This is a genomic window from Streptomyces sp. NPDC055962, from assembly GCF_042270185.1.
Lineage (GTDB): Bacteria > Actinomycetota > Actinomycetes > Streptomycetales > Streptomycetaceae > Streptomyces.
The window spans coordinates 167,428-225,098 of sequence record NZ_JBHJYN010000003.1 but is presented as its reverse complement, the minus strand read 5'-3'; the positions used below and the strand labels follow the sequence as shown (position 1 = coordinate 225,098).

Annotated in this window: 47 protein-coding genes (1 of these 47 running past the window's edge); 27 read left to right on the top strand and 20 right to left on the bottom strand. The window is 71.9% G+C overall.

What is annotated here, in order from left to right:
- The 4 genes from ACFC51_RS11590 to ACFC51_RS11575 all read right to left on the bottom strand — a co-directional run.
- A protein-coding gene (locus ACFC51_RS11590) for a branched-chain amino acid ABC transporter permease (protein WP_376372644.1) crosses the window boundary here: on the bottom strand, nt 1-267 show its 5' end (the start). The gene continues 666 nt to the left of window position 1, outside the view; 267 of the gene's 933 nt are visible here — the first part of the coding sequence; its start codon is at nt 265-267; its stop codon lies beyond the left edge, outside the window.
- Between the two features lie 99 nt (nt 268-366).
- Entirely contained in the window at nt 367-1,605 is a 1,239-nt protein-coding gene (locus ACFC51_RS11585) for a branched-chain amino acid ABC transporter substrate-binding protein (protein WP_376372646.1), read from the bottom strand.
- A gap of 593 nt (nt 1,606-2,198) precedes the next feature.
- Nucleotides 2,199-2,669 carry a PaaI family thioesterase gene (locus ACFC51_RS11580; protein ID WP_376372649.1) on the bottom strand — a complete coding sequence of 157 codons (471 nt, stop codon included), beginning with the start codon at nt 2,667-2,669 and terminating at the stop codon, nt 2,199-2,201.
- A gap of 85 nt (nt 2,670-2,754) precedes the next feature.
- Complete coding sequence (locus tag ACFC51_RS11575; RefSeq protein ID WP_376528271.1) at nt 2,755-5,025, bottom strand: FdhF/YdeP family oxidoreductase; 2,271 nt, start codon at nt 5,023-5,025, stop codon at nt 2,755-2,757.
- A gap of 249 nt (nt 5,026-5,274) precedes the next feature.
- Between ACFC51_RS11575 and polA the strand changes: the two genes are divergently transcribed.
- Entirely contained in the window at nt 5,275-7,986 is a 2,712-nt protein-coding gene (gene polA / locus ACFC51_RS11570; protein ID WP_376528268.1) for a DNA polymerase I, read from the top strand.
- A 31-nt stretch (nt 7,987-8,017) separates the two neighbouring features.
- Here the strand turns inward: polA and ACFC51_RS11565 are convergent, their stop codons facing one another.
- Nucleotides 8,018-8,884 carry a DUF4184 family protein gene (locus ACFC51_RS11565; RefSeq protein WP_376528266.1) on the bottom strand — a complete coding sequence of 289 codons (867 nt, stop codon included), beginning with the start codon at nt 8,882-8,884 and terminating at the stop codon, nt 8,018-8,020.
- Between the two features lie 186 nt (nt 8,885-9,070).
- On the opposite strand from ACFC51_RS11565, the gene ACFC51_RS11560 reads away from it, so the two are divergent.
- Complete coding sequence (locus tag ACFC51_RS11560) at nt 9,071-10,744, top strand: lytic murein transglycosylase (RefSeq protein ID WP_376528264.1); 1,674 nt, start codon at nt 9,071-9,073, stop codon at nt 10,742-10,744.
- 61 nt (nt 10,745-10,805) lie between these two features.
- Here ACFC51_RS11560 and hrpB read toward each other — a convergent pair whose 3' ends face one another.
- Both hrpB and ACFC51_RS11550 read right to left on the bottom strand, forming a co-directional pair.
- On the bottom strand, nt 10,806-13,328 hold the full coding sequence (gene hrpB, locus ACFC51_RS11555) for an ATP-dependent helicase HrpB (RefSeq protein WP_376528261.1): 2,523 nt from the start codon (nt 13,326-13,328) through the stop codon (nt 10,806-10,808).
- 77 nt (nt 13,329-13,405) lie between these two features.
- Nucleotides 13,406-14,230 (bottom strand): class I SAM-dependent methyltransferase, encoded by an 825-nt coding sequence (locus ACFC51_RS11550; protein ID WP_376528259.1) that lies wholly within the window; start codon nt 14,228-14,230, stop codon nt 13,406-13,408.
- A gap of 398 nt (nt 14,231-14,628) precedes the next feature.
- Between ACFC51_RS11550 and rpsA the strand changes: the two genes are divergently transcribed.
- A complete protein-coding gene (gene rpsA, locus ACFC51_RS11545) occupies nt 14,629-16,143 on the top strand; it encodes a 30S ribosomal protein S1 (protein WP_277334515.1) in 1,515 nt (504 codons plus the stop codon).
- Between the two features lie 123 nt (nt 16,144-16,266).
- Here rpsA and ACFC51_RS11540 read toward each other — a convergent pair whose 3' ends face one another.
- On the bottom strand, nt 16,267-17,229 hold the full coding sequence (locus ACFC51_RS11540) for a right-handed parallel beta-helix repeat-containing protein (RefSeq protein WP_376372669.1): 963 nt from the start codon (nt 17,227-17,229) through the stop codon (nt 16,267-16,269).
- A gap of 344 nt (nt 17,230-17,573) precedes the next feature.
- On the opposite strand from ACFC51_RS11540, the gene ACFC51_RS11535 reads away from it, so the two are divergent.
- The 4 genes from ACFC51_RS11535 to ACFC51_RS11520 all read left to right on the top strand — a co-directional run bounded on the left by ACFC51_RS11535 (nt 17,574) and on the right by ACFC51_RS11520 (nt 21,204).
- Nucleotides 17,574-19,097 carry a flavin monoamine oxidase family protein gene (locus ACFC51_RS11535; protein WP_376528645.1) on the top strand — a complete coding sequence of 508 codons (1,524 nt, stop codon included), beginning with the start codon at nt 17,574-17,576 and terminating at the stop codon, nt 19,095-19,097.
- An 81-nt stretch (nt 19,098-19,178) separates the two neighbouring features.
- Complete coding sequence (locus tag ACFC51_RS11530; RefSeq protein WP_376372672.1) at nt 19,179-20,117, top strand: PAC2 family protein; 939 nt, start codon at nt 19,179-19,181, stop codon at nt 20,115-20,117.
- Nucleotides 20,118-20,160: 43 nt separating this feature from the next.
- Nucleotides 20,161-20,763 (top strand): dephospho-CoA kinase, encoded by a 603-nt coding sequence (coaE, locus tag ACFC51_RS11525; RefSeq protein WP_376372674.1) that lies wholly within the window; start codon nt 20,161-20,163, stop codon nt 20,761-20,763.
- A gap of 72 nt (nt 20,764-20,835) precedes the next feature.
- Complete coding sequence (locus tag ACFC51_RS11520) at nt 20,836-21,204, top strand: tetratricopeptide repeat protein (RefSeq protein ID WP_145802325.1); 369 nt, start codon at nt 20,836-20,838, stop codon at nt 21,202-21,204.
- A 31-nt stretch (nt 21,205-21,235) separates the two neighbouring features.
- Here ACFC51_RS11520 and ACFC51_RS11515 read toward each other — a convergent pair whose 3' ends face one another.
- Nucleotides 21,236-21,478: a DUF6343 family protein gene (locus tag ACFC51_RS11515; protein ID WP_376414751.1), complete on the bottom strand. Its 243-nt coding sequence runs from the start codon at nt 21,476-21,478 to the stop codon at nt 21,236-21,238.
- A gap of 147 nt (nt 21,479-21,625) precedes the next feature.
- On the opposite strand from ACFC51_RS11515, the gene ACFC51_RS11510 reads away from it, so the two are divergent.
- Both ACFC51_RS11510 and ACFC51_RS11505 read left to right on the top strand, forming a co-directional pair.
- Complete coding sequence (locus ACFC51_RS11510; RefSeq protein WP_376528643.1) at nt 21,626-22,747, top strand: ADP-ribosylglycohydrolase family protein; 1,122 nt, start codon at nt 21,626-21,628, stop codon at nt 22,745-22,747.
- Between the two features lie 344 nt (nt 22,748-23,091).
- Complete coding sequence (locus tag ACFC51_RS11505; protein WP_376528257.1) at nt 23,092-23,595, top strand: DoxX family protein; 504 nt, start codon at nt 23,092-23,094, stop codon at nt 23,593-23,595.
- Here ACFC51_RS11505 and ACFC51_RS11500 read toward each other — a convergent pair.
- Entirely contained in the window at nt 23,577-23,933 is a 357-nt protein-coding gene (locus ACFC51_RS11500; RefSeq protein WP_376372681.1) for a hypothetical protein, read from the bottom strand. The two genes, ACFC51_RS11505 and ACFC51_RS11500, sit on opposite strands and share 19 nt — an antisense overlap.
- Nucleotides 23,934-24,158: 225 nt before the next feature.
- Here ACFC51_RS11500 and ACFC51_RS11495 point away from each other — a divergent pair, with 225 nt between their 5' ends.
- From ACFC51_RS11495 to ACFC51_RS11485, 3 genes are all read left to right on the top strand, one after another.
- The gene (locus tag ACFC51_RS11495; RefSeq protein ID WP_376528254.1) at nt 24,159-25,214 is read left to right on the top strand and encodes an SPFH domain-containing protein; all 1,056 of its coding nucleotides are present in this window, start codon (nt 24,159-24,161) and stop codon (nt 25,212-25,214) included.
- Nucleotides 25,215-25,331: 117 nt separating this feature from the next.
- Nucleotides 25,332-28,235, top strand: coding sequence for a DEAD/DEAH box helicase (locus tag ACFC51_RS11490; RefSeq protein WP_376528252.1), 2,904 nt, complete (start codon nt 25,332-25,334; stop codon nt 28,233-28,235).
- The gene (locus tag ACFC51_RS11485) at nt 28,232-29,509 is read left to right on the top strand and encodes an SWIM zinc finger family protein (RefSeq protein WP_376528249.1); all 1,278 of its coding nucleotides are present in this window, start codon (nt 28,232-28,234) and stop codon (nt 29,507-29,509) included. Before ACFC51_RS11490 ends, ACFC51_RS11485 begins: the two co-directional genes overlap by 4 nt.
- A gap of 66 nt (nt 29,510-29,575) precedes the next feature.
- Here ACFC51_RS11485 and ACFC51_RS11480 read toward each other — a convergent pair whose 3' ends face one another.
- Genes ACFC51_RS11480 through ACFC51_RS11470 form a run of 3 tightly spaced genes read right to left on the bottom strand, consistent with a single transcriptional unit; the run spans nt 29,576 to nt 32,016 of the window.
- Nucleotides 29,576-30,142: a DUF3574 domain-containing protein gene (locus ACFC51_RS11480; protein ID WP_376528247.1), complete on the bottom strand. Its 567-nt coding sequence runs from the start codon at nt 30,140-30,142 to the stop codon at nt 29,576-29,578.
- A gap of 36 nt (nt 30,143-30,178) precedes the next feature.
- Complete coding sequence (locus ACFC51_RS11475; protein ID WP_376528244.1) at nt 30,179-30,808, bottom strand: peptidase; 630 nt, start codon at nt 30,806-30,808, stop codon at nt 30,179-30,181.
- Nucleotides 30,805-32,016, bottom strand: a complete 1,212-nt coding sequence (locus ACFC51_RS11470; protein WP_376528241.1) for a pyridoxal phosphate-dependent aminotransferase — start codon at nt 32,014-32,016, stop codon at nt 30,805-30,807. The genes ACFC51_RS11475 and ACFC51_RS11470 overlap by 4 nt, the downstream gene beginning before the upstream one ends.
- 68 nt (nt 32,017-32,084) lie before the next feature.
- Here ACFC51_RS11470 and ACFC51_RS11465 point away from each other — a divergent pair, with 68 nt between their 5' ends.
- Both ACFC51_RS11465 and ACFC51_RS11460 read left to right on the top strand, forming a co-directional pair.
- A complete protein-coding gene (locus tag ACFC51_RS11465) occupies nt 32,085-32,783 on the top strand; it encodes a winged helix-turn-helix transcriptional regulator (RefSeq protein WP_376528238.1) in 699 nt (232 codons plus the stop codon).
- Nucleotides 32,784-32,871: 88 nt separating this feature from the next.
- Nucleotides 32,872-33,384, top strand: coding sequence for a cupin domain-containing protein (locus tag ACFC51_RS11460; protein ID WP_376372703.1), 513 nt, complete (start codon nt 32,872-32,874; stop codon nt 33,382-33,384).
- Between the two features lie 13 nt (nt 33,385-33,397).
- Here ACFC51_RS11460 and ACFC51_RS11455 read toward each other — a convergent pair whose 3' ends face one another.
- Nucleotides 33,398-33,763, bottom strand: a complete 366-nt coding sequence (locus tag ACFC51_RS11455; protein ID WP_329227600.1) for a nuclear transport factor 2 family protein — start codon at nt 33,761-33,763, stop codon at nt 33,398-33,400.
- 34 nt (nt 33,764-33,797) lie between these two features.
- On the opposite strand from ACFC51_RS11455, the gene ACFC51_RS11450 reads away from it, so the two are divergent.
- Entirely contained in the window at nt 33,798-34,439 is a 642-nt protein-coding gene (locus tag ACFC51_RS11450; RefSeq protein ID WP_376528236.1) for a uridine kinase, read from the top strand.
- A 39-nt stretch (nt 34,440-34,478) separates the two neighbouring features.
- Here ACFC51_RS11450 and ACFC51_RS11445 read toward each other — a convergent pair whose 3' ends face one another.
- The 4 genes from ACFC51_RS11445 to ACFC51_RS11430 form a co-directional block, all read right to left on the bottom strand.
- The gene (locus ACFC51_RS11445; protein ID WP_376528233.1) at nt 34,479-35,411 is read right to left on the bottom strand and encodes a carbohydrate kinase family protein; all 933 of its coding nucleotides are present in this window, start codon (nt 35,409-35,411) and stop codon (nt 34,479-34,481) included.
- Entirely contained in the window at nt 35,408-36,304 is an 897-nt protein-coding gene (locus ACFC51_RS11440) for a pseudouridine-5'-phosphate glycosidase (RefSeq protein ID WP_376528641.1), read from the bottom strand. Before ACFC51_RS11440 ends, ACFC51_RS11445 begins: the two co-directional genes overlap by 4 nt.
- A 193-nt stretch (nt 36,305-36,497) precedes the next feature.
- Nucleotides 36,498-37,043, bottom strand: a complete 546-nt coding sequence (locus ACFC51_RS11435; protein ID WP_376372710.1) for a methylated-DNA--[protein]-cysteine S-methyltransferase — start codon at nt 37,041-37,043, stop codon at nt 36,498-36,500.
- A gap of 44 nt (nt 37,044-37,087) precedes the next feature.
- A complete protein-coding gene (locus ACFC51_RS11430) occupies nt 37,088-37,963 on the bottom strand; it encodes a glycerophosphodiester phosphodiesterase (RefSeq protein ID WP_376372713.1) in 876 nt (291 codons plus the stop codon).
- Between the two features lie 214 nt (nt 37,964-38,177).
- Between ACFC51_RS11430 and ACFC51_RS11425 the strand changes: the two genes are divergently transcribed.
- The 5 genes from ACFC51_RS11425 to ACFC51_RS11405 all read left to right on the top strand — a co-directional run bounded on the left by ACFC51_RS11425 (nt 38,178) and on the right by ACFC51_RS11405 (nt 45,257).
- Nucleotides 38,178-39,050: an MHYT domain-containing protein gene (locus ACFC51_RS11425; protein ID WP_376372716.1), complete on the top strand. Its 873-nt coding sequence runs from the start codon at nt 38,178-38,180 to the stop codon at nt 39,048-39,050.
- Between the two features lie 39 nt (nt 39,051-39,089).
- A complete protein-coding gene (gene uvrB / locus ACFC51_RS11420) occupies nt 39,090-41,210 on the top strand; it encodes an excinuclease ABC subunit UvrB (RefSeq protein WP_376372719.1) in 2,121 nt (706 codons plus the stop codon).
- 131 nt (nt 41,211-41,341) lie between these two features.
- The gene (locus ACFC51_RS11415) at nt 41,342-41,920 is read left to right on the top strand and encodes a TerD family protein (protein ID WP_073747806.1); all 579 of its coding nucleotides are present in this window, start codon (nt 41,342-41,344) and stop codon (nt 41,918-41,920) included.
- 122 nt (nt 41,921-42,042) lie between these two features.
- The gene (locus tag ACFC51_RS11410) at nt 42,043-43,992 is read left to right on the top strand and encodes a TerD family protein (protein ID WP_376528231.1); all 1,950 of its coding nucleotides are present in this window, start codon (nt 42,043-42,045) and stop codon (nt 43,990-43,992) included.
- A 266-nt stretch (nt 43,993-44,258) separates the two neighbouring features.
- Entirely contained in the window at nt 44,259-45,257 is a 999-nt protein-coding gene (locus tag ACFC51_RS11405; RefSeq protein ID WP_376372725.1) for a TerC family protein, read from the top strand.
- A gap of 65 nt (nt 45,258-45,322) precedes the next feature.
- Here ACFC51_RS11405 and ACFC51_RS11400 read toward each other — a convergent pair whose 3' ends face one another.
- Both ACFC51_RS11400 and ACFC51_RS11395 read right to left on the bottom strand, forming a co-directional pair.
- Nucleotides 45,323-45,979 (bottom strand): MBL fold metallo-hydrolase, encoded by a 657-nt coding sequence (locus ACFC51_RS11400; protein ID WP_376372727.1) that lies wholly within the window; start codon nt 45,977-45,979, stop codon nt 45,323-45,325.
- Nucleotides 45,980-45,989: 10 nt separating this feature from the next.
- Nucleotides 45,990-46,679, bottom strand: a complete 690-nt coding sequence (locus ACFC51_RS11395) for a maleylpyruvate isomerase family mycothiol-dependent enzyme (RefSeq protein ID WP_376528229.1) — start codon at nt 46,677-46,679, stop codon at nt 45,990-45,992.
- A gap of 175 nt (nt 46,680-46,854) precedes the next feature.
- Between ACFC51_RS11395 and uvrA the strand changes: the two genes are divergently transcribed.
- The 7 genes from uvrA (at nt 46,855) to gap (ending at nt 57,640) form a co-directional block, all read left to right on the top strand.
- Nucleotides 46,855-49,878 (top strand): excinuclease ABC subunit UvrA, encoded by a 3,024-nt coding sequence (gene uvrA / locus ACFC51_RS11390; RefSeq protein ID WP_376528226.1) that lies wholly within the window; start codon nt 46,855-46,857, stop codon nt 49,876-49,878.
- Between the two features lie 278 nt (nt 49,879-50,156).
- Nucleotides 50,157-50,585: a Rieske (2Fe-2S) protein gene (locus ACFC51_RS11385; RefSeq protein ID WP_376372734.1), complete on the top strand. Its 429-nt coding sequence runs from the start codon at nt 50,157-50,159 to the stop codon at nt 50,583-50,585.
- A gap of 99 nt (nt 50,586-50,684) precedes the next feature.
- On the top strand, nt 50,685-52,775 hold the full coding sequence (gene uvrC, locus ACFC51_RS11380; RefSeq protein WP_376528224.1) for an excinuclease ABC subunit UvrC: 2,091 nt from the start codon (nt 50,685-50,687) through the stop codon (nt 52,773-52,775).
- Entirely contained in the window at nt 52,772-53,737 is a 966-nt protein-coding gene (gene rapZ / locus ACFC51_RS11375) for an RNase adapter RapZ (protein WP_376372740.1), read from the top strand. The genes uvrC and rapZ overlap by 4 nt, the downstream gene beginning before the upstream one ends.
- On the top strand, nt 53,734-54,768 hold the full coding sequence (gene yvcK, locus ACFC51_RS11370; RefSeq protein WP_376372743.1) for a uridine diphosphate-N-acetylglucosamine-binding protein YvcK: 1,035 nt from the start codon (nt 53,734-53,736) through the stop codon (nt 54,766-54,768). The genes rapZ and yvcK overlap by 4 nt, the downstream gene beginning before the upstream one ends.
- On the top strand, nt 54,759-55,748 hold the full coding sequence (gene whiA, locus ACFC51_RS11365) for a DNA-binding protein WhiA (protein ID WP_018104603.1): 990 nt from the start codon (nt 54,759-54,761) through the stop codon (nt 55,746-55,748). Before yvcK ends, whiA begins: the two co-directional genes overlap by 10 nt.
- A gap of 881 nt (nt 55,749-56,629) precedes the next feature.
- On the top strand, nt 56,630-57,640 hold the full coding sequence (gene gap / locus ACFC51_RS11360) for a type I glyceraldehyde-3-phosphate dehydrogenase (protein WP_329227566.1): 1,011 nt from the start codon (nt 56,630-56,632) through the stop codon (nt 57,638-57,640).
- The last annotated feature ends 31 nt before the right edge of the window (nt 57,641-57,671 follow it).

Sequence of the window (57,671 nt, the reverse complement as noted above, 5' to 3'; positions counted from 1 at the left end):
GGCGAAGCGTTCCGCGGCTGTGGCTACGGCGACGGAGGCGATTGCGCCGCCGACGATCATGAGGGGTATGGCCACCATGAGCGAGGTTCCGCTGGGGAGCGCGAGGTAGGTGGTGAGGGCGCCGAAGCCCCCGATCATGAAGATCTCGCCGTGGGCGAAATTGATGAGCTGGACGATGCCGTACACCATGGTGTACCCGATGGCTATGAGGCCATAGAGCGCGCCGAGTGCGAGGCCGTTGGCCAGCTGTTGCGGCAGTTCGTTCACCGCAGTGCCTCCGATGAGCTTGTCGGATATGACACCGCGCGAGGGCGCTGTTTGCGCCCTCGCGCGGTCAGGAGCGTGTGCTGTGGTGGTGCTGGGGGGTCAGTCCTCGAACGTGGCGCTCTTGACGTCCTTCCAGGCACCCTTCTGGACCTCGTAGACGGTGAGCTGCTTGTTGGTGGTGTCGCCGAACTCGTCGAAGGAGACCTTGCCGGTCACGCCGTCGAAGGAGACCTTGGACATGGCCTCGGTGACCTTGGCGCGGGCGTCCTCGGGGAGCTTGCCGTCGTTGTCGGCGACGACGGCCTTGACGGCCTGGATGATGGCCCATCCGGCGTCGTAGGAGTAGCCGCCGTATGCGGCGTAAGGGTCCTTGTACTTCTCGGCCTCGTAGTCCGCGATGAACTGCTTCGCGGTCGGGAGGGCCTGGACGGGGTAGCCGATGGAGGTGGCATAGTCGCCGTCGTTGGCTTCGCCGGAGGCGCTGATGAACGCGGGGTCGTAGATGCCGTCGCCGCCCATGGTGGGGATCTTGGCGCCGGTCTTCTTGATCTGGTCGGAGAGCAGGCCGCCCTCGGGGTACTGGCCGCCGTAGTAGACGGAGTCGGCGCCCGAGCTCTTCACCTTGTCGGCGGTGCTGGAGAAGTCGGTCTCCTTGACGGTGACGTGGTCGGTGCCGACGACCTTGCCGCCGAGGCGCTTGAACTCCGCGGAGAAGATGGAGGCGAGGCCGGCGCCGTAGGTCTGCTTGTCGTCGACGACGTAGACCTTCTTCTTCTTGGCGTCGTTGTAGAGGTACTGGGCGGCGAACTTGCCCTGCACGACGTCGGTGGCGCAGGTGCGGAAGTAGGTGTTGAAGACGCGCTTGCCGTTGCCGCTGGCCCAGTCGTCGCCCTGGCTGAGGGCGGGGTTGGTGTTGGCGGGGGAGACCTGGACGAGGCCGGCCTTCTCGAAGACGCCCTGCATGGACTGGGCGACGCCGGAGTTGAGGGGGCCGACGGCTCCGAGGACTTCCTTCATGCCGACGAGCTTGGTGGCGTTGGCCTGTCCGGAGGCGGGCACGGCCTGGTCGTCGAGGCCTTCGATCTTGAACTCGATGCCGGGGACCTCGTTGTTCTTGTTCGCGGTCTTGGCCGCGAGGTCCACGGAGTTCTTGATGCCCTGGCCGAGTGCGGAGAGGGATCCGGTGAGCGGGGCGTCCACGCCGATGACGACGGTGGTCTTGGCGCCGCTGTCCTTGCCGTCGCTCTTGCTGTCGTCGTCGCGCGATCCGCAGGCGGTGAGGGTGAGTGCACCGGTGGTGAGCACGGTGGTGAGGATGATCAAAGAACGGTGTCGCACGAAAGGTCCTTTCCCTGGCGCGGCCTCCTCTGCGTGAGGTGCCGTGACTACGCCGGGCTGTACTGGTGGATACAGGGCCGTGCAGCAGACACGCCCGGCGGCGCGGTGACTGGCCGTGACTCTATGGGCAGGTGAGGGGGTGCGGGATGGGTCCGGTGATGATGTGACTGTCTTGTTATGCCGTGGGGAAGACTTGTTGGCCGCAGTGTGGAGATGTAGGGCATTTGCCCGGGCGGTGAAGTGACCGCATGGTGAGAACCCGCAGCTCTGCTAAGGGGCTTGGGGTGATCTTGGTGCTGTCGCCCGAATCGGGGCGCAACGGGCGCGCGGGGTGGCCGGCGGGGTGGGTGGGGCCGGGGTCCGTGGCGTTTTGCGTGTATTGCACACGTGTTACGCAGTGTTACATCCGCGCGAAGTGTTTGATGTGCCGCCAGGTGGTGTGGCTGTTGAAGTGGCTCATGGAACGGGATTGGCGGTCAAGGGTGTTGACCGTGCGTGTCCGCCAACTTCTCTGAAAAGTCCCGGATATGGGTCTGCCCGGTCCGGAATGCGGTGTGCGTTCCGGCCGGGCAGTGGGGTGTTGGGCGGGGTGGTCAGCCTCCGGCGGGGCCGGCGGCGTCGCGGAGCAGGCAGGTGAGGCGAGCGGTGCAGACCCGCTTGTCGTGCTCGTCCGTGATGACGATCTCGTACGTGGCGGTGGAGCGGCCGCGGTGCACGGGGGTGGCGGTGCCGGTGACCAGTCCGCTGCGGACGCCGCGGTGGTGGGTGCAGTTCAGGTCGACGCCGACGGCGATCTTGGTGGCTCCGCCGTGGAGCATGGAGCCGATGGAGCCGAGGGTCTCGGCCAGGACGGCGGAGGCGCCGCCGTGGAGGAGTCCGTAGGGCTGGGTGTTGCCCTCGACGGGCATGGTGCCCACGACGCGGTCGGCGGAGGCCTCGACGATCGTCACGCCCATGCGCTCGCCGAGGTGTCCGGCGGAGAAGAGTGCCGGGAGGTCGACGCCGAGTGCCGCGTACTCGTCGATGATCTCCTGGGGGAACGTGGGTGCGGTGTGCTCGCCCATGGGGTCCGGCTCCGATCCTGTGCGGTCGTTCGTTGCTGGGTGCAGTGCACTGTTCTTATCAGACGACTGAGCGTGCGCTTAGGGCTCAGGCCGGCTCGAAGCGTACGACGACCGACTTGCTGGCCGGGGTGTTGCTGGTGTCCGCCGTGGAGCCGAGGGGGACCAGGACGTTGGTCTCCGGGTAGTACGCGGCGGCGCAGCCCCGGGCGGTGGGGTAGTGGACGACGCGGAAGCCGGGGGCGCGGCGCTCCACGCCGTCCTTCCATTCGCTGACGAGGTCGGTGTAGGAGCCGTCGGCGAGGCCGAGGGCGTGGGCGTCCTCGGGGTTGACCATGACGACGCGGCGGCCGCCCCTGATGCCGCGGTAGCGGTCGTCCAGGCCGTAGATCGTGGTGTTGTACTGGTCGTGGGAGCGCAGGGTCTGGAGGAGCAGCCGGCCTTCGGGGAGTTCGGGGAACTCGACGGGCGCGGCGGTGAAGTTGGCCTTGCCGGTCGCGGTGGGGAAGCGGCGTTCGTCGCGGGGAGCATGGGGCAGGGTGAAACCGCCGGGGCGTGCGACGCGGGCGTTGAAGTCCTCGAAGCCGGGGACGACGCGGGAGATCCGGTCGCGGATCGTGCCGTAGTCCTTCTCGAAGTCCTCCCAGGGGGTGGTGGAGGCGGGTCCGAGGACGGCGCGGGCCAGGCGGGCGACGATGGCGGGCTCGGAGAGCAGGTGGGGGCTCGCGGGGGTGAGGTTGCCGCGGGAGGAGTGGACCATGCCCATGGAGTCCTCGACGGTGACGAACTGCTTCCCGCCGGTCTGGACGTCCTTGTCGGTGCGGCCGAGGGTGGGCAGGATCAGGGCGCGGGTGCCGGTGACGGCGTGCGAGCGGTTGAGCTTGGTGGAGACGTGCACGGTGAGGCGGGCGCGGCGCATGGCGGCCTCGGTGACGGCGGTGTCGGGGGTGGCGCCGACGAAGTTGCCGCCCATGGCGAAGAAGACCTTGGCGTCGCCGTCGCGCAGCGCCTGGATGGACCGTACGACGTCGTAACCGTGGTGGCGGGGTGAGGTGATGCCGAATTCCCGGTCCAGCGCGTCGAGGAAGGCGGGGGCGGGACGTTCGAAGATGCCCATCGTGCGGTCGCCCTGGACGTTGGAGTGGCCGCGTACGGGGCAGACGCCGGCGCCGGGCCTGCCGATGTTGCCGCGCAGGAGGAGGAGGTTGACGACCTCGCGGATGGTCGGCACGGAGTGCTTGTGCTGGGTGAGGCCCATGGCCCAGCAGACGATGGTGCGCTCCGAGGCGAGGATCATGGCGAGCGCCTGCTCGATGCTGTCGCGGTCGAGGCCGGTGGCGGCGAGGGTCTCGTCCCAGTCGGCACCGCGTGCGGTCTCGGCGAACTCCTCGTAGCCGTGGGTGTGCTCGGCGACGAAGGCGGTGTCGACGGCTCCGTCGGCCTCGATGATCATCTTGTTGAGGAGGCGGAAGAGCGCCTGGTCGCCGCCGATGCGGATCTGGAGGAAGAGATCGGTGAGGGCGGCGCCCTTGAGCATGCCGCGGGCCGTCTGCGGGTTCTTGAACCGTTCGAGGCCGGCTTCGGGCAGCGGGTTCACCGAGATGATCTTCGCTCCGGCGGACTTTGCCTGTTCCAGTGCGGAGAGCATCCGTGGGTGGTTGGTGCCGGGGTTCTGTCCGGCGACGATGATCAGGTCGGCCCGGTGGAGGTCTTCGAGACTGACGCTGCCCTTGCCGATCCCGATGGTCTCGGTGAGTGCGGAGCCCGAGGACTCGTGGCACATGTTGGAGCAGTCGGGCAGGTTGTTGGTGCCGAACTCCCGGGCGAAGAGCTGGAGCAGGAAGGCGGCCTCGTTGCTGGTGCGGCCCGAGGTGTAGAAGAGCGCCTCGTCGGGCGAGGCGAGCGCGGTGAGCTCCTCGGCGACGATCTCGAAGGCGCGCTCCCAGGTCACCGCCTCGTACCGGTCGGCGCCCTCGGGCAGATACACGGGCTGCGTGATGCGTCCCTGCTGGCCGAGCCAGTAGCCGCTGCGGCCGGCCAGGTCCGTGACGGGGTGGGCGGCGAAGAAGTCGGGGGTGACGCGGCGCAGGGTCGCCTCCTCGGCGACGGCCTTGGCGCCGTTCTCGCAGAATTCGGCGGTGTGCCGCTTGTCGCCCTCGGGCCAGGCGCAGCCGGGGCAGTCGAAGCCGTCCTTCTGGTTGACCTTGAGGAGGGTCTGCGCGGTGCGCCGGACGCCCATCTGCTGCTGCGCGATGCGCAGGGTGTGGGCGACGGCGGGCAGTCCGGCGGCGGCGTGCTGGACCTCGTCGATCTGCGGCGCGTCCTGGACCGGGTCACCGGTCGGGGGCTTGGTGGCCATGGTGCTCCCCTTCGAGCCTGCGGGCGCCGTGGTGCGGGCGGGCGCGCGTCGCGTCCGTGTGCCGTGGCGTCCTGTCGCGTCTTCTTACGCCTTCACTGTCTTTCGATCCTGTCATGCACGCGTGCCCGGGTGTCCCGCGGGAAGCGGGGAGGTCCCGGCCCGGTTCCCGCGGGCGTGGTGGAAGGGGACGGGCCGGTGCGGGGCGGTGGCCGGTCCGGATTGTCGGTGGTCCGTGGCAGGATCGGGGGCGTGGCTGAGACGGCATCGAAGAAGACGGCAGACAACCGACCGCGCCTGCTCCTCATGGACGGGCACTCCCTGGCGTACCGGGCGTTCTTCGCCCTGCCCGCGGAGAATTTCACGACGGCGACGGGGCAGCCGACGAATGCCGTGTACGGCTTCATGTCGATGCTGGCGAACACGCTGCGCGACGAGGCGCCCACGCACTTCGCGGTGGCTTTCGACGTGTCCCGCAAGACGTGGCGCGCGCAGGAGTTCCCGGAGTACAAGGCGAACCGCTCCAAGACCCCCGACGAGTTCAAGGGGCAGGTCGAGCTGATCGGCGAGCTGCTGGACGCGATGCACGCGGACCGGTTCGCGGTGGACGGCTTCGAGGCGGACGACGTCATCGCGACGCTGGCCACACAGGCCGAGGCGGCCGGCTTCGAGGTGCTGATCGTCACCGGCGACCGGGATTCCTTCCAGCTGATCACGGACAACGTGACGGTCCTCTACCCGACGAAGGGCGTCTCGGAGCTGACGCGGTTCACCCCGGAGAAGGTCCAGGAGAAGTACGGGCTCACCCCGGGGCAGTATCCGGACTTCGCGGCGCTGCGGGGTGACCCGTCGGACAACCTTCCGGGCATCCCCGGTGTGGGTGAGAAGACGGCGGCGAAGTGGATCACCCAGTTCGGTTCGTTCGCGGAACTGGTCGAGCGGGCCGACGAGGTCAAGGGCAAGGCCGGCCAGAACTTCCGGGACCACCTGGACGCGGTGAAGATGAACCGCGTGCTGACCGAGATGGTCCGGGACGTCGAGCTGCCCAAGGGCCCGGCCGAGCTGGAGCGCGCCCCGTACGACCGCACGGCGGTCACCGGTGTGCTGGACGTCCTGGAGATCCGCAACCCGAGCCTGCGCGAGCGGCTGCTCGCCGTCGACCCGGGTGCGGAGGAGGCCGGTCCGCCGGAGCCCCTGGCCGGGATCGAGCTGGACGGTGCGGTGCTGGGTTCCGGCGAGGTCGCCCCCTGGCTGGAGGCCCACGGCGGGCAGCCCCTCGGTGTGATGACCGTCGACACGTGGTCGCTGGGCACCGGCACGGTCACCGAGGTCGCGCTCGCCGCCGCCGGCGGGGCCGCCGCCTGGCTGGACCCGGCCGAGCTCGACGAGGCCGACGAGCAGGCCCTGGCGGCCTGGCTCGCCGACCCGGCGCGGCCCAAGGTCCTCCACAACGCCAAGAACGCCCTGCGGGTCTTCCCCGAGCAGGGCTGGCGGCTGGAGGGCATCGCGATGGACACCGCGCTCGCCGCCTATCTCGTCAAGCCGGGGCGCCGTTCCTTCGCCCTGGACGCGCTGGCCGTGGAGTACCTCGGCCGGGAGCTGGCGCCCGCCCCCGCCTCCGACGGGCAGCTGGCCTTCGGCGCGGAGGACCGCGCGGAGGCCGACGCGCTGATGGCGCAGGCCCGCGCGGTGCTGGACCTCGGCGAGGCCTTCACGGCGCGCCTCAAGGAGGTCGGCGCCACCGAGCTGCTGTACGACATGGAGCTGCCCACCTCGATCATGCTGGCCCGGCTGGAGCGGCACGGCATCGCCGCCGACCGGGCGCATCTGGAGGGCATGGAGCAGCAGTTCGCCGGTGCGGTGCAGCAGGCGGTGAAGGAGGCGCACGCCGCGGTGGGCCGTGAGTTCAACCTCGGCTCGCCCAAGCAGCTCCAGGAGGTCCTCTTCGGCGAGCTGGCCCTGCCGAAGACGAAGAAGACGAAGACGGGCTGGACGACCGACGCGGACGCGCTGGCGTGGCTGGCCGCGCAGACCGAGCACGAACTGCCCGTGATCATGCTGCGCCACCGGGAGCAGGCGAAGCTGCGGGTCACCGTCGAGGGGCTGATCAAGACGATCGGCGCGGACGGCCGTATCCACACCACCTTCAACCAGACGGTCGCGGCGACGGGCCGGCTCTCCTCGACCGACCCCAACCTGCAGAACATTCCCGTCCGCACGGACGAGGGGCGGGCGATCCGACGGGGCTTCGTCGTCGGCGAGGGCTTCGAGACGCTGATGACGGCCGACTACAGCCAGATCGAGCTGCGCGTCATGGCCCACCTCTCCGAGGACGCCGGTCTCATCGAGGCGTTCACCTCCGGGGAGGACCTCCACACGACGGTCGCCTCGCAGGTGTTCGGCGTCGAGAAGACGGCCGTCGACGCCGAGATGCGCCGCAAGATCAAGGCGATGTCGTACGGACTGGCCTACGGGCTCTCCGCGTTCGGCCTCTCGCAGCAGCTGAACATCGAGGCCGGCGAGGCGCGCGGGCTGATGGACACCTACTTCCTGCGGTTCGGAGGGGTGCGCGACTACCTCCACCGGGTCGTGGAGGAGGCCAGGGCCACCGGGTACACCGAGACGATCCTCGGCCGCCGCCGCTACCTCCCGGACCTCAACAGCGACAACCGCCAGCGGCGCGAGGCCGCCGAGCGGATGGCGCTCAACGCGCCGATCCAGGGGACGGCTGCCGACATCGTCAAGGTCGCGATGCTCAAGGTGGACCGTGCGCTGACGGAGGCGGGGCTGACGTCACGGATGCTCCTCCAGGTCCACGACGAAATCGTCCTGGAGATCGCGAAGGGCGAGCGGAAGCAGGTCGAGGAGATCCTGCGCCGGGAGATGTCCGCGGCGGTGGAGCTCCGTGCGCCGCTGGACGTCTCCGTCGGCGTCGGCAAGGACTGGGAGACGGCCGCCCACTAGAGGGCCGGCCCGGCGGGGCTCCCCGCCGGGCTCAGCGGCCGGCGGGGCGGCTCCGCGCGGTGTCCGCGCGGGGTCCCTCCGGTGGCCGGCGGCCGGAGGGCTTCCGCAGCAGCCGCATCCACACCCCGTACAGCACCAGGCCCGCCGCGAGGCCGGCCCCGGCGCCGAAGCACGCCGTCGGGATGATGTCGAGCGGCGTGTCGGCGTGCCCGAACCAGGCGTACCAGCGGGCGCACCGGTGGACGGTGCCCAGCACGGCGCACAGGGCGAGGAGCGCACCAGCCCACCAACGTTCGGCGCGGCCGAGCACCGGCACGCACCCCGGCGCCGGGACGGGCCCGATGCGCCGCAGAGCCGTGTACGTGAACCAGGCCAGGACCACCAGCGCCACGGCCGAACTGCCGTACTGCACCAGCTGGAAGACCGGGTGGCCGCCGACACTGCGGCCGAGGACGGGGATCAGCTCCGTGCCCCACCGGCCGTGGTGGGTGAACGCGTCCCACACGACGTGGGTGCCCGAGCCGATGACGGCCGACACGACGAACCACGCCGCCTCGGTGAGGGCCGGGCCACCGGGCTCCCGGCGCCGTCCTCGCACGAAGGTGTGCACGCGGCCCCGCGCCTCGCCGGGCAGCAGCGCGACGAGCGGTTCGCGCAGCATCAGCCAGAGCGCCACCAGGGCGCCCGTGATGAGGACGTCCACGGTCAGCACCCCCCACACGCCGTGCGTGACCTCGCCGAACTCCATCGCCCCGGGGACGACCGTGTCGGCGTAGTACGTGAGGTCCGGGGCGAACGATCCCGCGACGAGCGCCGAGGCGACGAGAGGCCCGCGGCCCGCACCCGACCTGCGGATCCCCGGGAGCACGGCTGCGGCATGGCTGAGGGTGAACGGCATGGCGGCAAGTATGCGTGAGCCCGTGTCACCCCTCCCGGGCACCTTGGTGACTTGACGACGGTGAAGCTGAAAAATCCGTAAGAACCGGTCAGGGGCCGGTGTTCGGGCGCGAGGAGTTGCCGTAGGGTCGCCTGAGTCCTCGCGCTGGGGAGCGCGAGCGCCGTCGACGGGGAGGGACCGACACGTATGGCAGCGCAATTCGGCCGCAGGCTTCGCAGGGGGGCCACCACCACGGCCGTGGCGGCGGCCGCCGTCGCAGCCCTCGCGGCATCGCAGGCCCCCGCCGCACCGCAGACCGACGGCGCGGCCGACGACCGCACGGCGGCCGGTGCGACCCCGTCCGAGGACAGCGCGGCCACGGGCAACTCGCCGTACCACACGGACCTTCCGCCGCTCACCACGCCCAACAGGCCCGGCGCCTCCGTGAACCTGCCGGTGACCGGCAGTGCCGAAGCGGGCATACCCGCGTCCGTCCTGGCCGCGTACAAGAAGGCAGAGCAGGAGCTCGCGGGCACCGACGCCGCCTGCCGGCTGCCGTGGCAGCTCCTCGCCGCGATCGGCAAGGTCGAGTCGGGCCAGGCCCGCGGCGGCAAGGTCGACGCGGACGGCACCACCCTCTCCCCGATCCTCGGCCCCGCCCTCAACGGGCAGGGGTTCGCGCTGATCAAGGACACCGACGGCGGGGCGTACGACAACGACGCGACCCACGACCGCGCGGTCGGCCCGATGCAGTTCATCCCGTCCACCTGGGCCACCTGGGGCCAGGACGGCAACGGTGACGGGCGCAAGGACCCCAACAACGTCTACGACGCGGCGCTGGCCGCCGGCCGCTACCTCTGCGCCGGCACCCGCGACCTGTCGCTCGCCGCCGACCTCGACCGGGCGGTGCTGAGCTACAACCACTCGACCGAGTACCTGCGCACGGTGCGCTCCTGGTTCGACTACTACAAGCGCGGCACGCACGAGGTCCCGGACGGTACGGGCGTCCTCCCGGCGGGCACGGGCGGAGGCACGTCCTCCCCGTCGCCCACCCCCACGCCGACACCTCCCGGCACCGCCTCGCCGAGCCCCGTTCCGACACCGCCCGGCCAGAGCCCGTCGCCCAGCCCCGACCCCACGCCTCCTCCCACCCCGAAGCCGCCCAAGCCCCCGACGACGCCGCCCACACCGCCCGCGACGCTCGGCACGCTCGAGAACGCCGGCACCGGCACCCTCACCGCCACCGCAGGCGAGACGTTCGCCGAGCGCGTCACGGTCCGGGCGAGGAGCACGACCGGCACCCCGTTCGCCAAGGCCCCGGTCACCTTCGCCGTCGTCGGTGACACGGACACCCGATTCGCCGGGGGGAAGAGCACCGTGACCGTGACCACCGGCTCCGACGGCACCGTCACCGCGCCCGCCCTGACCGCGGGGGAGAAGACGGGCTCCTTCAGGGTGACGGCCGTGGCCGGCACCGCCAAGCTGCGCACCCTCACCTTCACCGCGAACGTCACCGCCCGGGTGGCGGACACCCTCACCCGCACCGACGACAAGGTGCTCACGGCCGCCCCCGGTGCCGCGTTCGCCGACCGGGTCCAGGTCGAGGCGGCGTACAAGGGCACCGGGGTGGCGGACACCGCCGTCACCGCCACGATGATCACCGACGCGGAGACGCCCGCCGAGAACGACAAGGGTCCGTACTTCAAGGACGCCGACGGCAAGGCCGTCCGCACCCTGGACCTGACGACCGGCGCCGACGGGCTGCTCGAACTCCCGACGATCCACGCCGACGACACGGCGGGCACCTTCACGCTGCGGCTCACCACCGCGAGCGGCGCCACGCTGACCGTCGAGCTGAAGGTCGAGGCACCCGCGGCCTGAGCCGCACGGGACAAGCGGAGGAGGGGGTGTCCGGCGTGCGCCGGACACCCCCTCCTCCGCTTCAAGAGGGGCCCTGGTCCCTGCGCAGCCGCGCCGAGGTGAAGCGGGTGGCCTCCATCGTCGTCGGATCCTCCGGCCACGGGTGCTTCGGATAACGGCCCCGCAGCTCGGCGCGCACCCCCTTGTAGCCCTCCCGCCAGAACGACGCCAGGTCCGCGGTCACCGCCGCCGGGCGCCCGGCCGGGGACAGCAGGTGGACCAGGACCGGCACCCCCGCCACCCGGGGCGTCTCGCGCAGCCCGAAGAGCTCCTGGAGCTTCACCGCGAGCACCGGCTGTTCACCGCCGTACTCCACCCGGACCCTGGAGCCGCTCGGCACCTCGATCCGCTCCGGGGCGAGCTCGTCGAGGCGGCCGGCCTCGCCCGTCGCCCACGGCAGCAGCCGCCGCACCGCCTGGCCCGCGTCGATCCGCGCCAGATCCGAGCGGCGGGCCGCCCGCGACAGCTCCGGCTCCAGCCACTCGTCGGCGCGTGCCAGCAGCGCGCCGTCCGACACGTCCGGCCACGGCGCCCCCAGGACCCGGTGCAGGAACGCGAGCCGCAGCCGCAGCTGCGCGCTGTCCCGGGTCCACCGCAGCAGCCCCGGGCCCTCACGGCGCAGCCCCTCCAGCAGGGCCCCGCGCACCAGGTCGGGAGCGGGCCCGCGCAGGGCGCGGACCGACAGCTCGACCGCGCCCAGACGGTCCACGGAGCGTGCCACCACGTCGCCGTCCGCCCAGCGGACCTCCTCGCCGGAGAAGCGCAGGTGTCCGGCGGCCAGCAGCGCCGTGCCCTCGTCGATGACGGCCGCGAGCCGCACCCGGGCGGACGCCGCGTGGGCGGGCCGGTCCGCGACCGCGACCGCCAGCCAGGGCGCGCTGCGCAGCCGTGAGCCGTCCCGGAGCTCCGCGCCCGTCCCCGACGCCATGAGGAACGCCCCCTCGCCCCTGGCCCGTGCCACCCGCTCCGGGAACGCCAGGGCCGCCACCAGCCCCACGGCGGCGTCGTCGTGGCCGGCGCCCGTGTCCTCCTGCCGCTTCGACGATCCGAGAGACAGAGTGAGCCGCCGCACCTCCTGCCGCCAGCGCGCCGCGTAGCCGTCGCCACCGCGCCGCGCCGTGCGCAGCGCGTGCGCCAGGTCGTCCCCGTACTCTCGCGGCGGCTCCTCGCTCAGCAGCGCCACCACCTCCGCCGCACGGCGCCCGCCGACCTCGTCCGCGCCGTCCAGGAGGGCACGGGCCAGCCGGGGGTGCAGGCCGAGCCGGGACATCCGTACGCCCCGTGCCGTCGCGCGCCCCGCGCCGTCGACCGCGCCGACCGCGCCCAGCACTTCGCGTGCCGCGCCCATCGCGCCGGCCGGGGGAGGATCCAGGAGGGCGAGCCCGGACGCGTCCGGATCGCCCCAGCACGCGGTCTGCAGGGCGAACGCCGCGAGGTCGGCCACCTTGATCTCCGGGGAGGGGAACGCGGCCAGCCGCCCGTCCTCGGCCTCCTCCCAGCAGCGGTACACCGTGCCCGGGGCCTCACGCCCGGCGCGCCCCGCCCGCTGACGGCCCGCAGCCCGGGACGCCCGTACCGTCGTCAGGGCGCTCAGCCCCCGGGCATGGTCCGTACGCGGCTCCCTGGCGAGGCCCGAGTCCACGACGACCCGCACCCCGGGCACCGTCAGGGACGACTCGGCCACGGAGGTCGCCAGCACCACCCGGCGGCCCTCCGAGGACCCCGCCAGCACCGCGTCCTGGACGGCCGCCGGAGCCCGCCCGTGCACCTGGAGCACCTCGGCGTCCACACCCGCGAGCTGTCCCGCGACCCGGCCGATCTCGCCGACGCCGGGCAGGAAGCACAGCACGTCGCCGTCCCGCTCGGCGAGCGCCCGGCGCACCACGGCCGCCACATGGGTCAGCAGGGCCGGGTCCACCCGCAACCCGTGCGGCGGCCGCACGGTCCCGGGCGGTGGCGCCCACACCGTCCCGACCGGATGGGACACGTCGTGCGCCTCGACCACCGGGGCGTCACCGAGCAGCCGCGCCCAGCCCTCGGCGTCCGTCGTCGCCGACGCCGCGACCAGACGCAGCTCGGGCCTGAGCGTCCCGCGGACGTCGAGGAGGAACGCCGCGGCCGTGTCCGCGTCCAGATGGCGCTCGTGGCACTCGTCGATGACGACCACGTCGACACCGGCCAGTTCCTGGTCGCGCTGCAGCCGCTGGAGCAGCACCCCGGTGGTCACGACCTCCACCACCGTCCCCGGCCCCACGGCCCGCTCCCCGCGCACCGTGAAGCCGACCCGGTCACCGGTCCGCTCGCCGAGGAGCCATGCCATGCGCCGTGCCGCCGCCCGCGCGGCGATCCGCCGGGGCTCGGCGACGAGCACCCGGCGCACCGGCCCGCCGCCGGTCAGCCCGGCCAGCACCAGGGGTACGAGGGTCGTCTTGCCGGTCCCGGGCGGTGCGCAGAGCACGGCCGCCCCCCGCTCGGCGAGCGCCCGCTCCAGGGCGGGCACGGCGGTGCGGACGGGCAGCTGGTCCAGGGCATCGGTACGGATCACGCCCCCAGTCTCGTACGCCGCCCCCTCACGACGGGCGGTGGTCCCGCCCCCTCACGACGGGCGGTGGTCCCGCCCCCTCACGACGGGCGGTGGTCCCGCTCGCACACGAAGATCGCGGTGCCGGGGATCAGGTTGCCGCGCAGCGGTGACCAGCCGCCCCACTCCTGGTCGTTCCAGGCCGGCCACTCCGGCTCGACGAGGTCCGCCAGCCGGAACCCGCCCGCCACGACGTCCCGCACCCGGTCGCCCAGGGTCCTGTGGTGCTCCACGTAGACCGCGTCGCCGTTCTCGTCCTGCTCCACGTACGGGACGCGGTCGAAGTAGGACGCGGAGACGGAGAGCCCCTCCGGCCCCGGCTCGTCGGGGAACGCCCAGCGGATCGGGTGGGTCACCGAGAAGACCCAGCGGCCCCCCGGCCGCAGCACGCGGTGCACCTCGCGGAAGACCTGGACGGGGTCGGCGACGAAGGGCACCGCGCCGTAGGCGGAGCAGGCCAGGTCGAAGGAGCCGTCGCGGAAGGGGAGCCGCCCCGCGTCCGCCTGCACGAGCGGGACGCCCCCGCCGATGCGCAGGGCGTGCTGGAGCTGGCGGTGCGAGAGGTCCAGGGCCACCGGCCGGGCGCCCCGCGCGGCCAGCCAGCGCGAGCACTGGGCCGCGCCCGCGCCGATCTCCAGGACGTCGAGGCCCTCCAGCCCGGCGGCCGGGCCCAGCAGGGCGGCCTCGGCCTCGTCGAGGCCCTCCGGGCCCCAGACGAAGCGGTCGTCCCCGAGGAAGGCCCCGTGGTCGTTCTGGTACTCGTCGGCGTTCCGGTCCCACCAGCCGCGGCTCGCCCGGCTGCTCTCCGACTCACCGGCCTCGCGCCGGGTCGCCTCGGGTTCGGACTCGTAGATCTCTTGGCTCATCGTGCCCGTCGTTGTAGTTTGCCTTCACCCGCCTCGCGCGGGTGCCTCCCCGGGCCGTACGGGCCGGTACGCCCGTGTGCGCGCGACACACCGCTGTGACCCGATGTGGCCTCGGCGAACGTGAGTTGTGCCGGGATTGGGGTGGTGTGCCCCGGGTGTGCGCCTTCGCGCATTGACCCTGTCCGGCTGCCCCCGTATGCTACAAGTTGCGCTGCGAGCCTGCGCGCCTCAGACCTAGCAGGCCGCGCTCGCGTCTGTTGCATGTCCCCTCGGTTGTCGAGGTGCCTACCCGGTACAGGTTGGGTGCCCTCCAGGCTGTCCGGCGTCTGCAGAGGCGATACGGGCTTTCGGCGTAGCAGTACCTACGACTCACTGTCCGTACCGGAGCCCTTTCCCACATGACGAGCAGCACCGAGACCACCGCCACCACTCCGCAGGTTGCGGTCAACGACATCGGCGACGCGGACGCGTTCCTCGCGGCGATCGACGAGACGATCAAGTACTTCAACGACGGCGACATCGTTGACGGTGTCATCGTCAAGGTCGACCGCGACGAGGTCCTCCTCGACATCGGTTACAAGACCGAAGGCGTCATCCCGAGCCGCGAGCTCTCGATCAAGCACGACGTCGACCCGAACGAGGTCGTCAAGGTCGGCGACGAGATCGAGGCCCTGGTTCTCCAGAAGGAGGACAAGGAAGGCCGCCTGATCCTCTCGAAGAAGCGCGCTCAGTACGAGCGTGCCTGGGGCACCATCGAGAAGATCAAGGAAGAAGACGGCATCGTCACCGGTACCGTCATCGAGGTCGTCAAGGGTGGTCTCATCCTCGACATCGGCCTCCGTGGCTTCCTCCCGGCGTCGCTCGTCGAGATGCGTCGCGTCCGCGACCTCCAGCCCTACGTGGGCAAGGAGCTCGAGGCCAAGATCATCGAGCTGGACAAGAACCGCAACAACGTGGTCCTGTCCCGCCGTGCCTGGCTCGAGCAGACCCAGTCCGAGGTCCGCCAGACGTTCCTCACGACCCTGCAGAAGGGTCAGGTCCGCTCCGGCGTCGTCTCCTCCATCGTCAACTTCGGTGCCTTCGTGGACCTGGGTGGCGTCGACGGTCTCGTGCACGTCTCCGAGCTGTCCTGGAAGCACATCGACCACCCCTCCGAGGTTGTCGAGGTCGGCCAGGAAGTCACCGTCGAGGTCCTCGACGTCGACATGGACCGCGAGCGCGTCTCGCTGTCGCTCAAGGCGACGCAGGAAGACCCGTGGCAGCAGTTCGCCCGTACGCACCAGATCGGGCAGGTCGTTCCCGGTAAGGTCACCAAGCTCGTTCCGTTCGGTGCGTTCGTGCGCGTCGACGAGGGCATCGAGGGCCTGGTCCACATCTCCGAGTTGGCCGAGCGCCACGTGGAGATCCCGGAGCAGGTCGTCCAGGTCAACGACGAGATCTTCGTCAAGGTCATCGACATCGACCTCGAGCGCCGTCGCATCAGCCTCTCGCTGAAGCAGGCCAACGAGGCCTTCGGCGGCGACCCGGCGTCGGTCGAGTTCGACCCGACCCTGTACGGCATGGCCGCGTCCTACGACGACCAGGGCAACTACATCTACCCCGAGGGCTTCGACCCCGAGACCAACGACTGGCTCGAGGGCTTCGAGTCGCAGCGTGAGGTCTGGGAGACGCAGTACGCCGAGGCGCAGCAGCGCTTCGAGCAGCACCAGGCCCAGGTCATCAAGTCCCGCGAGGCCGACGAGGCTGCCGCTGCCGAGGGCGCTGCCGCCCCGGCCGGCGCTGCCCCGGCTGCCTCCGGCGGCAGCGGTGGCGGCGGCTCGTACTCCTCGGAGTCCGCGGACAACTCCGGCGCCCTGGCGTCGGACGAGGCCCTGGCCGCCCTGCGCGAGAAGCTGGCCGGCGGCCAGAGCTGACGCTCTGACCCCAGCCGCTCATCGGCTGCAGCAGCTGGAGAGCTGTAGGTGAGGCCCGTCCCCTTCGGGGGGCGGGCCTCACTCATGTCCGGGGGCGGGCGCGCCCCGTGCGGCCGGGCGGCCTCAGGGCGTCACGGCGATGTTCGTCAGCCCCTTGCCGCCGGTCACCGTGTTGCCGGCGTACACGGTGGTGCGACAGGCGGCACTCTGGTTGGTGACGTTCACGGCGAGCTGCCCGCCGCCGGTGGCGCCGGTCAGGTCCGAGGCGTTGCCGCGGAAGACCGTGCCGCAGCCCCAGCCGCTCTGCTGGGTGTGGGTCTCGTATCCGTTGTTCGTGGTGCGGACTCCCTTGTTGTTCTCCACCAGCACGTCGTTGCCCTTCACGTCGACCCAGGAGTCGTCGTAGTTGGCGCCGGTCAGGCCGCTGCCGTCGAAGGTGTTCCCGATGATCCTGGCGCCCGTGGTGCCCTCCTTGATGTCGACGTTCTCGCCGCCGACCCCCGGACCGATGGTGTTGCCCTCTATCAGCACCCCGTCGCTCCGGTCGGTGAGGTCGCCCGCCGAGCCGACGTACACGCCCTCGCCCATGCCTCGGCCGTTATGACCGGTGTCGTGGATCCGGGAGTTCCTCAGGACGCCGTCCCGGCTGGACGTGCGGAAGTGCACGCCCTCCATGTCGAGGTCGTGCACGGTCACCGAGTCGATGACGACGCCGTTCGCCGCGTCCGTCACGATGCCCTTCTGGCCACCGGTCACGGTCAGGCCGTACACCGTCCAGTACGAGGCGCCGTTCAGGTGCAGCCCGTATCCGCCGCCCGCGGTGAGGACCGCCCCCGGCGATCCCGTGAGGGTGATCCGCGCGGACGAGGTGGCGGGGACGGTCGCCTTGAAGTTGCCGGTGTACGTGCCGTCGGCGAGCCGGATCGTGTCACCGGGGGCCACGGCGGCCAGTGCCGCCTTGAGCTGGGCCGCGGTGCTCACGTCGACGACCGCTGCCGCCCGTGTCCCGTCGGCCGCGGCGGGGGAGGGGGCGCCCGAAGCGAGCGCGGCGGTCAGCAGGGCGGGGATCAGTGTGCGGGTGCGCATGGGGGTGCCTTCCCGTCGGGGATGCCAGAAGTTCTCGTACGTGAATGTGGGGCGAGGCTCTGAATCTGCCCGTGACGCTAAGTGGACTGTGTGGGCATGTCAAGGTCTGGACCAATATGCCCGAGCCGTCGCCGTGCAGAGGAAACGTGTGGGATACACGAGTCGCTGACGGCCCGTAACAACCGCTTGCCAGGATCCGCCGCAACGCCAGGATCACCAGGGGAGCCAGGGAAATGACATACACGTCGAACACCTCACGCGTCTCACAGGTCTCTCCGGCTGCGGCGGGCGCCAGCCGCCGAAGCTTTCTGCGCAACGTGGGCATCTCCGGCGGCGCCGGCGCCATGTTCGCCACCATGGGGGCGCTCGGCCTCGCCCCCACCGCCGAGGCCGCGTCCCGCGAACCGGCCTTCCGGGCGCCGAGCCCCGGTGACTTCTCGCTGAAGGGCAGGGCGGCGGCGAAGGTCGTCGTCGTGGGCGGGGGCATCGCCGGACTGACCGCCGCGTACGAGCTGGGCAAGGCGGGGTACGACTGCACGGTCCTGGAGGCGCGTGGCCGCACCGGCGGACGCAACTTCACCGTGCGGGGCGGCGATTCGACCACCGACACCTACGGCAACAGGCAGACCGCCCGCTTCAGCGACGGCCAGTACATGAACGCGGGGCCGGGCCGGATCCCGCAGTGGATGGTCACCCTCGACTACTGTCGTGAACTCGGTGTGCCCGTCGAGGTGTTCACGAACGAGAACGCCCATGCCTACCTCTTCAACGAGAAGGCGGGCATGAAGGAGCCGGTGCGCTACCGCACCGCCAAGGCCGACATGTACGGCTACGTCGCCGAGCTCCTCGCCAAGGCCGAGGGCAAGGGCGCCCTGGACCGGGAGATCACCGCCGACGACAAGGAGCGGCTCGTCGAGTTCCTCAAGGAGTTCGGCGACCTCGGCGACACGCTCGACTACACCGGCAGCACCCGGCGCGGCTACCGCGTCGACCCTGCCGCCGCCGGAACCCCGGGTGAGGTGCTCGGCCCTGCACCGACCGCCTCCGAGGTCTTCGCCAGCGGTGTCGGGCGCTACTTCTCCTTCGAGTTCGAGTATGACCAGGCCATGCTGATGTTCCAACCGGTGGGCGGCATGGACCGGATACCCGCGGCGCTCAGCCGGGCGGTGGGGGAGCGCAGGATCCGCACCGGAGCGGCCGTCAGCGACATCACCGACACCGCCCACGGCGTCACCGTCACCTACACGCAGGCGGGCCGCACCCGCCGCATCGAAGCCGACTACTGCGTCGCCGCGCTGCCGCCCAACATCCTGGCGAGGACCGCCCACAACCTCGGCCCGGCCGTCCAGAGCGCCCTGGAGGCATGCAAGCCGTCCTCGGCGGGCAAGATAGGGCTCGAGTACCGGAGCCGCTGGTGGGAGAGCGACCACCGGATCTTCGGCGGCATCACGGAGACGGACATGGACCTCTCCCACATCTGGTACCCGTCCTACGGCCACCTCGGCGAGCGCGGCACCATCATCGGCTACTACAACACCGGTTCCAACGCCGACGCCTACGCCGCCCTCACGCCCCGCGAGAGGGAGGCACGGGCCGTCGCCCAGGGTGTGAAGATCCACGGCGCCAAGTACCGCACGGAGCTCGCCACGTCCTTCTCCCACCACTGGCGCCAGACCCCCTACCTGGAGGCGTCCTGGCACTCCCTGTCCGGCGGCCCCGACGCCCCGGCCTTCGCCCCGCTCAACAGCCCCGCCGGACATGTGTACTTCGCCGGTGACTACCTCAGCCACACCGACGCCTGGCAGCACGGGGCGTTCACCTCCGCGCGGAAGGCGGTGACGGCACTGCACAGCCGCGTCCTCGCCTGACCGCGAGGACACCGTCGCGGGCGGGAATGCGACGGCCGGGCGGGGTGTTCTTGTCCAGGAACACGAGGAGGAGCGGTAACCGTGCCTGATCCGCAGAGTTTGTACGAATGGGAGCCGAAGGGCCTGGCCGTCGTCGACATGGCGCTCGCCCAGGAGTCGGCCGGCCTGGTCATGCTCTACCACTTCGACGGATACATCGACGCGGGCGAGACCGGCGAGCAGATCGTCGACGGCCTGCTCGACACACTGCCGCACCAGATCGTGGCCCGCTTCGACCACGACCGGCTCGTCGACTACCGGGCACGCCGCCCGCTGCTCACCTTCAAGCGCGACCGGTGGGAGGCGTTCGAGGCGCCCACCCTGGACGTCCGGGTCGTGCAGGACGCCACGGGCGCACCCTTCCTCCTCCTGTCCGGACCCGAGCCGGACGTGGAGTGGGAGCGGTTCGCAGCCGCCGTGGAGCAGGTCGTGGAGCGGCTGGGTGTCCGCCTCGCGGTCAACTTCCACGGCATCCCGATGGGCGTACCGCACACCCGTCCTGTCGGCATCACCCCGCACGGCAACCGCACCGACCTGATGCCCGGGCACCGCAGCCTCTTCGACGAGGCCCAGGTCCCCGGCTCGGCCGAGGCGCTCGTCGAGTACCGGCTGATGGAGGCCGGGCACGACGTCCTCGGTGTCGCCACCCACGTGCCGCACTACGTCGCCCGGTCCGCCTACCCGGACGCCGCGCTCACCGCCCTGGAGGCGATCACCGCGGCGACCGGGCTGGTCCTGCCGAGCCTCGCGCACACCCTGCGCACGGAGGCGCACCGCACCCAGACCGAGATCGCCCGGCAGGTCGGCCAGGGGGACGAGGAGCTCGTCTCGCTCGTCGAGGGCCTGGAGCACCAGTACGACGCGGTCGCGGGAGCCGAGACGAGGGGCAACCTCGTCGCGGAACCGGTCGATCTGCCCTCGGCCGACGAGATCGGCCTCGAATTCGAGCGTTTCCTCGCGGAGCGCGAAGGCGATTCCTGAGGGGACCTCCGGCCGCGCACCGGCCGGAGGTTAGGCTCGGCCCATGCTGAAAGTGGGCCTGACCGGCGGGATCGGCGCCGGCAAGAGCGAAGTGTCACGGCTGCTCGCGCAGTACGGGGCCGTACTGATCGACGCCGACCGGATCGCCCGGGAGGTCGTCGAGCCCGGGACTCCGGGGCTCACGGCCGTCGTCGAGGCCTTCGGTCCCTCGATCCTGAGGCCCGACGGCTCCCTGGACCGGTCGGCGCTCGGCGCGGTCGTCTTCGCCGACCCCGAGCGGCTGGCCACGCTCAACGCCCTCGTCCACCCCCTCGTCGGGGCCCGTTCCGCCGAACTGGAGCGGGCCGCCGGAGACGGCGCGGTCGTCGTCCACGACGTCCCGCTGCTCACCGAGAACGGTCTCGCCCCTCTCTACGACGTGGTGGTGGTCGTGGACGCCGCCCCCGCGACCCAGCTCGACCGGCTCGTGCGGCTGCGCGGCATGACGGAGGCCGACGCCCGCGCCCGGATGGCGGCGCAGGCCACCCGCGAGGAGCGGCTGGCCGTCGCCGGGCTCGTCGTGGACAACGACGGACCGCTGGAGGACCTGGAACCGCAGGTCCGGGCCCTGTGGTCGGAGCTCACCGCCCGGGCCGCCGCGGGCTGACCCGGCGTCCGGCCGGAATACGGGCGCCCGCCCGGACGTTGAAGTGCGGCAGGCGAGGGGAAGGATGGTGTCGTGCCCGAGAGAAACCCCGAAACCCATGTCATCGACTTCCGCGCGGCGGAGCAGCTGCTCGCCGCCCGGGACCCACGGGGCGCGGTCAAGCTGCTCGACTCCGTGATAGCCGCCCATCCGGAGAACACCGCGGCGCGGCTGCTGCGCGCGCGGGCCTTCTTCGCCGCCGCCCAACTGCGCCCGGCCGAGCTCGAGTTCGAGCTGGTCCTGGAGCGGGAGCCGGACAACGCCTTCGCGCACTTCGCCTTGGCCCGCACCTTCCAGCGGGCGGGCCGGCCCGAACAGGCCACCCGCCACTTCCGCCTGGCCGCCGCCCTCGACCCCAACCCGGAGTACCTGCGGGCCGCCCGCTTCGACGACCGCCCCTGACGGCGCCCGGGCACGGCCGCTCGGGCGGGACTCAGGGGGCGTAGCGGCCCCCTCCGCCCCGCCCGCCCCGGTCGGGTTCGTACGGGGGGACGTCCCGTCCGGGCTGGTAGTGCGGACCCTGCCGCATATGGCGGACGATGACGCAGAGGTCCGTGACCGTCACCACCAGCAGGACGGCGCAGGCCGCCGCCCAGCCGGCCCGTCCGGTCGCCACGAAGGCCACCACCCCGAGCACCGCCCAGATCATGCCCCATACACTCAGCCACAGTCGCATCCGCAGGGGGCTGCGAGCGGTGGACGGTTCACTTCCGGTACGCATCACCATCGCCTCTCCTCCAGCATGACCCCGCGGTACGGCGTACGGAAACCGGCGGACGGCCGAGGGGCGCGTGCAGTGACGGCGACAGGGCAGGGGCACGCGATGCGGGGTACGGAGTCATGGAGTCCCGGTGCCGCCCGCAGGTCCAGGGTGCGCGGCACCCTGCTGGGCGGCGCGATCGGGGACGCCCTGGGCAACCCCGTCGAGTTCCTCTCCCTGGACGGCATCCGCCGCACCCACGGGGAGCGGGGCGTACGCGGCCTCGTCGCGGATGCCGACGGGGTCGCCGGGCGGATCACGGACGACACCCAGATGACGCTGTTCACGGTCGAGGGGCTGATCAGGGCCCGCTCCCGGGCCGCCGCCAAGGGCATCGGGGGCGCGGAGACCGGGACCGTGCGCCATGCCTATCTGCGCTGGCTCGACACCCAGGACCACCCCGCCCCGCCCCCGCGCGCCGGCGACGACCCCGTACGGACCGGCTGGCTCAGGCAGCAGCCCTGGCTGTACGCACGCCGTGCGCCGGGGAACGCGTGCCTGACGGGCCTGGCGTCCGGCCTGACGCCGGCTCCCGGCGTGGAGCTCGTGCTGCCGGGTCCCGTCAATCCGCATTCCAAGGGCTGCGGCACGGTGATGAGGTCGGCCCCCTTCGGTCTCCTGGGCACGGACGCGGCGGAGGCGTTCTCGCTGGCCGCCAGGTGCGCGCTGATCACCCACGGCCATCCCACGGGTGCGTACGCGGCGGGTGCGCTCGCCGCGATCATCACCCATCTGCTGGAGGGCGACTCCCCGGAAGGCGCCGTGCTGCGCGCCATGGACCTCCTGGCCCGCCGGCGCGGACACGAGGAGACGACGGCCGCGCTGTGTGCGGCCGTCGACCTCGCGGCCCACGGGCATCCGTCCGCCGAGCGGGTCGAGAGCCTGGGGGCGGGCTGGGTCGCCGAGGAGGCCCTGGCCGTCGCCGTGTACTGCGTGCTCGTGCTCCCGGGGGCCGGGGACGTCGCGGAGGCGCTGCTCCTGTCCGTCAACCACTCGGGGGACAGCGACTCCACGGGCTCGGTCTGCGGCAATCTGCTCGGCGCGCACCACGGCGACGTGGGACTGCCCCCGGCCTGGCTGGCCCGTACCGAGGGGCGGTCCGTGATCACCGAGCTCGCCGACGACCTGTCCATGGAGCTGGAGCAGCCGGTGGCGTGGCCCGAGGGCCGCTACCCCCCTCACTGACCGTCACAACCTGTGGCAGTGACGGGAACGCCACGTCCCTCACGTACCAGTTGTCCGCTCATACCCCCGGAACGTCCGGGCCCGGTACTGCGCGGTCGGTCTCCCGCCCGTCCGTCCGCCGGCACCGAGCCGGAGGTGATCGGATCGGTGCTGCGGCCGGGGGCGGCCGTGCTCGAACTGCGGCCGCCCGAGAAGCCCTGAGGAAGCCGAGCCGGGGGCTCCCGGGGCGATGAGTTCCGGGGCGGGGCGCGGTCTACCTCTCTGAAAGCGCCGTGGAGCGGGGCGGCAGGAGCCGCCTCCCGCACCGGCGCACGTGATCCACGACTCCCTCGGAGGGGACTGCCATGTCCGAAACCACCGCGACCACGCCCGCCGCTTCCGGAGCCGCCCCTGCGGTGTCCGGAGCCGCGCCGGACAGCACCCCCGCGCCCCGCCGTCGCGCCGCCTCCGCCGCGCTGACCGGTGCCCGTGTGGTCCTCGCCCTGTTCCTCGGCTTCAGCGCGGTGGCCAAGCTGGTCGCCCATGCGTCGGCCGTCGAGTCGTTCGACAGGATGGGCTGGGGCAGCGGCGCGATGTACACGATCGGCGCGCTGGAGCTCGCCGGAGCGCTGGCCCTGCTGGTCCCGCCGCTCGCGGGGGTGGCCGCCATCGCCCTCGCGGGACTGCTGGCCGGTGCGGCGGTGGTCCAGCTGACGCTGCTCGACCCGCCGAACGCGGTCATGCCCGCCCTGCTCGTCGTGCTGGTGGTCCTGATCGCCCGGGACCGTAGGGAGCGGACCCGGGAGCTGTTCGCGCTGCTGGGCGGGCGGGACCGTGCGCCCCGCGCCGGTCAGTGGACGAAGCGGTAGCTGCGCCAGGGGAGGTTGCGCGGCGCGTTGACGTCGGTGAACGTCGTGGCCACATAGGTGGTCCCGCCCCCGGAGCAGTCGCGGGTGGGGTAGAGGATCATGTCGATCCTGGTCTCGTTGGTGATCTCGCGCGTGCCACCGGCCTCGATCTCGTGGCAGCCCTTGACCGACGGGCTGTTCACGCTGACGACCTGGTCCTCGCCGGTCGTGTACTCGACCGGTCCGACCGCCGTGCGCCCGAGACCGGAGCAGCCGGTGACGGTCAGGGCGAGGAGGGCCGCACCGGCGGCGATGCGGGTGCGTCGGCGGAGAACGGTGGGGGGCGCGGTGACCGACATGGGCGGGGTCCTCGTCTGCTCGTCCGGCTCATCGGTACGTCACAGGGACGTGCTGGCGCTGGCCACCCTGCCCGGTCCCGTGAGCGCCGGCATCCCGTGCGCGGCCGGCCGGGGCCCCGGGCACCCGGACAGAGGTTCGTATATGGAGGAATCGGGCATATCGTGTTAATAGGGCGTGATGGGTGGGTGCGGTGACGAACGCACCCCCGGAGGCAGGGGGCCGTGATGGTCCAGATTCTGTTGATCGCATTGGTGGCAGTGCTCGCCGGCGGCCTGATGTACGCCATGGCCGCGGCCCGGGTGGTCAAGCAGTACGAACGGGGCGTGGTGCTCCGGCTCGGCCGGCTCCACGAAGAGGTGCGCTCGCCGGGACTCACCATGATCGTCCCCGGTGTCGACCGGCTCCGTAAGGTGAACATGCAGATCGTGACGATGCCGGTCCCCGCCCAGGACGGGATCACCCGGGACAACGTCACGGTGCGCGTGGACGCCGTCATCTACTTCAAGGTGGTGGACGCGGCCAGTGCGGTCATCCAGGTGGAGGACTACCGCTTCGCGGTCTCCCAGATGGCGCAGACCTCCCTTCGGTCGATCATCGGCAAGAGCGACCTGGACGACCTGCTGTCCGACCGCGAGAAGCTCAACCAGGGTCTGGAGCTCATGATCGACAGCCCCGCCGTGGGCTGGGGGGTGCAGATCGACCGCGTGGAGATCAAGGACGTGTCGCTGCCGGAGACGATGAAGCGGTCCATGGCCCGGCAGGCGGAGGCCGACCGTGAGCGGCGGGCGAGGGTCATCAACGCCGACGCCGAGCTGCAGGCGTCGAAGAAGCTCGCCCAGGCCGCCCAGCAGATGTCCACACAGCCGGCGGCGCTGCAGCTCCGGCTCCTCCAGACGGTCGTCGCGGTCGCGGCCGAGAAGAACTCCACCCTGGTCCTGCCCTTCCCGGTGGAGCTGCTCCGCTTCCTGGAGCGCGCGCAGCAGGGGCAGCAGCCGCAGCCCGTGGGGGCGGGCGAGCAGCGGACCGGACCCGAGCAGCCGGCCGGGACCGCGGACCCGTCGGCCGTGGACCCGCTCACGCCGTCCGACGGAGACCCGTCGGCCGTGGACCCGTCCGTCACGGAGCAGACCTTCACGGACCAGCCCCTTCCGGACACCCCGCTCAGGGACGCGGAGCCGGAGCCGGACGGCGTGCCGGAGTTCGACCCGGAGCTCCTCCCCGAGTTCGATCCGGCGAAGGGAGCCGGCCGGTCCCGCAGCGAGCGGTTCACCCGTCACTGAACGTGCGGTCCGCCCGCTCCGCCGGGGAACACGGCCGGGGCGGGCGCTGTCACACCCCCCGCCTAAACTCGCAGGACAGGAGAAGTGCGACCCGGCGGATCGGGAGGGGCGGTGGACATGGAGCGGCAGGTGCAGGACGTACCCGTCGAGCGGCTGCTGCGGTGCGCCGCGGTCTTCGTGCCCGGAGCTCTGCCCAGGGACGGCCGGATCGCCTTCTGGGACCCCGAAGGGACCGTGGACCTCACGGGCCCCGACCCCGTGTCCGCGGGTTCCGCGTACCCGGTCGTCGAGCTCACCGTCGCCGGCCGCCCGTACGGCGCCGGGGGAGCCGGCACCCTGACCGTCCCGGCCGTGGTGCTCTCCGTCGGTGAGGCGCTGCCCCTCCTCGCCCGGGCCCGGCACCGCGCCGTCGCCCACCCCGCCACCCGTGCGTGGGGAGCGGCGGCCCTGCACGCCCTCACCCTGGTGGCGCGGGGCAGACTCCTGCCCGGGCTGACGGCGGGGGACCACGACGCCTGGCGGGCCGGGCCGCGTGACGCCGAGGACATGGCCCACCTCAGGGCCGTCGCCGCCGCCATGCCGTTCGAGGGGTACGCGGTCCCGCTGGACGGCACACCCTTGCGGGTCCCCGAACCCCGTGCGCTGATCGGCGCGTTCCTCGACGCCGTCGCCGACACCCTCCCCCGGACCCCCGCAGCCGCGCACGCCCTGGGAGCCCCCTTCGCCGCCCCCGAGGCGCAGCACCTGCCGGAGGCCCGGGCCTGGGCCGTCGAGGTGGCCGCCGGACTCGACGCGGGGGTGCGCGTCTCGCTCCGGCTCGACCTCTCCGCGTACGACCTCTTCGACGCGTCCGGCGGGGACGGCGCGGACGGTACGGACAGCGAGCAGGAAGCGCCCAGGACGGCGGGGGCCCGGCACGCCGCCGCCGCCGTCACCCAGGTGCACAGCCTGGCCGATCCGACCTACGTCACCGACGCGGCCACGCTGTGGGCCGGCGGTGCGGGCGAGCCCTTCGGGCCGAGGGCCCGGATCGACGCCGTGCTCGCCCTGCGCCGCGCCGCCCGCATCTGGCCCCCGCTGGAGCGGCTGCTGGACCAGCCCGTCCCCGACGTGCTCGCCGTCACCGAGGAGGAGCTCGGCGAGCTGATCGGCGCGGCCGGGGCGCGGCTCGCGGCGGCGGGGGTGGCGGTCCACTGGCCCCGGGAGCTCGCCAGGTCGCTCACGGCGGCGGCCGTCGTCCGGCCGGCGCCGGGCTCGGCCACCGACGGCACCTCCTTCTTCGACGCCGAGCAGCTCTTCGCGTTCGACTGGCAGCTCTCCCTGGGCGACGACCGGCTCACCGAGGCCGAGATGGACACCCTGGCGGAGGCGCACCGCCCGGTGGTGCGGCTGCGTGACCAGTGGGTCGTCGTGGATCCCGCGCTCGTCCGCAAGGCGCGCAAGCGACAGCTCGGCCTCCTGGACCCGGTGGACGCCCTCGCCGTCGCCCTGACCGGCAGCGCCGAGGTCGACGGGGAACAGGTCGACGCCGTGCCGGCCGGGGCCCTTGCCGCGCTCCGCGAGCGGATCCTCGACGAGGAAGCCACCCTCCCGGCGCCGCCCGGTCTCGACGCCACACTCCGCGACTACCAGCTGCGCGGCCTGGCCTGGCTGGACCGGATGACCTCGCTCGGCCTCGGCGGCTGCCTCGCCGACGACATGGGGCTCGGCAAGACGATCACCGTCATCGCGCTGCACCTGCACCGCGCCCACGCCGCCCCCACCCTGGTCGTCTGTCCCGCCTCCCTCCTCGGCAACTGGCACCGCGAGATCAACCGCTTCGCCCCCGGAGTCCCCGTGCGCCGCTTCCACGGCACCGACCGCACCCTGGACGGCGCCGACGGGGGTTTCGTCCTGACGACGTACGGCACGATGCGCTCCGGCGCCGAGCAGCTCGCCGGCCACACCTGGGGGCTGGTCGTCGCCGACGAGGCACAGCACGTGAAGAATCCGCACTCCTCGACGGCCCGGGCGCTGCGCACCATCCCCGCCCCGGCCCGGGTCGCCCTGACCGGCACCCCCGTCGAGAACAACCTCTCCGAGCTGTGGGCGCTGCTCGACTGGACCACCCCCGGGCTGCTCGGCCCGCTGAAGGCGTTCCGCGCCCGGCACGCCAGGATCGTCGAGAACACCGGCACCGCGGCCGGGCTGGGCAACGAGGACGCGGTCGAGCGGCTCTCCCGGCTGGTCCGCCCCTTCCTGCTGCGCCGCAGGAAGTCCGACCCGGGCATCGCCCCGGAGCTGCCGCCCAAGACCGAGACCGACCACCCCGTCTTCCTCACCCGGGAACAGGCCACGCTCTACGAGGCGGCCGTCCGCGAGACGATGGCCTTCATCGAACAGGCGGAGGGCATCGCGCGGCGCGGGCTGGTCATGAAGCTGCTGGGCTCGCTCAAGCAGATCTGCAACCACCCGGCGCAGTACCTGAAGGAGGAGCCGACCCGGCTCACCGGGCGCTCCGGCAAGCTCGCCCTGCTCGACGAACTCCTCGACACCATCCTGTCCGAGGACGGCTCGGTCCTGATCTTCACCCAGTACGTGTCGATGGCCAGGCTCCTCTCCGCCCACCTCGCCTCCCGCGCCATCCCGTCCCAGCTGCTGCACGGCGGCACCCCGGTTCCCGAGCGGGAGCGGATGGTGGACGGCTTCCAGTCGGGCGAGGTCCCCGTCTTCCTGCTCTCCCTCAAGGCGGCCGGCACGGGACTCAACCTCACCCGGGCCGCCCATGTCATCCACTACGACCGGTGGTGGAACCCGGCGGTGGAGGAACAGGCCACCGACCGCGCGTACCGCATCGGCCAGACCCAGCCCGTGCAGGTCCACCGGCTGATCGCCGAGGGCACCGTCGAGGACCGGATCGGCGAACTGCTCGCGTCCAAGAGGGTCCTCGCCGACGCGGTGCTCGGTTCCGGCGAGGCCGCCCTGACCGAGCTCAGCGACCGCGACCTGGCCGACCTCGTCTCCCTCCGGAGGGCGTCATGAGCCCCGGCACGGGCCCCGCGGCCCGGCCGGGCCCCGACGACCTGCGGCGCACCTTCGAAGCAGTGCCCGCCCGCACCTCCGACGCCGACGGGCCGTTCGCCGAGAGCTGGTGGGGCCGGGCCTGGGTGGACGCCCTGGAAGCCCTGTCGATGGACGAGGGGCGGCTCGCCCGCGGCCGTACGTACGCGGACGGCGGCCATGTCGCCGCGGTCACCGTCACTCCCGGCCGGGTCATCGCCTACGTCCACGGCAGCCGCCCCCGCCCCTACCGCGCGGAGCTGCGCCTGCGCACGTTCCCGGCGGCCGACTGGGACACCCTGCTGGACGCCGTAGCGTCCCGGCCGGGGCACCTGTCCGCGCTGCTCGACAAGGAGATGCCGCACTCCCTGGTCGACACGGCGGGCGAGGCCGGTATCCGCCTGCTGCCCACCGCCGGGGACCTCGACCCGGACTGCTCCTGCCCCGACCGGGGCTGGCCCTGCAAGCACGTCGCGGCTCTCTGCTACCAGACGGCACGGCTGCTGGACAGCGATCCGTTCGTCCTGCTGCTGATGCGCGGGAGGGGCGAGCGGGAGCTCCTCGACGAGCTGGGCCGCCGCAACGCCGAGCACTCCGCGCGTGAGCGCCCCGAGGCCCCCGCCATGCCTTCGGTCGCGGCCGACGAGGCCTTGGCCGGACGGTTCCTGCCTCCCCTGCCCGCACCCCTGCCCGTGCCGCCGTGCCCCGGCGAGCCGCCGTCCTACCCGGAGCTGCCCGGCGCACGCGATCCGCTCGGCCTCGACCACCTCGCCACGGATGCCGCCGCCCGCGCCCACACCCTGCTCACCACCGGGGAGGACCCGCTCGCCGGGCTCAGCACCTGGCAGGACGCCGTGCGGATCGCCGCGTCCCGCCCCACCGCCGGACTCACCGGCACGACGAGGGCGCTCTACCGCGAGCTGGCCTTCGCCACCGGCCGCAGCACCACCGACCTGGCACGCGCCGTCGCCGCCTGGCGGCAGGGCGGCGCCGAGGGGCTGGACGTCCTGGAGACCCCCTGGGACCCTCCGGCAGGCCCGTTCGACCGTGCCCGGCCCGCTCTCGCGGCGGCCGACTTCCCGCGCTTCCAGCCCTGGCGGAACCACCTCACCAACGCGGGGGGCACCCTCCAGCTCCGCTTCGGCCACGACAGCCGCTGGTACGGCTACGAGTCGGACCCGGGGGAGGACGACTGGTGGCCCCGGTCCGCACCGGACCCCGACCCGGTCGCCGCTCTCATCGCCCTGCGCGGCTGACCCCGCGAGGCCGGCCCGGTCCACGAGCCGCCCGCCCGCCGGACAGACGCGGTGCGGCCGGGCCCCTCAGAAGTCGGCGAGGGTGTGCGCGTCCAGTCGGGCCACCGAGTCCTGCGCGTACGCCTTCTCGTACGCGGCGCGGATCCGCTCGATCCGCGGGTCCCGCAGACGGGCCTCCGACGCGGGGTACAGCAGGATCAGTTCGTACGAACGCTCCCGCTCGATCACTCCGCGGGAGTCACGCCACTGCCCGCGCCCTTCCTGGACCGTGAGCCCCTCCGGGAAGGACGGGGTGACCTGCCGGTCGATGAACGAACGGAACTGACCGCCGGTCACGGCGGGACTGCCGTCCGGGCGTTCGGTGCCGAAGAGGAGGCGCGTCTCGACGTAGGCCGTGCCCCGCGCGGCCGCGGACCGTGGCACGTCGTCGCTGAGGGTGGCGTACGCGAGGGGTGCTCCACCGGCCGCCACGGCGCAGGCAGCGACGGCCGCCACGAGGACGGTGCGCCGGGCGGGGCGCCCTGGGCGCGGCTCCGGCGGTACGGGCGTACGCGGCACGGTGGTCTCCAGGGAGGGCGCGGACGGGTCCGGCCCACCGTGGCACGGGACCCCGGCATCCGTGCGGCGGGACATGTGGAATCCGGCCGGACCATCCGTAAGGGTGAGCCGCTACGCGCGCGTCACCGGGACGCCGGGCAGGGAGACCCCGCGGCCCGCGAAGAAGCGCTCGAACACGGGCACCGGAAGGTCGGCCGCGCGTGTCGTGGCCGTCGTCCCCGACGGGTTGTGGAGGTGCACGCCGGTCCCGTCGGCCGTACGGGAGGTCAGCAGCACGAGATGGCCCCCGCGCCCCGGAGCGGGCCGGTCCGGGTGCCGGATCCCGTAGTGCACGGAGGCCATCACCGTGCGGCCCTCGTCCAGCAGGTCCAGGATCCCGGCGGGGGAGAGGTGCCGGTGGACGACCGCGTCGAGGCCGTGGACCTCGGAGGCGTACCGGGCGAAGGGGGCGTACACCAGCCCCTTGATCACCCCGTGGGCGTCCTCGGTGTACGCGCCGTACTCCAGCGCCCCGTCCCGCAGGGCGAACAGGGACGGCGCCCCGTCGCCGAGCGCCATGCGCAGGCAGGTCACACCGCACAGATGACCTGCCCAGCGGGCGTACTCGGCGGGCGACGCGGCGCCCGAACCGGCCCAGCCGGGGTCCTCGGCCGGATCGAGCCCGCCCTCCACGATCGCCTCCACCAGGCCGGGTGAGGCGAACTGGGTGTGCACGGGGGTCAGGCAGGCCGGGCAGGTCACTGGCGGTATCCGTTCAGGAAGCGGCCGATGCGGCTGATCGCCGCGTCCAGGTCGTCGGCGTGCGGAAGGGTGAGGATGCGGAAGTGGTCCGGGCGCGGCCAGTTGAAGCCGGTGCCCTGCACCACCTGGATCTTCTCCCGCAGCAGCAGATCCAGCACGAACCGCTCGTCGTCGACGATGTCGTGGACCTTCGGATCGATGCGGGGGAAGGCGTACAGGGCGCCCTTCGGCTTCACGCACGACACGCCGGGGATCTCGTTGAGCCGCTCCCAGGCCCGGTTCCGCTGCTCGTGGAGCCTGCCGCCCGGAGCGGTGAGCTCCTTGATCGACTGCCGGCCGCCGAGCGCCGCCTGGATCGCGTACTGCGCGGGGGCGTTGGGGCAGAGCCGCATGGAGGCCAGCATCGTGAGCCCCTCCAGATAGCTGCTGGCGTGCTGCCGCGGGCCCGAGACCACCATCCAGCCCGAGCGGAAGCCCGCGACGCGGTACGTCTTGGACAGCCCGCTGAAGGTGAGGCAGAGCAGGTCGGGGGCGAGGACCGCGACGCTGTGGTGCTCGGCGTCGTCGTACAGGATCTGGTCGTAGATCTCGTCGGCGAACACCATCAGCCCGTGCCGGCGCGCCAGGTCGAGCATGCCGTCGAGGACCTCGCGGGGGTAGACCGCGCCCGTCGGGTTGTTCGGGTTGATGATCACCATGGCCCGGGTGCGGTCGGTGATCTTCGAGGCCATGTCGGCGAGGTCGGGGTTCCAGTCCGCGCCCTCGTCGCAGGTGTAGTGGACGGCCTTCCCGCCCGCGAGCGTGGTGACGGCGGTCCAGAGCGGATAGTCGGGGCTCGGGATCAGCACCTCGTCGCCGTCCTCCAGCAGCCCCTGCACGGCCATGGAGATCAGCTCGGACACCCCGTTGCCGAGGAAGACGTCGTCCACGCCGACATCGTCCAGCCCCATCGCCTGGTAGCGCTGCGCGACGGCGCGGCGGGCGGACAGGATGCCGCGCGAGTCGGTGTAGCCGTGCGCCCGGGGGAGCATCCGGATCATGTCCTGGACGATCTCCTCCGGAGCCTCGAAGCCGAAGAGCGCCGGATTGCCCGTGTTGAGGCGGAGCACGCTGTGGCCCGCCTCCTCCAGGGCGTCGGCCTGCTCGATGACCGGCCCCCTGATCTCGTAACAGACGTCGTTGAGCTTGCTGGACTGCCGGAACTCCATGTGGTGCCTCCCCGCCGCGAATTGCGATACTTGGTTTTACCAAGCTCGGGCTTGGAAAGTCCAACAACATGTCTAGACTGCGTCGCATGCCACGTCAGCAGCAGCCCGCCCGCCCCGCCCGCCGTCGGAGCTACGACCAGTTCTGCCCCGCCGCCCGCGCCCTCGACTCCGTCGGCGACCGGTGGACCCTGCTGATCGTCCGTGAACTGCTGGCCGGTCCGCGCCGCTACACGGATCTGCACGCCGATCTGCCCGGAGTCAGCACGGATGTGCTGGCCTCCCGGCTGAGGGACATGGAGCAGGGCGGTCTGGCCGTGCGCCGCCGGCTGCCGCCCCCGGCGGCGGCAGCCGTCTACGAACTCACCGAGCGCGGCCGCGGCCTGCTCCCGGTCCTCGCCGCACTCGCGGAGTGGGGTGCGCCGGCGCTCGGCGAACATCGCCCCACGGACGCGGTCCGGGCCCACTGGTTCGCCCTGCCGCTCCTCCGGGTCCTGGGCGGCCTCGCCCACGGCGGACTGCTCGACGTCAGGCTCCCGGAGGGTGAGTTCCACATCCGTACGGGCGCGGAGGCGGAGGGGGGCGCGGTGTACGGCTACGGTCCGGCCGACCGCCCTGACGCGTGCCTGGTGCTCGGCGGGGAGGCCGCCCTGGATCTCGCCCGCGGTGCGTGCACCCTCGCGGAGGCTGTCGCGGACGGCCGGGCCGAGGTGCTCGGCGAGGGCCCGCTCGCCGACGGACTCCGCGGCGGCCGGCCCGCTCGAACCTGACGTATCCGGCTCGTGCACATCTGACGCTTTTCAGCCAACTCGGCGGTAACGTAAGCCCGTTCGGTGATCGGATGCTGAGGAGGCGTTCATGGGGATCGACGGCGCGGCCGGTGTGAGGGACGGGAAGAGCGCGGGACGGCGGAGAGCGCTGCGCAAGGTGCCCCTCGTGGGGGTCTGCGTGGCGGCGCTCGGTCTCGTGCCGGCGGTGGCGGTCGCCACGCCGGGAAGCGGGGTGACCGCCACCGTCGTGGCCAAGGGCACGTCCGAGGGCAAGCTCAAGATCAAGACCCCCAAAGGCCGGACGGACGTCACCTTCCGGGAGATCACCGTGGCACCCGGCGGCTCCACCGGCTGGCACACCCACAGCGGACAGCTGATCGTCGTCGTCAAGTCGGGGATGCTCACCCGGACCCTCGACGACTGCACGGTCGAGGCGACACCCGCCGGAACGTCTTTCATCGAGCCGTCCGGAGCCCGGCACCGGCACATCGGGCGCAATCTCGGGACCGAACCCGTCGTGCTGTGGGTGACCTACCTCCTCCCCGAGGGCAGCGAACTCTCCTACGACGCCGACGCGGTGGACTGCCCGGCGGCGACCTAGCCGGAGCGGCAGGTCAGTTGGCGGGCGTCTCGCCGTAGGCGCCGAAGCCCGCCACGACCAGGCCGTCCCGGAAGGTCAGCACCTCGCTCACCCTGCCGCCGATCTGGTTGAGGTAGTCGATCACGAGCGCGTCGACGCTCGCCCGCACGTCCATCACCTCGAACCTCAGATCGGGGATCCGCTCCAGCCCCGCCGCCCAGTACGCGCGCAGCGCGTCCTTGCCGTACACGGTCCCGGCCGGGTCACCCGTCAACCGGGCGATCATGGGCGAGCTGAAGGTCACGTCGTCGTGGTAGTGCGCGAGGATGCGGTCGAGGTCGTGGGAGTTCCAGTCGTCCTGCCAACGGGCGGCGAAACGACGGGCGAAGGTGAGATCCATACGGAACATCCTGCGACAGGACGATGATGGATGCGTGCACTTTAAACCCATCACTTGGGAGCGGCTGGCCCGCATCCTCGCCGCCCACGCCGACGGAGTCCAGCCGGCCGACGGGGGGCCCTGGCTGAGGATCGGCGTCGACGGCGCCCCGGCCGCCCGCCCCGAGGAGGCCGCCGGCCACCTCGCCGAGGCGCTGCGCGCCCGCGGGCGCCCGGCGCTCACCGTCTCCACCGGCGGATTCCTGCGCCCGGCCAGCCTGCGCTACGAATACGGCAAGCAGGACCCGGACTCCTACGCCGACAGCTGGTTCGACACCGGGGCGCTCTGGCGCGAGGTCTTCCGCCCTCTGGAGCCGGGCGGCAGCGGCCGTGTCCTGCCCGACCTCTGGAACCCGGAGACGGACCGGGCGACCCGCAGCCCCTACGCGGTGCTCCCCGAGGGCGGGGCGCTGATCCTGCACGGCCCGATGCTCCTCGGTCACTGGTTCCCCTTCGACCTCGCACTCCATCTGAGCCTCTCCCCGGGGGCGCTGCGACGGCGTACGGAGGAGGGCGAGCGGTGGACGCTGCCCGCCTTCGCGCGGTACGAGGACGAGACCGCGCCCGCCGAGCGGGCGGACGCGGTCGTCCGGGCCGACGACCCGCACCACCCCGCCTGGACGGGGCTCGGCGGCTGAGGCGCTCCGCGGTGACGCCCCGGGAGGACGGCCGGGGCGTCACGCGGGGCGGCCTCCGACCGTCGCGACCGCCTCGGCCCCGGCCCGGCAGCCCGCCGCGGCCGCCGCGACGTCGTCCGCCCCGGCGATGAGGGCGGCGAGGAAGCCGCCGGTGAAGGCGTCTCCCGCGCCCGTCGAGTCGACCGGGGTGCGGACCGCCGCGGCGGGCACCCGCGCGGTCACCTCGCCTCCGGCCGCCAGCACGACGCCCCGGTCCCCGACGGTCACGGCGACCCGCCCGACATGACGGCTCAGCTTGGCCGCGGCGTCGGAAGGGTCCGGCAGCCCGGTCAGCTCGCGGGCCTCGTCCGCGTTGGGCAGCAGCAGGTCGGTCCCCTCGACGAGATCGAGGAAGGCTCCGGCTCCCAGGACGGCGAGGAAGCCGGCGGAGGCGGGGTCCACACTCACCGGGACACCCCGGCGCCGTGCGTCCCGCAGGGCGAGCACCGCGGTCGCCCTGCTCGTCGGCGCGAAGAGGAGATAGCCGGACACATGGAGCCGGGCGGCGCCGTCGAGCAGCGAGGAGGACCAGTCGCCGGGGGACAGGCGGTGCACCGCCCCGCTGTCGGTGAGGAAGGTGCGCTCGGCCGAGGAGTCCACCAGTGCCACCACCGTGTCGGTCGGAGCCCCCTCGTCCACGGAGAGGAGCGGCCGCACCCCCGCCCGCCGCAGCGCCTCCCGGTGCCAGGCCGCGGAGTCCGCCCCCGCCCGGGCGAGCAGCCGTACGTCACGGCAGCCCGAACGCGCCGTCCAGCAGGCGGCGTTGGCCCCGGCCCCGCCCGGCAGAGTGGTGATCCGCGCAGGCGTGTCCGTGCCGCGGAGCGGCGCAGGCCCGTGCCGTACGACGATGTCGGTGACGACCTCCCCGACGACGAGCAGGCCGCCCGCCGCGCTGCCGTGCCCCCCGCTCCCCGGACCGCCGCCCCCGCTCACCGCGAGGCCGCGACGGCGATCCGCGCGGCCAGCCGCACATTCCCGCGTACGGCCGCGAGGTTGGCCTCCAGCGACGCGCCGCCCGTCTCCCGCATCAGGAACTCCAGCAGGAACGGGGTGACGGCCTGCCCCGTGATCCCTTGCCTCCGGCAGGACTCCAGGGCCTCCGCGAGCACCCGGTCGTGCAGCGCGGGGTCCAACTGCTCCTCCTCCGGTACGGGGTTGGCGACGACCAGCGCCGCCGCCGGCCCGCCCAGCGCCTCCCGGGCCTCCATCACGGCCGCGACCTCCTGCGGGGTGCGGACCGTCCAGTCGACCGGCTCGCCGGAACTGCTCAGGTAGAAGCCGGGGAACCACTCCGTGCCGTAACCGAGCACACCGACGCCCAGGGTCTCCAGGCGCTGCAGGGTGGCGGGCACGTCCAGGATCGACTTCACACCGGCGCAGACCACGGTGATCCCGGTCCTGGCGAGCAGCCGGAGGTCCGCGGACTCGTCCTGCGTCCGCGTCCACGCGCGGTGCACGCCGCCGAGCCCTCCGGTGGCGAAGACGGCCACACCGGCCCGCGCCGCGAGGAAGGCCGTCGCGGACACCGTGGTGGCCCCCGTGGCACCCAGGGCGAGCGCGGGCGCGAGATCGCGGTGGCCCAGCTTGCGTACGCCCGGATCACCCGCGATCCGCTCCAGCTGGGCGTCGTCCAGGCCCACCCGGGCCCGCCCGTCCAGCACCGCGACGGTCGCGGGGACCGCGCCTGCCTTCCGCACGAGCTCCTCCAGCTCCCGGCCCACCCGGAGGTTGCGCGGGCGCGGCAGCCCGTGCGCGATGATCGTCGATTCCAGGGCCACCACGGGGCGGTGGACGGCGAGGGCCTCCCGCACCTCCTCGGCGAGCACGAGGGCGGGGCCGGCGGTCCGGCGGGCGAGGGATGCCGACGGGTCTTCCTGCGACGGAGGTGCCGATGGATTCAGAGGCATGCCCCATCCCTGTCGCGGCTGCCGGGCCCGCAAACCCGCCCGGCCGCCCGGGAGATCGGCCGCCGCTCCCCGCACCCGGAGGCCGGCAGGCCCTCGGCCGCGGCCGGAGACCTCAGAACAGCGGCTGCGGGAGTATCCCTTCGAGCGCCAGCAGCTGCCGCTTCGTCTCCAGCCCGCCACCGAAACCGCCGAGCCCTCCGCCGCTCTCCACCACGCGGTGGCACGGAACCACCACCGGCAGCGGGTTGGAGCCCATGGCCGCCCCCACGGCCTGCGCGGCCCCGGGCTGACCGACGCGGCGCGCCAGGTCCCCGTACCCCACGACCGTCCCCCACGGCACTCCGGAGGCCAGCTCGCGCAGCACCTCGCGGTGGAAGCCCGAGCTCAGCGACCAGTCCAGACCGAGGGAGAACTCCCGCAGCTCCCCGGCGAAATACGCCGTGAGCTGGCGCACCGGACCGGCCAGCCGCGCGGAGTCCGGGGCCTCCACGGGCTCCGCGCCCAGCCGCGCCCGCAGCTGTCCGAGCGTCGCGTCCCGGACCGCGGGGCGGGCGTGGAAGGCCACGGTCACCAGGCCCGCGGGGGTCGCCGCGAGCAGCAGGGGGCCGATGCCGCTCGGCACGACGGACCACTCCACGACCCGCTCGTTGCTGTCCATGCGACCACGGTACGGCCGGCCACCGACAACGCCGTCCCGCCGGGCTACCGGCGGGTGGCGTCCCGGACCGTGTCGGGGTTGTTCGTGATGATGCCGTCCACGCCGAAGCCGGCCACCTCCGCCGCCTTCGCCGCGTCGTTCACCGTCCAGGTGTTCACCTGGAGCGGCTTGCCGTGGGCGCCCTTCAGCTTCTGCACCGCGGCGACGTAGTCCGCGCCGATGGTCGTGTACGACGGATTGATCTGGTCGGTGAACGCGGCGTACGACGGGAGATCGGCCACCGCGGGGGTGCCCAGGAAGCCGGTGACGACGTCCGGCCGCTGAACATGAACATTTTTCACACTCTCTGCACCGAAGCTCTGGATGATCAGCCGGTGCCTGACGTGGCCGCGGTCGAGCCACCCCTCCTCACCCAGGACACGCAGGGTCTCCTTCTCGATCCCCGGGTAGATCTCCGGGCTCTTGATCTCCAGGAGCAGCTTCTGCCGGTTGCGCTCCAGACGGTGCAGGTACTGCGTGAGCGTCGGCACCCGGGCCCCCGCGAAACCGGCGCCGAACCAGCTGCCGGCGTCCAGCTTCGCGATCTCCGCCGCGGTGAAGTCCTTGACCGCCCAGGGCGCGCGGCCCGGGAAGACCTCCTCGGCGTCCGTGGTCCTGCTCAGCGTGGTGTCGTGGACGACGACCAGCACACCGTCCTTGGTGAGCTGCACGTCGTTCTCCACCCAGCCGATGCCCAGGCGGTCGGCCGCGTCCACGGCGGCCAGGGTGTTCTCCGGGGCGTAGGCGGACGCGCCCCGGTGGGCGTAGACGACCGGGGCGTCCTGGGTGCCGGAGGCCTGGGCGGGGCCGGCGGGCAGCAGGGCGCAGGCGCCGAGCAGGGCGGCGACGGCACCGGAGGCGGTTGCTGTGCGTGCGGACACGTGTACTCCTCGCGTCGGGATGCGGACATGCAGAGACTCGCATCCGACCCCCAACGGAGGGGAGGACGATGGTGGCCGTGTTGTGAACGGATTGTCAGGCACCGAATCCGCGGAGGTCCCGGAGGCGGATAAAATGCCGTTCTTATGTTTGCTTGCCGGGCCTTGCCCTTTAGGGTCACCCCGAACCCGGGCACACCGCGAAGGGCGTACCAGCATGCAGGGCACAGTTGACGGATTCACCTACGGCGCCGTGACCCCCGTCACGGCGTTCCTCATGGCGTGCCTCGGCGCCGCGCTCGGTCTCCGGTGCACCACGCGGTCCCTGCGCACGCGAGGCGTGGCCAGAGCCGGCTGGCTGGCCCTCGGTGCGACCTCCATCGGGTCCGGCATCTGGACGATGCACTTCATCGCGATGCTGGGCTTCAGCGTCCGGGAGGCGCCGGTCAGCTACGACAGGCCCCTCACCTACGCCAGCCTCGCCGTGGGCGTCGGGATGGTCGGGATCGGCATCTTCCTCGTCGGCTACCGGGGCGCGACCCGCATGGCACTGGTCACCGGCGGGACGATCACCGGTCTCGGGGTCGCCTCCATGCACTACCTCGGCATGGCCGGAATGAACTTCGGGGGGGTGTTCGAGTACGACACGCTCACGGTGTCGCTCTCCGTCGTCATCGCCGTGGTGGCCGCGACCGCCTCGCTCTGGGCGGCCGTCTCCGTCCACGGCTTCCTGCCGAGCCTCTGCGCGAGCGTGGTCATGGGAGTGGCCGTCAGCGGGATGCACTACACGGGCATGGCCGCGCTCCAGGTGCACATCCACCCCGACGCCGCACCCGCGCCCCCCGGTGAGGACCCCACCTCGCTGCTCCTGCCGATGATGATCGGGCCCGGCTGCTTCCTGCTGCTCGCGGCGGTCGTCGTGATGATCGACCCCCTGGTCGTGACCGGCACCCCGGAGGGGGCGGGCCGGCCGCTCGGGCACCAGCCGCGGCGCGGCGCACCGATGACCTCGATCCCCGTCCGGCACCCCCGCACACCCGCCTACCAGACCGCCTCCCGCAGGGCGTACCGGCAGTCGCGGAACCGCTGATCCTCCGCCGTTGTCAGTGCGGGGTCGTACGGTGGTTGCATGCGGCCAGTCTCGGAGATCGAACGTTCGGTGGCGCCTTTCGAGGTCGTCAGTCCCTACCAGCCCAGCGGTGACCAGCCCGCGGCCATCGCGGAGCTGGACCGGCGCGTCCGGGCAGGTGAGAAGGACGTCGTGCTGCTCGGCGCGACCGGCACGGGCAAGTCGGCGACGACCGCCTGGATGATCGAGAAGCTGCAGCGGCCCACCCTCGTGATGGCGCCGAACAAGACACTCGCCGCCCAGCTGGCCAACGAGTTCCGCGAGCTCCTCCCGAACAACGCCGTCGAGTACTTCGTCTCGTACTACGACTACTACCAGCCCGAGGCGTACGTTCCGCAGTCGGACACCTACATCGAGAAGGACTCCTCGATCAACGAGGAGGTCGAGCGGCTCCGGCACTCCGCCACGAACTCGCTGCTCACCCGTCGCGACGTCGTCGTGGTCGCCTCCGTCTCCTGCATCTACGGCCTGGGCACCCCGCAGGAGTACGTGGACCGCATGGTCCAGCTCAAGGTCGGCGACGAGGTCGACCGCGACCAGCTGCTGCGCCGCTTCGTCGAGATCCAGTACACCCGCAACGACCTCGCGTTCACCCGCGGCACGTTCCGGGTGCGGGGCGACACCATCGAGATCTTCCCGGTCTACGAGGAGCTCGCCGTCCGCATCGAGATGTTCGGCGACGAGATCGAGGCGCTCTCGACCCTCCACCCGCTCACCGGCGAGGTGATCAGTGAGGACACCTCGCTCCACGTCTTCCCCGCCAGCCACTACGTGGCGGGTCCCGAGCGCATGGAGAAGGCGGTCACCGGCATCGAGCAGGAGCTGGGGGAGCGCCTCGCCGAGCTGGAGAAGCAGGGCAAGATGCTGGAGGCCCAACGGCTGCGGATGCGCACGACGTACGACATCGAGATGCTCCGCCAGATCGGCACCTGCTCCGGCGTCGAGAACTACTCGATGCACTTCGACGGCCGCTCGCCCGGCACCGCCCCGAACACCCTCCTGGACTACTTCCCCGAGGACTTCCTCCTCGTCCTGGACGAGTCGCACGTCACCGTCCCGCAGATCGGCGCGATGTACGAGGGCGACGCCTCCCGCAAGCGGACCCTCGTCGACCACGGTTTCAGGCTTCCCTCCGCCCTGGACAACCGACCGCTGAAGTGGGAGGAGTTCCTTGGCCGGATCAACCAGACGGTCTACCTCTCCGCCACCCCCGGGAAGTACGAGCTGTCCCGGGGCGACGGATTCGTCGAGCAGATCATCCGGCCCACCGGGCTCGTCGACCCGGAGGTCGTCGTCAAGCCCACGGAGGGCCAGATCGACGACCTGGTCCACGAGATCCGCGAGCGGACCGCGAAGGACGAGCGCGTCCTGGTCACCACCCTCACCAAGAAGATGTCCGAGGACCTCACCGACTACTTCCTGGAGCTGGGCATCCAGGTCCGCTACCTCCACAGCGACGTCGACACGCTGCGCCGCATCGAGCTCCTGCGTGAGCTGCGCTCCGGCGAGTACGACGTCCTGGTCGGCATCAACCTCCTGCGGGAGGGCCTCGACCTGCCCGAGGTGTCGCTGGTGGCCATCCTCGACGCGGACAAGCAGGGCTTCCTGCGCTCCGGCACGTCACTGATCCAGACCATCGGCCGTGCCGCCCGTAACGTCTCGGGGCAGGTCCACATGTACGCCGACAAGGTCACCCCGGCGATGGCGCAGGCCATCGACGAGACCAACCGCCGCCGCGAGAAGCAGATCGCCTACAACACGGAGCGCGGGGTCGATCCCCAGCCGCTCCGCAAGAAGATCAACGACATCGTCGCGTCCATCGCGCGCGAGGAGGTCGACACCGAGCAGCTGCTCGGTACCGGCTACCGGCAGTCCAAGGACACCAAGGCGCCCGTCCCCTCGCTGGGCGGCAAGGCGGCCCCGGGGGGCAAGGCGAAGAAGGGCGCCCCGGTGGTCACCGACCGGCCCGCCGCGGAGCTCGCGGGGATCATCGAGGAGATGACGGACCGCATGCGGGCCGCCGCCGCCGACCTGCAGTTCGAGGTGGCCGCGCGGCTGCGCGACGAGGTCGGCGAGCTGAAGAAGGAGCTGCGTCAGATGAGGGAGGCGGGGCTCGCCTGACCCCTGGGGTGCCGCAGTGTTGCAGGACCGACACAAAAACGGCCCACCACTCCTTACCGGCTCCTGGGACTGCGTAGGGTGCGGGGAAACCGCACACGGACGGTTGCGGGGCAGCGGAGAGGGGACAGCGCGTGACGGTCAACATGACCAAGGGCCAGGCCATCAGCCTGCAGAAGAGCGACGGGGGGACCCTGACCGCGGTACGGATGGGGCTCGGCTGGCAGGCGGCCCCGCGACGTGGGCTGTTCGGCTCGCGTACGCGGGAGATCGACCTGGACGCCTCGGCGGTGCTCTTCGCCGACAAGCAGCCCGTGGACGTCGTGTTCTTCCGCCACCTCGTCAGCGACGACGGCTCGGTCAAGCACACCGGTGACAACCTGGTCGGCGGTGCCGGTTCGGGCGGCGACGACGAGGCGATCCTGGTCGACCTGCAGCGGGTCCCGGTCCACATCGACCAGATCGTCTTCACGGTGAACTCGTTCACCGGCCAGACGTTCCAGGAGGTGCAGAACGCCTTCTGCCGCATCGTCGACGAGACCAACGGCCAGGAGCTCGCCCGCTACACGCTGGACGGCGGCGGCCAGTACACGGCGCAGATCATGGCGAAGGTGCACCGCTCGGGCAACGGCTGGCAGATGACCGCGCTCGGCAACCCGGCCAACGGCCGGACCTTCCAGGACCTGATGCCGGCGATCCTGCCGCACCTGTAGGCGAGAGCAGGACACGGGCGAGACCCGGTCCGCAGAACTGTACGAGCAGCTCCCGGAGGCACCCGCCGCCGGGAGCTGCGTCCATGGCAGGGCACCACACCGAACGTCGAGGGGACAGGGCGATGACGGCCGAGCTGGTCCGGGGGCAGAACCACACCTTGCCCCAGACCCGTCTGGAGATCAGGGTGTCGGCGGGCTCACCCGTCGTGGCCGGGGCCACGCTCGGGGACGAGCGGGGCACGGTCCGCGGCGTCGAGTGGATCGCCCATCCGGGAGCGCACCGGCTGCCCGGCCTGGAGGTGTCCAGGCAGGCGGCGGCCGACCACCGGCTGGCCGTGGACCTCGACGCCCTGCCCGCCACGGTGCACCGCGTCACCGTGCTCCTCGCCCTGCCCGCGGGGGCCGGGCGGCCTGCCACGTTCGGTGCGGTGGCCGCGCCCTTCGTCGCCGTCACCGGCCTCGACGGTGCCGAGATCGCCACCTTCACGCTGACCGGACTCGACTCCGAGTCCGCCGTGTCGGCTCTGGAGCTCTACCGCCGCCAGGGCGCCTGGAAGGTCCGCGCCGTGGGCCAGGGGTACGCCGCGGGCCTCGCCGGGATGCTCGCCGACCAGGGGGTGGCGGAGGCGGCCGAGCTGGCCGCCGCGATACAGGAGGCCGTCGCCTCCGGGCTCGCCCGCTCGGTGACGCCCCCGCCCCGCACCCCGGACAGCGAGCGGGTGGGGCACCCGGCGGGCCCCGGAGCCCCCGGTGACGGCAGCCGCCCGCCCGCCGCCCCGCAGGTCCCCGAGCCGGCCACCGAACCGCTCCGTGACCGGACCCCTCCGCCCCCCGACGTCGCTCCGGGCGGGCCCATCGACTACGCGCACCCGCGCCGTCAGACCTCGGCACCGCCCCCGCCCCCTCCGGCGGCCCCGCCCGCCGAGCCCGGCCGCCCGGCGCAGCCCGTCGCCGGTGACGCCACCGGCTGGTCCATGGACGAGCGCCTCTACAACCAGATCTGGGGCATGTTCGAGGACTTCGCCCGGGCCGTCGCCGCCTACCGCAGCGCCGTCGACTTCGCCGAGTCCCGGATGGACCAGGAGCTCGACCGGACCCTCTCCGACCCGCGCAGCCGCATCGGCGGTACGGGCGACCGCGCCCGCGAGGAGGCGCGGGCGAAGCGCGACGAGCTCACCGGCCGGGCGCGGGAGGCGCTGGAGCGGGATCTCGCCCAGCTCGTCGCCGAGTCCGCCGTCGTGGAGCCGGCCCTGCCCGCCTCCTACGCGGGCTGGGACAACCCCGTCTGGCACGGCTACCGCGTCCCCATGGAGATCCCGATGGCCCTGCGCATCGGCGACCTGCGGCTGCCCGAGAGCGCCGGCCTGCGCATCCCGCTGCTGGTGCGGCTGCCCCTGGAGCGGGGGATCTGGGTGGACAGCGGCCGTACGGCCTCCGAGGCCGCCGCGGCGACGTCCGGGGACCAGCTGCGGGTGCTGGCCATGGAGACCGCCGTCGCCCTGGCCGCGCGGCTGCTCGCCGTCTATCCCGCGGACGAGTTCTCCGTGCACGTCATCGATCCGGCCGGTGCCGCCGCCGGCTCCCTCGCGCCCCTCGTGCGCTCCGGGGTGCTCGCCGGGCCGCCCGCCGCGGGGGCGGACGGGGTGTCCGCGGTCCTCGCCCATCTCACCCGGCGCGTCGATCTGGTGCAGATGGCGGTCAGGGCCGGTGCGGCGGACGCGCTGCCCCCGGACCTCGACCCGGGGGAGCACCTGCTGATCGTCAACGACTTCCCGCACGGCTTCGACGACAGGGCCGTCACCCAGTTGCGCTATCTGGCGGACGAGGGTCCTTCCGTCGGTGTGCACCTGCTGATGGTGGCCGACCGGGAGGACGCCCGGGCCTACGGGCCCGTGCTCGACCCGCTGTGGAGGTCCCTCCTGCGGATCACACCCGTGGCGGACGACCACCTCGCCGACCCGTGGGTGGGGCACGCCTGGACGTACGAGCCGCTGAGGGCCCCGCGCGGCAGCAACGTCCTGGAGCAGGTCCTCGCCCTGGTGGCGGCGGCCCGGCGCGCGGGCTACCGCTGACGCCGGTGACGGCACTTCAGATTCGGCCCGAATAGGCCCTGACCAGGCATTTTGATCACACCTTGGCACGGACTTTACCGTTTCTTGGTGCTTCATGTACTGTTCTTGGTGCGGAGGGGAGTACTCCCGATCGCGGCGTTCCCGTCAGTACGGACTGTGACCGGTCCCGGGGCGTCGGCCCGGCGCGCATCCCGCGCCCCCGGGTGGAAGAGACCTCCGGCAGCGACGACGCTGATCTATAGCCGTAGCGAACTGCCGGAGGCGCAGTGGACGTTTCATGGACTCTCTGGACGCTGACCATTCTCGGTCTCGTCGCCCTCATCTCCGTCGACTTCTTCATCGGGCGCAAGCCCCATGACGTGTCGACCAAGGAAGCCGGTATCTGGACCATCGTCTGGATCGCGCTGGCCGCGCTCTTCGGGCTCGGTCTGCTGGTCTTCGGCGAAAGCCAGGCCTCGGGCGAGTTCTTCGCCGGCTTCATCACCGAGAAGTCCCTCAGTGTGGACAACCTCTTCGTCTTCGTCCTGATCATGGCGAAGTTCTCGGTGCCCTCCCACCTCCAGCAGCGGGTGCTGCTCGTCGGTGTGCTGATCGCCCTGGTGCTGCGTGCGATCTTCATCGCGGCCGGTGCCGCGGTCATCGCCAACTTCTCGTGGATCTTCTACATCTTCGGCGCGTTCCTGATCTACACCGCCTGGAAGCTCATCCAGGAGGCCAGGGCCGACGAGGACGAGGAGGACTGGGAGGAGAACCGCCTCCTGAAGTCGATCGAGCACCGCTTCGGTGTCGCCGACCGCTACCACGGGACGAAGCTCTTCATCCAGAAGAACGGCAAGCGCGTCATGACCCCCCTCATGGTGGTCATGCTCGCCATCGGCACGACCGATGTGCTGTTCGCGCTGGACTCCATCCCGGCGATCTTCGGTCTGACCCAGGACCCGTACATCGTCTTCACCGCCAACGCCTTCGCCCTGATGGGCCTGCGTCAGCTGTACTTCCTCATCGGCGGTCTGCTGAAGAAGCTGGTCCACCTCAGCTACGGGCTCTCGGTGATCCTCGGGTTCATCGGCGTCAAGCTCGTGCTGCACGCCCTGCACGAGTCCGGGGTGCACGTCCCGGAGATCTCCATCCCGTTCTCCCTCTCCTTCATCTGCGGCGTCCTGGTGGTCACCACGATCACCAGCCTGATCGCCAACAAGAAGACGGCGGCCCGGGAGGCCGAGGAGGGGAAGAGCGACAGCGAGAACGTCACCGCGGAGAAGTAGCGCGGACCGACGGACCGACGGCCGGGGCCCCGGAAGGGGGCACCCGGCCGTCGGCCGTCGACCGTTCACCAGCCGCGCTCGCGCCACTCCGGCAGGTGGGGGCGCTCGGCGCCCAGCGTGGTGTCGTGACCGTGTCCCGGGTAGACCCACGTCTCGTCCGGCAGCCGGTCGAAGAGCTTGGTCTCCACGTCGTGGAACAGGCTCGCGAAGGCCTTGGGGTCGTTGCGCGTCTTGCCCAGGCCGCCGGGGAAGAGGCAGTCGCCGGTGAACACGTGCGGCGCCCCGTGCGGGTCGTCGTAGACCAGGGCGACGGACCCCGGGGTGTGGCCGGTCAGGTGCCGCGCGGACAGCGTGACGCGGCCCACCCGGATCGTGCCGCCGTCCTCGACGAGCTCGTCGGTGGGGACCGGGATGCCCTCGGCGTCGTACTTCCCCGCGTACGTCCGTGCCCCGGTGGCCGCCACGACCTCGCCGAGCGCCTGCCAGTGGTCGGGGTGGCGGTGCGTCGTGACGACGGAGGCGATGCCGTCCGGGCCGATCAGCCGGAGCAGGGTCCCGGCCTCGTCCGCCGCGTCGATCAGGAGCTGCTCGCCGGTGGCCCGGCAGCGCAGCAGGTACGCGTTGTTGTTCATCGGACCGACGGCGACCTTGGAGATCATCAGATCCGTCAGTTCGTGCACATCCGCAGGGCCGCCGACCCTGACCGTTCCGCTGTACGTCATGTGACGCAGCCTATAGCGGGGGCAGTGCGGGAAGGCTGCCGCCTTCGGCGGTGAGAGCCGAGCCGTCGCGGCGTCCGCTGAGCCAGCCGAGGATGCCGGGCGCCGTGCCCCGGACGGTGACCGGAGCGCCCTCGGCGCCCCCGCCCGTGGTCCACAGACGGCCGTCCGGGGTGACTGCGGTCGTGGCGACCACGGCGGGGTGCCCGGCGAACCGCTCGGCCAGGAAGTCGTTCTCCCGGGTCACGAAATCCTCGGGAAGGTCCTCCAGCTCGTAGCCCACCCCGAGGTCGACGTGGTGCAGCTCGACCTCGGCCAGGCGGCGGAAGGGGATCCGGGACGCGGAGTCCGTCACCCCGTTGCGCAACGTGACCGTGCGCGACCAGTCGGCGGGTGCCTCGGCCGCGGAGAGGAGGGCGTCCCTGCTCGTACGCAGGTCGGCGAGGTGTCCGGCCAGGGGCCGGGGCGCGTCACGCTCGATGTCGGCGTCCCGGGTTTCGCTGTTCGCGTACATCGGGAGTCCCCGGAGAACATTTACGAGGGCGTCGGCGTTACGTGACAGGTGGGCAAGAACATGGCCGCGGCTCCAGCCCGGCAGGAGCGACGGCTCGGCAACGGCGCCGTCGTCCAGCTTGCCCATGGCACTGAGCAGTCGATCGGTCGCTTCACGTACAGCTTCCAGGTCGTGCGCATGATCAGTCATGGGCCGAGCGTAGCCCCCGCCACCCATTCGGGTGATGGAGTCTTCGGCCGACGTTAAATCGAATGCGCGTGCTATACGCTCGGAGTCGAAAGCTTCGTACATCGCTGTGGCGCCCCCCATACCCTGGGACAGGGGCTCAGTTCCCCCACTTCTCTCCAGAAAGGTGCGGACCGGCGTGGCCGACCGTCTCATCGTCCGTGGCGCGCGCGAGCACAACCTGAAGAACGTCTCGCTCGATCTCCCCCGTGACTCCCTCATCGTCTTCACCGGGCTCTCCGGATCGGGCAAGTCCTCGCTCGCGTTCGACACGATCTTCGCCGAGGGGCAGCGGCGCTACGTGGAGTCGCTCTCCTCGTACGCCCGGCAGTTCCTCGGCCAGATGGACAAGCCGGACGTGGACTTCATCGAAGGCCTCTCGCCCGCCGTCTCCATCGACCAGAAGTCGACCTCGCGCAACCCGCGCTCGACGGTCGGCACCATCACCGAGGTCTACGACTACCTCCGGCTGCTCTTCGCCAGGATCGGCAAGCCGCACTGTCCCGAGTGCTCCAGGCCCATCGCGCGCCAGTCGCCGCAGGCCATCGTCGACAAGGTGCTCGGCCTGCCCGAGGGCAGCCGCTTCCAGGTCCTCTCCCCGCTCGTCCGCGAGCGCAAGGGAGAGTTCGTCGACCTCTTCGCCGACCTCCAGACCAAGGGCTACAGCAGGGCCCGGGTCGACGGGGAGACGATCCAGCTCTCCGAGCCCCCCACGCTGAAGAAGCAGGAGAAGCACACCATCGAGGTGGTCATCGACCGCCTCACGGTGAAGGAGGGCGCCAAGCGCCGGCTGACCGACTCCGTCGAGACGGCGCTGGGTCTCTCCGGCGGGATGGTCGTGCTCGACTTCGTCGACCTCGAGGCGGACGACCCCGAGCGTGAGCGGATGTACTCCGAGCACCTCTACTGCCCGTACGACGACCTCTCCTTCGAGGAGCTGGAGCCCCGCTCCTTCTCCTTCAACTCCCCGTTCGGCGCCTGCCCCGACTGCACGGGCATCGGTACGCGCATGGAGGTCGACCCGGAGCTGATCGTCCCGGACGAGGAGAAGTCCCTGGACGAGGGCGCGATCCACCCCTGGTCGCACGGGCACACCAAGGAGTACTTCGGGCGCCAGATCAACGCCCTGGCCGACGCCCTCGGATTCCGTACGGACATCCCTTGGGCCGGCCTGCCGCAGCGCGCCAGGAAGGCACTGCTCCACGGGCACAAGATCCAGACCGAGGTCCGCTACCGCAACAGGTACGGGCGCGAGCGCGCCTACACCACCCCGCGCTTCGAGGGCGCCGTCCAGTTCGTCAAGCGGCGGCACTCCGAGGCCGAGAGCGACTCCAGCCGGGAGCGCTTCGAGGGGTACATGCGTGAGGTGGCCTGCCCCACCTGCGAGGGCACCCGGCTCAAGCCGCTGGTCCTCGCGGTGACGGTGGTGGAGAAGTCCATCGCCGAGGTCGCCGCGATGTCGATCAGCGAGTGCGCCGAGTTCCTCGGCCGCCTCAAGCTGAACGCCCGGGACAAGAAGATCGCCGAGCGGGTCCTCAAGGAGGTCAACGAGCGGCTGAAGTTCCTCGTGGACGTCGGCCTGGACTACCTCTCGCTGAACCGCGCCGCGGGCACCCTGTCCGGCGGCGAGGCCCAGCGCATCCGGCTGGCCACCCAGATCGGTTCCGGGCTCGTCGGTGTGCTGTACGTGCTGGACGAGCCGTCCATCGGCCTGCACCAGCGCGACAACCACCGGCTGATCGAGACCCTGGTGCGGCTCCGGGACATGGGCAACACGCTCATCGTCGTCGAGCACGACGAGGACACCATCAAGGTCGCCGACTGGGTCGTCGACATCGGCCCCGGTGCGGGTGAGCACGGCGGCAAGGTCGTCCACTCCGGCTCGCTCGAGGAGCTGCTCGGCAACAAGGAGTCCATCACCGGGCAGTACCTCTCGGGCAAGCGGGCGATCGAGCTGCCGGACGTCCGGCGCCCCGTCGACCCGAAGCGCCGGCTCACGGTGCACGGTGCCCGGGAGAACAACCTCCAGGACATCGACGTCTCCTTCCCGCTCGGTGTGCTCACGGCCGTCACCGGAGTCTCCGGCTCGGGGAAGTCGACCCTGGTCAACGACATCCTCTACACCCACCTGGCGCGCGAGCTCAACGGCGCCAAGTCGGTCCCCGGACGGCACACCCGCGTCGACGGCGACGACCTCGTCGACAAGGTCGTCCATGTCGACCAGTCGCCGATCGGGCGGACACCCCGGTCCAACCCGGCGACGTACACGGGCGTCTTCGACCACGTCCGCAGGCTGTTCGCGGAGACGATGGAGGCGAAGGTCCGCGGCTACCTGCCGGGCCGCTTCTCCTTCAACGTCAAGGGCGGCCGCTGCGAGAACTGCTCCGGCGACGGCACGATCAAGATCGAGATGAACTTCCTGCCCGACGTGTACGTCCCGTGCGAGGTCTGCCACGGCGCGCGCTACAACCGGGAGACGCTGGAGGTCCACTACAAGGGCAAGTCCATCGCCGAGGTGCTGGACATGCCGATCGAGGAGGGTCTCGACTTCTTCGAGGCCGTCCCGACGATCGCCCGCCACCTCCGCACGCTCAACGAGGTGGGCCTCGGATACGTCAGGCTCGGCCAGTCCGCGCCGACGCTCTCCGGCGGTGAGGCGCAGCGGGTGAAGCTGGCGAGCGAGCTGCAGAAGCGCTCCACCGGCCGCACGGTCTACGTCCTGGACGAGCCCACGACCGGTCTGCACTTCGAGGACATCAGCAAGCTGATCTCGGTGCTGTCGGGCCTGGTCGACAAGGGCAACACGGTGATCGTCATCGAGCACAACCTCGATGTCGTCAAGACCGCGGACTGGGTCGTCGACATGGGCCCCGAGGGCGGCAACGGCGGCGGTCTCGTCGTCGCCGAGGGCACCCCGGAGCACATCGCCTCGGTGCCGGCCAGCCACACCGGGAAGTTCCTCCAGGAGATCCTGGGCGCGGACCGGATCGGTGAGGCGGCGGTGCCCGCTGCCCGCAAGGCGCGTAAGGCGCCCGCGAAGAAGGCCGTCGCCGCGAAGGCGCCCACGGCCCGCAGGACGGCCACGGCCAGGACGGCAGGAAAGGCCGCGGCGGCCGAGCCTGCGACGAAGGCGAAGAAGGCGGCCCGCACGCGGAAGGCCTGACAGCAGGACGGACGTGGCGGCCCGGTGCGCGGGGCCGCCCCGTCCGCCGCGGGGGCTGTCCCTTCCCGGCGGCGCGCCTCCGGAGAGGAACAGCGCAGTCGTCGTCGTTCCCCCGGCGGCGTACTCCCCGGGGCCGGTCGACGGCCCGGCGTTCTCCGCCGGTATCGTCGGGTCTGTCGCCCATGCCCTCCGGTGCGGCCCGTGCCCCACGTCCGTGGCACCCGGTGCCCCGGACGGTGACGGCGGCTCTCTGTCCCTCCAGCCCCCGTGGAGACCGCATGTCCGGCCTGCCCGCCGCCCGCCGTACCGTCCTGAAGGGCGCCGCTCTCGCCGGAGCCGCCGGGCTCGGAGCGGCGGCCTGCTCGACCGAGTCGAAGCTCGGCCACGCCCGGACGCCCACGCCCACCGCACCCGTGGAGCTCGGTGCCGCGGACGAGGTCCCGGTCGGCGGGGCCAAGCTCTACCGGGAGCAGCGGGTCGTCGTGAGCTGCCCGGCCGCCGGTCAGTACAAGGCGTTCAGCGCCCAGTGCACCCACGCCGGCTGCCTCCTCGACAAGGTCGAGGAGAACGAGGGCAACTGCCCCTGCCACGGGAGCCGCTTCGACGTGACCACGGGCAAGGCGGTACAGGGACCGGCCACCGTGCCGCTTCCCTCCGTCCCGGTGAAGCTCGAGAACGGCAAGCTCGTCGCCGGTCCCGGGGCCTGAACCCCACCGGGGCACCGGGGCCCGGCGGAGAAGTCCGTCACCGGCCCCGGGGGGCCCGGAGATCCCGCTCTGTCACCGCCCGCCAGTAGGGTGTGAGACATGGCAGACCCCTCCAGCTACCGCCCCAAGCCGGGACAGATCCCCGACTCCCCGGGGGTCTACAAGTTCCGCGACGAGCACCGCCGGGTGATCTACGTCGGGAAGGCCAAGAACCTCCGCCAGCGCCTGGCCAACTACTTCCAGGACCTCGCCGGGCTGCACCCGCGCACCCGCACGATGGTCACCACGGCCGCCTCCGTGGAGTGGACCGTGGTCTCCACCGAGGTCGAGGCGCTCCAGCTGGAGTACTCCTGGATCAAGGAGTTCGACCCCCGGTTCAACGTCAAGTACCGCGACGACAAGAGCTATCCCTACCTCGCGGTCACGCTCAACGAGGATTTCCCGCGCGTCCAGGTCATGCGCGGCGCCAAGAAGAAGGGCGTGCGCTACTTCGGCCCGTACGGGCATGCCTGGGCGATCCGCGAGACCGTCGACCTGATGCTCCGGGTCTTCCCCGTGCGCACCTGCTCCGCGGGCGTCTTCAAGAACGCCGAACGGACCGGCCGGCCCTGCCTCCTCGGCTACATCGGCAAGTGCTCCGCCCCCTGCGTCGGACGGGTCACCCCGGAGGAACACCGGGATCTCGCCGAGGACTTCTGCGACTTCATGGCGGGCCGCACCGGGACGTACATCCGCCGCCTGGAGAAGGACATGGTGCAGGCGGCCGAGGAGATGGAGTACGAGCGGGCGGCGCGGCTGCGGGACGACGCGGAGGCGCTCAGGCGGGCCATGGAGAAGAGCGCCGTCGTCCTGGCCGACGCCACGGACGCCGACCTGATCGCCGTCGCCGAGGACGAGCTGGAGGCGGCGGTCCAGATCTTCCACGTCCGTGGCGGACGGGTGCGGGGCCAGCGCGGCTGGGTCACCGACAAGGTCGAGGCCGTGGACACGGCAGGCCTGGTCGAGCACGCGCTCCAGCAGCTGTACGGGGAGGAGTCGGGCGACTCCGTCCCCAAGGAGGTGCTGGTGCCTGCCCTTCCCGAGGATCCCGAGGCCGTGTCCCAGTGGCTCGCGGACCGCAGGGGATCCCAGGTCAGCCTCCGCATCCCGCAGCGGGGCGACAAGAAGGACCTGATGGTCACGGTCCAGCGCAACGCCCAGCAGGCGCTGGGGCTCCACAAGACCAAGCGCGCCTCGGACCTCACGACACGCTCCCGCGCCCTGGAGGAGATCGCCGAGGCACTCGGCCTCGACACCGCGCCGCTGCGCGTCGAGTGCTTCGACATCTCGCACCTCCAGGGCGACGACGTCGTCGCGTCCATGGTGGTCTTCGAGGACGGCCTCGCACGCAAGAGCGAGTACCGCCGCTTCCAGATCAAGGGCTTCGAGGGCCAGGACGACGTCCGCTCGATGCACGAGGTCATCGGGCGCCGCTTCAAGCGCTACCTCCAGGAGAAGGAGCGCACGGGGGAGTGGGAGGAGACCCCGGCGCCCACGGGCCCCGTGCCGGCCCCGGCGCCCGCCGCCACCGGGGAGCCCGCGGCCGCTTCCGCCGCGCCGGCCTCCGCGGCCCTCCGGGAGGAGTCCCCGGAGGAGCCCGGGGAGAGGGCCCGCGAGGACGACGGCCGCCCCAAGCGCTTCGCCTACCCGCCGCAGCTCGTCGTCGTGGACGGCGGGCAGCCCCAGGTCGCCGCCGCCAAGCGGGCCCTGGACGAGCTGGGCATCGACGACATCGCCGTCTGCGGCCTCGCCAAGCGCCTCGAAGAGGTCTGGCTGCCCGACGACGACGACCCGGTGGTCCTGCCCCGCTCCAGCGAGGGCCTCTACCTCCTGCAGCGCATCCGGGACGAGGCCCACCGCTTCGCCATCACCTACCAGCGCGCCAAGCGGGCCAAGCGGATCCGCAGCAGCCCCCTGGACGACGTCCCCGGGCTCGGCGAGACCCGCAAGCAGGCGTTGATCAAGCATTTCGGCTCCGTGAAGAAGCTGAGGCAGGCGACAATCGAGGAGATCTGTGAGGTGCCGGGGATAGGGCGCAGGACCGCGGAATCGGTGGCCGCCGCCTTCGCCGCGGCCGCCCCGGCCGCGCCCGCCGTGAACACCGCCACAGGAGAGATCATCGACGAGGACGACGGGGGCAGCAGGACATGACCGAGCACGCGCACGAACCCAGCAGCGAACGCGGCCGAGCAGACGGAGCAGCACACGTGAGTACGGGAAGCACCACGGAGAAGGCCGAGGCCACCACGCCCGCCATTCCCGAGCTGGTGATCATCTCCGGGATGTCCGGCGCCGGGCGCAGCACCGCCGCCAAGTGTCTGGAGGACCTCGGCTGGTTCGTCGTGGACAACCTGCCGCCCGCGCTGATCCCCACCATGGTGGAGCTCGGCGCCCGGTCCCAGGGCAACGTCGCCCGGATCGCCGTCGTCGTCGACGTGCGCGGCCGGCGCTTCTTCGACAACCTCAGGGAATCCCTCGCGGACCTGGCGGCCAAGCATGTCACCCGGCGGATCGTCTTCCTGGAGTCCTCCGACGACGCCCTCGTACGCCGTTTCGAATCGGTCCGCCGCCCGCACCCGCTCCAGGGGGACGGCCGCATCGTCGACGGCATCGCGGCCGAGCGCGACCTGCTGCGTGAGCTGCGGGGCGACGCCGACCTGGTCATCGACACCTCCAGCCTCAACGTGCACGAGCTGCGGGCCAAGATGGACGCCCAGTTCGCCGGCGACGAGGAGCCGGAGCTGCGGGCGACGGTGATGTCCTTCGGCTTCAAGTACGGGCTGCCGGTCGACGCCGATCTCGTCGTCGACTGCCGCTTCCTGCCCAACCCGCACTGGGTCCCGGAACTCCGTCCCTTCACGGGCCTCAACGAGGAGGTGTCCGACTACGTCTTCGACCAGCCGGGCGCCAAGGAGTTCCTCAACCAGTACACGGAGCTGCTCCAGCTGATCGCCGCCGGCTACCGCCGCGAGGGCAAGCGGTACGTCACCATCGCCGTCGGCTGCACCGGCGGCAAGCACCGGTCCGTCGCGATGTCGGAGAAGCTGGCCGCGCGGCTGGCCACCGAAGGGATCGAGACCGTCCTCGTCCACCGGGACATGGGGCGCGAGTGACCAGTCGCCCTCTGCGTCAGCGCCGGCTGAGCAGGGCCACGGCCGCGCTCTCCGGGCGCAAGCGCGGCGCACAGCCCAAGGTCGTCGCCCTCGGCGGCGGCATGGGGCTGTCCGCCTCGCTCACTGCGCTGCGCCGGATCACCGGCGACCTCACCGCCGTGGTCACCGTCGCCGACGACGGCGGCTCCAGCGGCCGTCTCCGGGAGGAGCTCGGCGTCCTCCCGCCGGGCGACTTGCGCAAGGCGCTCGCCGCGCTCTGCGGGGACGACGAGTGGGGCCGGACCTGGGCCCAGGTCATCCAGCACCGTTTCGAGTCCAAGGGCGACCTGCACGAGCACGCGGTGGGCAATCTGCTCATCGTCGCCCTCTGGGAGCAGCTGGGCGACCACGTCCAGGCCCTGGACCTGGTCGGCAAGCTGCTCGGGGCGCACGGCAGGGTGCTGCCGATGTCCGCCGTCCCCCTGGAGCTCCAGGCGCTGGTGCGGGGGCACGACCCGTTGCGCCCCGAGGACGTCGTCACCGTGCGGGGGCAGGCGACGGTGGCGCTGACCCCCGGGGAGGTGCAGTCCGTCCACGTCGTCCCGGCCGATCCGCCGGCGGTTCCCGAAGCGGTGGCCGCGGTGCTCGACGCCGACTGGGTGGTGCTCGGTCCGGGGTCGTGGTTCTCCTCGGTGATTCCGCATCTGCTGGTGCCCGAGCTGCTCGACGCACTCGTGACCACGAAGGCCCGTAAGGTCCTCTCGCTGAACCTCGCTCCGCAGCCCGGTGAAACAGAAGGCTTCTCACCGCAGCGTCATTTGGAGGTTTTGGGACGACACGCCCCTAAACTCGCCATGGACGTGGTGCTGGCCGACGAGGCCGCCGTGCCCGACCGCGAGTCCCTCGCCGACGCCGCAGAGCGGCTCGGAGCCGCGGTCGAGCTGGCCCCCGTGGCCTCACCCGACGGCGTTCCGATTCATGATCCGGAGCTGTTGGCCGCCGCGTACGACCGTATTTTTCGGATGCATGGAAGGATCGGCCCATGGCGATGACGCCAGCGGTGAAGGACGAAGTTTCTCGGCTTCCCGTGACCCGGACCTGCTGCAGAAAGGCAGAGGTCTCGGCGATTCTCCGGTTCGCGGGCGGGCTGCACCTGGTGAGCGGCCGGATCGTGATCGAGGCCGAGCTGGACACGGCGATGGCCGCCCGCCGGCTCAAGCGGGACATCCTCGAGATCTTCGGGCACAGCTCGGAGCTGATCGTGATGGCGCCCGGCGGGCTCCGCCGGGGCTCGCGCTACGTCGTACGCGTCGTGGCGGGCGGTGACCAGCTGGCGCGCCAGACCGGCCTGGTGGACGGCCGCGGCCGCCCCATCCGCGGCCTGCCCCCGCAGGTGGTCTCGGGGGCCACCTGCGATGCGGAGGCGGCCTGGAGGGGCGCCTTCCTGGCCCACGGCTCGCTCACCGAGCCCGGCCGCTCCTCCTCGCTCGAGGTGACCTGCCCCGGTCCCGAGGCGGCTCTCGCCCTCGTCGGTGCCGCCCGCAGGCTCTCCATCGCGGCGAAGGCCCGGGAGGTGCGCGGGGTCGACCGTGTCGTCGTGCGCGACGGAGACGCCATCGGGGCCCTGCTGACCCGCCTCGGCGCCCATGAGTCGGTGCTGGCCTGGGAGGAGCGCCGTATGCGGCGCGAGGTCCGCGCGACGGCGAACCGGCTCGCCAACTTCGACGACGCCAACCTCCGCCGCTCCGCCCGTGCCGCGGTGGCGGCGGGCGCCCGGGTGGGCCGCGCGCTGGAGATCCTGGGCGAGGAGGTCCCGGAGCACCTCGCGGCTGCCGGGAGGCTGCGCATGGAGCACAAGCAGGCCTCCCTGGAGGAGCTGGGAGCGCTCGCCGACCCGCCGCTGACCAAGGACGCGGTCGCGGGCAGGATCAGGCGCCTGCTGGCGATGGCCGACAAGCGCGCCCAGGACCTGGGTATCCCCGGTACGGAGTCGACCCTCAGCGAGGAGCTGGCCGACGGCCTCGTGGGCTGAGAACAGAGAACCGCGCAGAGCCCCGGCCCCGCCCTCCGGCGCGGCCGGGGCTCTGCCGTCGTCCGCCCCCGCACGCAGCCTGTCGTCCGCCCCCGCACGCAGCCTGTCGTCCGCCCCCGCACGCAGCCTGTCGTCCGTCGTCCGCCGCCGCGCCACGCTGCCTGTCGTCCGTCGCCCCCGCCATGCTGCCCGTCGCCCCCTGCCATACCGCCCGTGCCTCCCTCGCCGGGCTGCCCGTCGCCCCCGCCACGGCCTTCCGGGCCCCGCCGCCGGGCTCCGGAAGCAGCCGCGCCGGCCGACGGAATGTTCGCGCCGGGGACGCCGGCCATTCCTGAATTGGCCGAGGAGTGTTTTCGGAATAGTTCGAGTGCGACCCCGCACGAATGAGCGGTGCGGGCTTCCGTAGTTCCGTGCCCGCGCGCCCGGAAATACGCGGACGGCCCGGCACTTTCATCGATTGAGTGCTACTCCGCACAATTGAGCGCACCTCCTCGCGATGTCCCGCGTAAGCGCTCCGGATGCGCATCGCGGGGGTTGCCGGCCAGGTCCGTCCATGGACGGAACGGCGAGAACCGAGTCCGTGCCGGTGACGCGCGGTGACGTCGCCCCGGCAGGGGCCGGGTCCCGCCCCTTCCCCGCAAGGGGGGCGGCCGTGGCGCGTGTTGACGCTTGGTGACCGCGGGGTGCGCGGTCGGCGTTCCCGCGGTGCGGCCCGGCCGGAATCCCCTGCTCCTACTCGGGAGTAAGGGCATCCCTCTTCGTACCGCGCCTCTCGATGTCACTCCGGGGGCTTCGGAGAGGTAGGGTCGGAGGCGGTCGGGGACATCCCTAATAAAACTCGCCGGCATCGAAACCGGCGTTCCTAACGAGGAGATCGGTTCGTGACGATCCGCGTAGGCATCAACGGCTTTGGCCGCATCGGTCGTAACTACTTCCGCGCGCTGCTGGAGCAGGGTGCGGACATCGAGATCGTGGCTGTCAACGACCTGGGTGACACTGCGACCACGGCTCACCTGCTGAAGTACGACACCATTCTGGGTCGTCTCAAGGCCGAGGTCAGCCACACCGCCGACACCATCACCGTCGACGGTCACACCATCAAGGTGCTCTCCGAGCGCAACCCGGCCGACATCCCCTGGGGTGAGCTGGGCGTCGACATCGTCATCGAGTCGACCGGCATCTTCACCAAGAAGGCCGACGCCGCGAAGCACATCGCCGGTGGCGCCAAGAAGGTCCTCATCTCGGCTCCGGCCAAGGACGAGGACATCACCATCGTGATGGGCGTCAACCAGGACAAGTACGACGCGGCCAACCACCACGTCATCTCCAACGCTTCCTGCACCACCAACTGTGTGGCGCCGATGGCCAAGGTTCTCGACGAGAACTTCGGCATCGTCAAGGGCCTGATGACGACGGTCCACGCGTACACGAACGACCAGCGCATCCTGGACTTCCCGCACTCGGACCTGCGCCGCGCCCGCGCCGCCGCCGAGAACATCATCCCGACCACGACGGGCGCCGCCAAGGCGACCGCCCTGGTCCTCCCGCAGCTCAAGGGCAAGCTCGACGGCATCGCGATGCGCGTCCCGGTCCCGACCGGCTCCGCCACCGACCTCGTCGTGACGCTCCAGCGCGAGGTCACCAAGGACGAGGTCAACGCCGCGTTCAAGAAGGCGTCCGACGACGGCGACCTCAAGGGCTTCCTGACCTACACCGAGGACCCGATCGTGTCCTCGGACATCGTCGGCGACCCGTCGTCCTGCACCTTCGACTCCTCCCTGACCATGGTCCAGGAGGGCAACTCGGTGAAGATCCTCGGCTGGTACGACAACGAGTGGGGCTACTCCAACCGCCTCGTCGACCTGACCGTCTTCGTCGGCGGCCAGCTCTGATCCTAGGATCGGCAGGCATCCAGGTGTGATG

Coding starts and splice junctions, on each gene's coding strand:
- ACFC51_RS11580 (WP_376372649.1), bottom strand. CDS start 2,669: ATGGGCGAGCACACCGCACCCACGTTCCCCCAGGAGATCATCGACGAG.
- ACFC51_RS11575 (WP_376528271.1), bottom strand. CDS start 5,025: ATGGCCACCAAGCCCCCGACCGGTGACCCGGTCCAGGACGCGCCGCAG.
- ACFC51_RS11565 (WP_376528266.1), bottom strand. CDS start 8,884: ATGCCGTTCACCCTCAGCCATGCCGCAGCCGTGCTCCCGGGGATCCGC.
- ACFC51_RS11560 (WP_376528264.1), top strand. CDS start 9,071: ATGGCAGCGCAATTCGGCCGCAGGCTTCGCAGGGGGGCCACCACCACG.
- ACFC51_RS11550 (WP_376528259.1), bottom strand. CDS start 14,230: ATGAGCCAAGAGATCTACGAGTCCGAACCCGAGGCGACCCGGCGCGAG.
- rpsA (WP_277334515.1), top strand. CDS start 14,629: ATGACGAGCAGCACCGAGACCACCGCCACCACTCCGCAGGTTGCGGTC.
- ACFC51_RS11540 (WP_376372669.1), bottom strand. CDS start 17,229: ATGCGCACCCGCACACTGATCCCCGCCCTGCTGACCGCCGCGCTCGCT.
- ACFC51_RS11535 (WP_376528645.1), top strand. CDS start 17,574: ATGTTCGCCACCATGGGGGCGCTCGGCCTCGCCCCCACCGCCGAGGCC.
- coaE (WP_376372674.1), top strand. CDS start 20,161: ATGCTGAAAGTGGGCCTGACCGGCGGGATCGGCGCCGGCAAGAGCGAA.
- ACFC51_RS11515 (WP_376414751.1), bottom strand. CDS start 21,478: ATGCGACTGTGGCTGAGTGTATGGGGCATGATCTGGGCGGTGCTCGGG.
- ACFC51_RS11510 (WP_376528643.1), top strand. CDS start 21,626: ATGCGGGGTACGGAGTCATGGAGTCCCGGTGCCGCCCGCAGGTCCAGG.
- ACFC51_RS11505 (WP_376528257.1), top strand. CDS start 23,092: ATGTCCGAAACCACCGCGACCACGCCCGCCGCTTCCGGAGCCGCCCCT.
- ACFC51_RS11500 (WP_376372681.1), bottom strand. CDS start 23,933: ATGTCGGTCACCGCGCCCCCCACCGTTCTCCGCCGACGCACCCGCATC.
- ACFC51_RS11495 (WP_376528254.1), top strand. CDS start 24,159: ATGGTCCAGATTCTGTTGATCGCATTGGTGGCAGTGCTCGCCGGCGGC.
- ACFC51_RS11490 (WP_376528252.1), top strand. CDS start 25,332: ATGGAGCGGCAGGTGCAGGACGTACCCGTCGAGCGGCTGCTGCGGTGC.
- ACFC51_RS11485 (WP_376528249.1), top strand. CDS start 28,232: ATGAGCCCCGGCACGGGCCCCGCGGCCCGGCCGGGCCCCGACGACCTG.
- ACFC51_RS11480 (WP_376528247.1), bottom strand. CDS start 30,142: ATGTCCCGCCGCACGGATGCCGGGGTCCCGTGCCACGGTGGGCCGGAC.
- ACFC51_RS11470 (WP_376528241.1), bottom strand. CDS start 32,016: ATGGAGTTCCGGCAGTCCAGCAAGCTCAACGACGTCTGTTACGAGATC.
- ACFC51_RS11465 (WP_376528238.1), top strand. CDS start 32,085: ATGTCTAGACTGCGTCGCATGCCACGTCAGCAGCAGCCCGCCCGCCCC.
- ACFC51_RS11460 (WP_376372703.1), top strand. CDS start 32,872: ATGGGGATCGACGGCGCGGCCGGTGTGAGGGACGGGAAGAGCGCGGGA.
- ACFC51_RS11455 (WP_329227600.1), bottom strand. CDS start 33,763: ATGGATCTCACCTTCGCCCGTCGTTTCGCCGCCCGTTGGCAGGACGAC.
- ACFC51_RS11435 (WP_376372710.1), bottom strand. CDS start 37,043: ATGGACAGCAACGAGCGGGTCGTGGAGTGGTCCGTCGTGCCGAGCGGC.
- ACFC51_RS11425 (WP_376372716.1), top strand. CDS start 38,178: ATGCAGGGCACAGTTGACGGATTCACCTACGGCGCCGTGACCCCCGTC.
- uvrB (WP_376372719.1), top strand. CDS start 39,090: ATGCGGCCAGTCTCGGAGATCGAACGTTCGGTGGCGCCTTTCGAGGTC.
- ACFC51_RS11410 (WP_376528231.1), top strand. CDS start 42,043: ATGACGGCCGAGCTGGTCCGGGGGCAGAACCACACCTTGCCCCAGACC.
- ACFC51_RS11400 (WP_376372727.1), bottom strand. CDS start 45,979: ATGACGTACAGCGGAACGGTCAGGGTCGGCGGCCCTGCGGATGTGCAC.
- ACFC51_RS11395 (WP_376528229.1), bottom strand. CDS start 46,679: ATGACTGATCATGCGCACGACCTGGAAGCTGTACGTGAAGCGACCGAT.
- ACFC51_RS11385 (WP_376372734.1), top strand. CDS start 50,157: ATGTCCGGCCTGCCCGCCGCCCGCCGTACCGTCCTGAAGGGCGCCGCT.
- uvrC (WP_376528224.1), top strand. CDS start 50,685: ATGGCAGACCCCTCCAGCTACCGCCCCAAGCCGGGACAGATCCCCGAC.
- rapZ (WP_376372740.1), top strand. CDS start 52,772: ATGACCGAGCACGCGCACGAACCCAGCAGCGAACGCGGCCGAGCAGAC.
- whiA (WP_018104603.1), top strand. CDS start 54,759: ATGGCGATGACGCCAGCGGTGAAGGACGAAGTTTCTCGGCTTCCCGTG.